The 57,671-nt window shown below is 46.6% G+C and carries 52 protein-coding genes, 1 tRNA gene and 2 pseudogenes (2 of these 55 only partly in view); 25 read left to right on the plus strand and 30 right to left on the minus strand.

All coding sequences use genetic code 11. The features are described 5' to 3' along the window. From FND36_07625 to FND36_07650, 6 genes are all read left to right on the plus strand, one after another. Positions 1-262, plus strand: partial view of a hypothetical protein gene (locus FND36_07625; GenBank protein QDW73915.1) — the end only. It extends 407 nt beyond the left edge of the window; the window shows 262 of its 669 coding nt (coding positions 408-669); the start codon falls outside the window, past its left edge; it ends in the stop codon at positions 260-262. Positions 263-523: 261 nt separating this feature from the next. Beyond that, positions 524-1,018 carry a translation initiation factor IF-3 gene (locus FND36_07630; protein QDW73916.1) on the plus strand — a complete coding sequence of 165 codons (495 nt, stop codon included), beginning with the start codon at positions 524-526 and terminating at the stop codon, positions 1,016-1,018. A gap of 34 nt (positions 1,019-1,052) precedes the next feature. Continuing rightward, positions 1,053-1,250: a 50S ribosomal protein L35 gene (gene rpmI / locus FND36_07635; GenBank protein ID QDW73917.1), complete on the plus strand. Its 198-nt coding sequence runs from the start codon at positions 1,053-1,055 to the stop codon at positions 1,248-1,250. Between the two features lie 33 nt (positions 1,251-1,283). Beyond that, positions 1,284-1,640 (plus strand): 50S ribosomal protein L20, encoded by a 357-nt coding sequence (gene rplT, locus FND36_07640; protein QDW73918.1) that lies wholly within the window; start codon positions 1,284-1,286, stop codon positions 1,638-1,640. Between the two features lie 382 nt (positions 1,641-2,022). Then, on the plus strand, positions 2,023-3,408 hold the full coding sequence (locus FND36_07645) for a TrpB-like pyridoxal phosphate-dependent enzyme (protein QDW73919.1): 1,386 nt from the start codon (positions 2,023-2,025) through the stop codon (positions 3,406-3,408). A gap of 27 nt (positions 3,409-3,435) precedes the next feature. Next, positions 3,436-3,981: a cysteine hydrolase gene (locus FND36_07650; protein ID QDW73920.1), complete on the plus strand. Its 546-nt coding sequence runs from the start codon at positions 3,436-3,438 to the stop codon at positions 3,979-3,981. Between the two features lie 91 nt (positions 3,982-4,072). Here FND36_07650 and FND36_07655 read toward each other — a convergent pair whose 3' ends face one another. Then, positions 4,073-8,434: a 2-hydroxyacyl-CoA dehydratase gene (locus FND36_07655; GenBank protein QDW73921.1), complete on the minus strand. Its 4,362-nt coding sequence runs from the start codon at positions 8,432-8,434 to the stop codon at positions 4,073-4,075. Positions 8,435-8,674: 240 nt separating this feature from the next. On the opposite strand from FND36_07655, the gene FND36_07660 reads away from it, so the two are divergent. The 6 genes from FND36_07660 (at position 8,675) to FND36_07685 (ending at position 14,103) form a co-directional block, all read left to right on the plus strand. After that, positions 8,675-9,544 carry a hypothetical protein gene (locus FND36_07660; protein QDW73922.1) on the plus strand — a complete coding sequence of 290 codons (870 nt, stop codon included), beginning with the start codon at positions 8,675-8,677 and terminating at the stop codon, positions 9,542-9,544. Between the two features lie 11 nt (positions 9,545-9,555). After that, positions 9,556-10,992 carry a pyruvate kinase gene (gene pyk / locus FND36_07665; GenBank protein ID QDW73923.1) on the plus strand — a complete coding sequence of 479 codons (1,437 nt, stop codon included), beginning with the start codon at positions 9,556-9,558 and terminating at the stop codon, positions 10,990-10,992. 91 nt (positions 10,993-11,083) lie between these two features. Next, positions 11,084-11,800, plus strand: coding sequence for a TrmB family transcriptional regulator (locus tag FND36_07670; GenBank protein ID QDW73924.1), 717 nt, complete (start codon positions 11,084-11,086; stop codon positions 11,798-11,800). After that, positions 11,797-13,068 carry a diaminopimelate decarboxylase gene (locus tag FND36_07675; protein ID QDW73925.1) on the plus strand — a complete coding sequence of 424 codons (1,272 nt, stop codon included), beginning with the start codon at positions 11,797-11,799 and terminating at the stop codon, positions 13,066-13,068. Before FND36_07670 ends, FND36_07675 begins: the two co-directional genes overlap by 4 nt. Before the next feature lie 44 nt (positions 13,069-13,112). Further along, a complete protein-coding gene (locus FND36_07680; GenBank protein QDW75574.1) occupies positions 13,113-13,745 on the plus strand; it encodes a hypothetical protein in 633 nt (210 codons plus the stop codon). 272 nt (positions 13,746-14,017) lie between these two features. After that, positions 14,018-14,103 (plus strand) — tRNA-Leu (locus FND36_07685). Positions 14,104-14,157: 54 nt separating this feature from the next. On the opposite strand, the gene FND36_07690 is transcribed toward FND36_07685, so the two are convergent. The 5 genes and pseudogenes from FND36_07690 to FND36_07710 form a co-directional block, all read right to left on the minus strand. Continuing rightward, positions 14,158-15,681 carry a tyrosine-type recombinase/integrase gene (locus FND36_07690; GenBank protein ID QDW73926.1) on the minus strand — a complete coding sequence of 508 codons (1,524 nt, stop codon included), beginning with the start codon at positions 15,679-15,681 and terminating at the stop codon, positions 14,158-14,160. 97 nt (positions 15,682-15,778) lie between these two features. Further along, positions 15,779-15,991, minus strand: coding sequence for a helix-turn-helix domain-containing protein (locus tag FND36_07695; protein QDW73927.1), 213 nt, complete (start codon positions 15,989-15,991; stop codon positions 15,779-15,781). A gap of 346 nt (positions 15,992-16,337) precedes the next feature. Beyond that, on the minus strand, positions 16,338-16,574 hold the full coding sequence (locus FND36_07700; protein ID QDW73928.1) for a helix-turn-helix domain-containing protein: 237 nt from the start codon (positions 16,572-16,574) through the stop codon (positions 16,338-16,340). Positions 16,575-16,579: 5 nt separating this feature from the next. Further along, positions 16,580-16,996, minus strand: coding sequence for a sigma-70 family RNA polymerase sigma factor (locus tag FND36_07705; GenBank protein QDW73929.1), 417 nt, complete (start codon positions 16,994-16,996; stop codon positions 16,580-16,582). After that, a pseudogene (locus FND36_07710) lies at positions 16,993-17,205 on the minus strand (conjugal transfer protein). Before FND36_07710 ends, FND36_07705 begins: the two are co-directional and overlap by 4 nt. Before the next feature lie 335 nt (positions 17,206-17,540). On the opposite strand from FND36_07710, the gene FND36_07715 reads away from it, so the two are divergent. After that, positions 17,541-17,900: a helix-turn-helix transcriptional regulator gene (locus FND36_07715; GenBank protein ID QDW73930.1), complete on the plus strand. Its 360-nt coding sequence runs from the start codon at positions 17,541-17,543 to the stop codon at positions 17,898-17,900. A 531-nt stretch (positions 17,901-18,431) separates the two neighbouring features. Here FND36_07715 and FND36_07720 read toward each other — a convergent pair. The 9 genes and pseudogenes from FND36_07720 to FND36_07760 all read right to left on the minus strand — a co-directional run bounded on the left by FND36_07720 (position 18,432) and on the right by FND36_07760 (position 27,080). Beyond that, positions 18,432-18,650: pseudogene (locus FND36_07720) on the minus strand (helix-turn-helix transcriptional regulator). 196 nt (positions 18,651-18,846) lie between these two features. Beyond that, positions 18,847-19,755 carry a conjugal transfer protein gene (locus tag FND36_07725; GenBank protein ID QDW73931.1) on the minus strand — a complete coding sequence of 303 codons (909 nt, stop codon included), beginning with the start codon at positions 19,753-19,755 and terminating at the stop codon, positions 18,847-18,849. 21 nt (positions 19,756-19,776) lie between these two features. Beyond that, positions 19,777-20,778 carry a peptidase P60 gene (locus tag FND36_07730; GenBank protein ID QDW73932.1) on the minus strand — a complete coding sequence of 334 codons (1,002 nt, stop codon included), beginning with the start codon at positions 20,776-20,778 and terminating at the stop codon, positions 19,777-19,779. Then, entirely contained in the window at positions 20,775-22,931 is a 2,157-nt protein-coding gene (locus tag FND36_07735; protein QDW73933.1) for a YtxH domain-containing protein, read from the minus strand. The genes FND36_07730 and FND36_07735 overlap by 4 nt, the downstream gene beginning before the upstream one ends. Next, a complete protein-coding gene (locus FND36_07740; GenBank protein ID QDW73934.1) occupies positions 22,928-25,387 on the minus strand; it encodes an ATP-binding protein in 2,460 nt (819 codons plus the stop codon). Before FND36_07740 ends, FND36_07735 begins: the two co-directional genes overlap by 4 nt. After that, positions 25,374-25,763, minus strand: a complete 390-nt coding sequence (locus FND36_07745; GenBank protein QDW73935.1) for a conjugal transfer protein — start codon at positions 25,761-25,763, stop codon at positions 25,374-25,376. Before FND36_07745 ends, FND36_07740 begins: the two co-directional genes overlap by 14 nt. A 104-nt stretch (positions 25,764-25,867) precedes the next feature. Further along, complete coding sequence (locus FND36_07750; protein QDW75575.1) at positions 25,868-26,356, minus strand: antirestriction protein ArdA; 489 nt, start codon at positions 26,354-26,356, stop codon at positions 25,868-25,870. Positions 26,357-26,377: 21 nt separating this feature from the next. After that, positions 26,378-26,881, minus strand: a complete 504-nt coding sequence (locus FND36_07755; protein QDW73936.1) for an antirestriction protein ArdA — start codon at positions 26,879-26,881, stop codon at positions 26,378-26,380. A gap of 10 nt (positions 26,882-26,891) precedes the next feature. Continuing rightward, on the minus strand, positions 26,892-27,080 hold the full coding sequence (locus tag FND36_07760) for a hypothetical protein (protein QDW75576.1): 189 nt from the start codon (positions 27,078-27,080) through the stop codon (positions 26,892-26,894). A 115-nt stretch (positions 27,081-27,195) separates the two neighbouring features. Between FND36_07760 and FND36_07765 the strand changes: the two genes are divergently transcribed. Continuing rightward, entirely contained in the window at positions 27,196-28,392 is a 1,197-nt protein-coding gene (locus FND36_07765; protein QDW73937.1) for an IS256 family transposase, read from the plus strand. A 131-nt stretch (positions 28,393-28,523) separates the two neighbouring features. On the opposite strand, the gene FND36_07770 is transcribed toward FND36_07765, so the two are convergent. The 14 genes from FND36_07770 to FND36_07835 all read right to left on the minus strand — a co-directional run bounded on the left by FND36_07770 (position 28,524) and on the right by FND36_07835 (position 39,609). Beyond that, complete coding sequence (locus FND36_07770) at positions 28,524-29,006, minus strand: hypothetical protein (protein ID QDW73938.1); 483 nt, start codon at positions 29,004-29,006, stop codon at positions 28,524-28,526. Between the two features lie 40 nt (positions 29,007-29,046). Further along, positions 29,047-29,523, minus strand: coding sequence for a hypothetical protein (locus FND36_07775; GenBank protein QDW73939.1), 477 nt, complete (start codon positions 29,521-29,523; stop codon positions 29,047-29,049). Between the two features lie 109 nt (positions 29,524-29,632). Next, complete coding sequence (locus FND36_07780) at positions 29,633-30,199, minus strand: SLATT domain-containing protein (protein ID QDW73940.1); 567 nt, start codon at positions 30,197-30,199, stop codon at positions 29,633-29,635. Beyond that, entirely contained in the window at positions 30,177-31,052 is an 876-nt protein-coding gene (locus tag FND36_07785; GenBank protein ID QDW75577.1) for a nucleotidyltransferase, read from the minus strand. Before FND36_07785 ends, FND36_07780 begins: the two co-directional genes overlap by 23 nt. 75 nt (positions 31,053-31,127) lie before the next feature. Beyond that, a complete protein-coding gene (locus tag FND36_07790; protein ID QDW73941.1) occupies positions 31,128-31,349 on the minus strand; it encodes a hypothetical protein in 222 nt (73 codons plus the stop codon). Beyond that, a complete protein-coding gene (locus FND36_07795; protein QDW73942.1) occupies positions 31,346-31,486 on the minus strand; it encodes a DUF3789 domain-containing protein in 141 nt (46 codons plus the stop codon). Before FND36_07795 ends, FND36_07790 begins: the two co-directional genes overlap by 4 nt. 2 nt (positions 31,487-31,488) lie before the next feature. Beyond that, positions 31,489-32,682, minus strand: a complete 1,194-nt coding sequence (locus tag FND36_07800) for a helix-turn-helix domain-containing protein (GenBank protein QDW73943.1) — start codon at positions 32,680-32,682, stop codon at positions 31,489-31,491. Between the two features lie 183 nt (positions 32,683-32,865). Next, the gene (locus FND36_07805; GenBank protein ID QDW73944.1) at positions 32,866-34,269 is read right to left on the minus strand and encodes a DUF87 domain-containing protein; all 1,404 of its coding nucleotides are present in this window, start codon (positions 34,267-34,269) and stop codon (positions 32,866-32,868) included. Between the two features lie 77 nt (positions 34,270-34,346). Next, complete coding sequence (locus FND36_07810; GenBank protein ID QDW73945.1) at positions 34,347-34,871, minus strand: hypothetical protein; 525 nt, start codon at positions 34,869-34,871, stop codon at positions 34,347-34,349. Between the two features lie 4 nt (positions 34,872-34,875). Next, positions 34,876-35,142 (minus strand): hypothetical protein, encoded by a 267-nt coding sequence (locus FND36_07815; GenBank protein QDW73946.1) that lies wholly within the window; start codon positions 35,140-35,142, stop codon positions 34,876-34,878. Between the two features lie 165 nt (positions 35,143-35,307). After that, a complete protein-coding gene (locus FND36_07820) occupies positions 35,308-35,667 on the minus strand; it encodes a DUF961 domain-containing protein (protein ID QDW73947.1) in 360 nt (119 codons plus the stop codon). A 15-nt stretch (positions 35,668-35,682) separates the two neighbouring features. Beyond that, a complete protein-coding gene (locus tag FND36_07825; protein QDW73948.1) occupies positions 35,683-35,997 on the minus strand; it encodes a DUF961 domain-containing protein in 315 nt (104 codons plus the stop codon). 240 nt (positions 35,998-36,237) lie between these two features. Next, positions 36,238-39,300: an LPXTG cell wall anchor domain-containing protein gene (locus tag FND36_07830; protein QDW73949.1), complete on the minus strand. Its 3,063-nt coding sequence runs from the start codon at positions 39,298-39,300 to the stop codon at positions 36,238-36,240. Between the two features lie 66 nt (positions 39,301-39,366). Continuing rightward, positions 39,367-39,609 (minus strand): DNA-binding protein, encoded by a 243-nt coding sequence (locus tag FND36_07835; protein ID QDW73950.1) that lies wholly within the window; start codon positions 39,607-39,609, stop codon positions 39,367-39,369. Between the two features lie 506 nt (positions 39,610-40,115). Between FND36_07835 and polA the strand changes: the two genes are divergently transcribed. The 5 genes from polA to FND36_07860 are packed head-to-tail and all read left to right on the plus strand — an operon-like array spanning position 40,116 to position 48,008. Further along, positions 40,116-42,731, plus strand: a complete 2,616-nt coding sequence (polA, locus tag FND36_07840) for a DNA polymerase I (GenBank protein QDW73951.1) — start codon at positions 40,116-40,118, stop codon at positions 42,729-42,731. 13 nt (positions 42,732-42,744) lie between these two features. Beyond that, positions 42,745-43,335, plus strand: a complete 591-nt coding sequence (locus FND36_07845) for a dephospho-CoA kinase (protein ID QDW73952.1) — start codon at positions 42,745-42,747, stop codon at positions 43,333-43,335. Between the two features lie 18 nt (positions 43,336-43,353). Beyond that, a complete protein-coding gene (locus tag FND36_07850) occupies positions 43,354-44,151 on the plus strand; it encodes an MBL fold metallo-hydrolase (protein ID QDW73953.1) in 798 nt (265 codons plus the stop codon). Positions 44,152-44,169: 18 nt separating this feature from the next. Beyond that, the gene (locus FND36_07855; GenBank protein QDW73954.1) at positions 44,170-45,021 is read left to right on the plus strand and encodes a DegV family protein; all 852 of its coding nucleotides are present in this window, start codon (positions 44,170-44,172) and stop codon (positions 45,019-45,021) included. 23 nt (positions 45,022-45,044) lie between these two features. Then, entirely contained in the window at positions 45,045-48,008 is a 2,964-nt protein-coding gene (locus tag FND36_07860) for a leucine-rich repeat protein (protein QDW73955.1), read from the plus strand. Between the two features lie 66 nt (positions 48,009-48,074). On the opposite strand, the gene FND36_07865 is transcribed toward FND36_07860, so the two are convergent. After that, a complete protein-coding gene (locus FND36_07865; GenBank protein ID QDW73956.1) occupies positions 48,075-49,358 on the minus strand; it encodes a nucleotidyltransferase in 1,284 nt (427 codons plus the stop codon). 194 nt (positions 49,359-49,552) lie between these two features. Here FND36_07865 and mgtE point away from each other — a divergent pair, with 194 nt between their 5' ends. From mgtE to FND36_07895, 6 genes are all read left to right on the plus strand, one after another. Then, positions 49,553-50,866, plus strand: coding sequence for a magnesium transporter (gene mgtE, locus FND36_07870; protein ID QDW75578.1), 1,314 nt, complete (start codon positions 49,553-49,555; stop codon positions 50,864-50,866). Positions 50,867-50,923: 57 nt separating this feature from the next. After that, positions 50,924-52,510, plus strand: a complete 1,587-nt coding sequence (locus FND36_07875) for a hypothetical protein (GenBank protein QDW73957.1) — start codon at positions 50,924-50,926, stop codon at positions 52,508-52,510. A 258-nt stretch (positions 52,511-52,768) separates the two neighbouring features. Further along, a complete protein-coding gene (locus FND36_07880) occupies positions 52,769-53,998 on the plus strand; it encodes an aminotransferase class I/II-fold pyridoxal phosphate-dependent enzyme (protein ID QDW73958.1) in 1,230 nt (409 codons plus the stop codon). Positions 53,999-54,014: 16 nt separating this feature from the next. Beyond that, a complete protein-coding gene (locus FND36_07885) occupies positions 54,015-55,205 on the plus strand; it encodes a M24 family metallopeptidase (GenBank protein ID QDW73959.1) in 1,191 nt (396 codons plus the stop codon). A gap of 30 nt (positions 55,206-55,235) precedes the next feature. After that, on the plus strand, positions 55,236-56,699 hold the full coding sequence (locus FND36_07890) for a sodium/proline symporter (GenBank protein QDW73960.1): 1,464 nt from the start codon (positions 55,236-55,238) through the stop codon (positions 56,697-56,699). Positions 56,700-56,712: 13 nt separating this feature from the next. Then, positions 56,713-57,671 carry the 5' portion of an amidohydrolase gene (locus FND36_07895; GenBank protein ID QDW73961.1) on the plus strand. Its footprint extends 217 nt past the window's final position, so the window shows 959 of its 1,176 coding nt (coding positions 1-959); its start codon is at positions 56,713-56,715; its stop codon lies beyond the right edge, outside the window.

A 57,671-nucleotide genomic window follows, 5' to 3' on the forward strand; every position in this document is an offset into this window, starting at 1 on the left:
AGAAGGAGAGACATACAAGGGGATTGGGAAAGAGGAGATCAAAATCGATGCTCTTCCGGTGCTGGCGGATGATAAGGGAGCCATCGGAAGCTCTACCAGCGATTCTGAAAGAGCCATGATCACAGAAGAGGCAGAAGAAGTCCTGACACTTATTTATTCCTTTTCCGACAACCAGGATCTGGAGAAGGCTTTGGAAAATGGAAAGAAATACCTGGAAACTTACGCGGACGCAAAAGAGATAGAAGCATGGATCGCGGAATAGAAGGAAAAGAAGTAAAGAAAAATCTTGACAGCAGGAAGAGACTGTGATAGATTAATAGTTGCGTGAAGCAAAAAAGAAAGCAGAGTATCCACTCTCACCATAGCACAAGCGGGTGACTATCGGTTTGATATTGTACAGGAAGAGCAGAAGAGATAGAAAAGTTCTCTATGTTTTCTATGTAGATGTATGAAAGTGGATAGTCGCGAAACTGTTCACTTTTTTTAATTTGATCAATGGGGGTGCAGGGAAATTAGCGATTTAATGATTAACGAACAGATCCGGGATAAAGAAGTCCGGGTCATTGGCAGTGACGGACAGCAGTTGGGCATTATGTCGGCCCGTGAAGCTCAAAAACTGGCGTTGGAAGCGGAACTGGATCTGGTGAAGATCGCGCCGAAGGCTCAGCCTCCGGTATGTAAGATCATTGACTACGGGAAATACCGCTATGAACAGGCCAGAAAGGAAAAAGAGGCCAAGAAAAAACAAAAGACGGTGGAAATAAAAGAAGTGCGTCTTTCACCAAACATTGATACCAACGACCTGAATACGAAGGTAAATAACGCCAGAAAGTTTATCAGCAAAGGAAATAAGGTAAAAGTGACCCTGCGTTTCAGAGGACGCGAGATGGCTCATGTTCAGCAGAGCAAACATATCCTGGATGATTTCGCAAAGCTGCTTGAGGATCTGGCGGTCGTGGAAAAGCCTGCGAAATTGGAAGGCAGAAATATGAGTATGGTTTTAACTGAAAAACGTTAAAAATATATTTACCAAAATCAAGGAGGAATTGATCATGCCAAAAATGAAAACGAATCGGGCTGCTGCAAAGCGCTTTAAGAAGACAGGTACAGGAAAGTTAAAAAGAAATAAAGCTTACAAAAGCCATATCTTAACAAAGAAATCCGCAAAGAGAAAGAGAAACTTGAGAAAAGCAACTATTACAGATGCGACAAATGTAAAGAACATGAAGAAAGCGATGCCATATTTATAAAATCTGGCAGAATATTTGAAGGAGGAATAAGAGATGGCAAGAATCAAAGGCGGAATGAACGCTAAAAAGAAACATAATAGAGTATTAAAACTGGCGAAAGGATACAGAGGCGCACGCTCTAAACAGTATCGTGTGGCAAAACAGTCCGTAATGCGCGCCCTGACTTCCGCATATGCCGGAAGAAAACAGCGGAAGCGTCAGATGCGTCAGCTGTGGATCGCGCGTATCAACGCGGCTGCCAGACTGAATGGTTTGTCCTACAGCAAATTTATGCACGGCCTGAAGCTGGCGAACGTTGATATGAACCGTAAGATGCTGGCTGAGATGGCTGTAAATGACGCGGAGGGATTTGCGACACTGGCACAGACAGCCAAAGAAAAATTAGCTTAAATATCTTGACAATGCCACGTTAGAGTGATAAAGTAGCTGTAAACCGGTGAGGAAGAGTGAGTATCTATCGTTGGAACCAGACAGAGAGCCGCAGATGGTGGGATTGCGGTGGATGAGACGATGGAGAATGGACTTCCGAGGGCGAACTGAAAGGGGACTCCCCAAGTAGGCGGGCCGGAGCGGAGCTCCGTTATCAAAACCAGCGTATGATGGTACGTATGAGTGGATATATGATAAGTATATCAAGCTGGGTGGCACCGCAGGAGTAGATTTTGATACTCTTGTCCCTGCAATTGTTATTGTGTGGGATAAGGGTATTTTTTATTGAGTTCATGGAAGTACCCTTTCCCTGAAGACCAGATCAAAGAAAGGAGAAACAAAAATGAACGAACAGAAAATTCCTTACAAAATCTACCTGGATGAGAGCGAGATGCCAAAGACATGGTACAATGTGCGGGCAGATATGAAGAATAAGCCGGCGCCGTTGTTAAATCCTGGGACCCATAAGCCCATGACAGAAGAAGAGCTTTCCGCTGTGTTCTGCAAAGATCTGGTGGAGCAGGAACTGGATAATGAAAATCGTTATATTGAGATTCCAAAAGAAATACAGGACTTCTATAAGATGTATCGCCCGGCGCCTTTGGTGAGAGCTTACTGTCTGGAAGAGCGGCTGCAGACCCCTGCTAAGATCTACTACAAATTTGAAGGCAACAATACCAGCGGCAGCCACAAATTAAACTCGGCTATTGCCCAGGCCTACTACGCTAAGAAGCAGGGGCTGAAAGGCGTGACGACAGAGACTGGGGCAGGCCAGTGGGGAACCGCTCTGGCTATGGCCTGCGCCTACCTGGAATTGGACTGCAAGGTATTTATGGTAAAATGTTCCTACGAACAGAAACCGTTCCGCCGGGAAGTGATGCGCACCTATGGAGCCAGTGTCACCCCATCTCCTTCTATGGAAACAGAAGTGGGGAGAAAAATTCTGGAACAGCATCCCGGAACGTCAGGGAGTCTGGGCTGCGCTATCTCAGAAGCGGTAGAGACGGCACTTGGAAACGAGGGATATCGGTACGTATTGGGAAGTGTGCTGAATCAAGTGGTCCTTCATCAATCCGTTATTGGAATGGAGACAAAATTGGCTCTTGATAAATACGGAGTAACGCCGGATATTATTATCGGCTGCGCGGGAGGAGGATCCAATCTTGGAGGACTGATTTCTCCATTTATGGGAGAAAAGTTAAGAGGCGAGAAGGATTATCGTTTTATCGCAGTAGAGCCGGCTTCCTGCCCCAGTATGACCAGGGGAGTTTATGCCTATGATTTCTGCGATACGGGAATGGTATGTCCGCTGGCTAAAATGTATACTTTGGGAAGCGGATTCATTCCATCGCCAAATCATGCGGGAGGCCTTCGCTATCACGGAATGAGCCCGATCCTGTCCCAGCTTTACGCGGATGGATATATGGAAGCCCGTTCTGTAGAACAGACAGCAGTTTTCAAAGCCGCGGAGCAGTTTGCCAGGATCGAAGGGATCCTTCCGGCGCCGGAGAGCAGCCATGCCATCAAAGTGGCCATGGACGAGGCCATGAAGTGCAAAGAGACAGGAGAAGAAAAGACCATTGTATTTGGGTTGACGGGAACCGGGTATTTTGATATGGTAGCTTATGAGAAGTTCCATGATGGAAAAATGGAAGACTATATTCCTTCCGATGAAGATCTGCGGAAAGGATTTGACGGGCTTCCGAAGTTTCCGGGAAACATGGAGTAAGATCTAGAATATAGCGGAGGTGGCCCTATGAATGTGCTGGTAGTAGTAGACATGCAGAATGATTTTATTGACGGAGCGCTTGGTACGGAAGAAGCGAAAGCGATTGTCCCTAAGGTAGCCAAGAAGATTGAAGATTTCGATGGAGTGATCCTTTATACCAGGGATACCCATGAAGGAAATTATCTGGATACCCAAGAGGGAAAACAGCTGCCAGTGACGCATTGCATCCGGGGAAGTGAGGGGTGGCAGCTTGCGCCTCAGATCCAGAAAACGGCAGAAGAGGATCGGATTATTGATAAACCTTCTTTTGGAAGTGTGGATCTATGTTATACGATCAATGAAGAACTGTTGGATGAGGAAGCGATGGCGAGAGGAGAAGTGGTGGATTCCGTCACTTTAGTAGGGCTGTGTACAGACATCTGTGTAATCTCCAACGCAATCCTTCTTAAGGCGTTTCTGCCGGAGGTTCCGGTCATCGTGGATGCCGCCTGCTGCGCGGGGGTAACGCCCCAAAGCCATAGGAATGCTTTGGAGGCTATGAAGATGTGCCAGATTCAGATAGAGAATGAGTAAGCGAAAGAAAAGAAGGCGTACCCATGAGCGGTGCGCCTCCTTTTTTTCTTTCTGCGATATCTTTTCTATGTATGCGTTTATTCGTAAGATTTTATGCGGTTTTCTCCGTTTTTCCTTCCTTCTTGGACTCGCCGCCCGCCAAATATCTGTCGGTCTTGCCGCTGTCGGCTTTGGTTCTGTCAGTCTCATGCGCGGAATCGGCTTTTTGCTGTGCCTTCAGATTCTTATTGGCGGTAGAAAGCATTAATTTCAAGCGGTTCAGCTGGTTGACTTCGCTGGCGCCCGGATCAAAGTCTATGGCTACGATATTAGACTCAGGGTAGAGCCTGCGCAGCTCCTTGATCACGCCTTTTCCTACCACATGGTTGGGCAGACATGCAAAAGGCTGGGTACAAACAATATTGGGAGCGCCGCTGTGGATCAGTTCCAGCATTTCCCCGGTCAAAAACCATCCTTCACCCGTCTGGTTGCCCAGAGAAACGATGTCGGAAGCTATTCGGCCCAATTCCCGGATATCCGCCGGCGGGTCGAAATGACGGCTGGCTTTGAACGCCTTTGTGGCGGGAGCCCGGAACCATTCAACGGCCTTGATGCCCAAATTGCCGATAAAAGCTTTGGATTTCTTCATTCCCAGGTGGGAGACTTTAAAGTTCTGATTGTAGAAGCAATAGAGCAGGAAATCCAGAAGATCCGGCACTACAGCTTCCGCCCCTTCGCTTTCCAGCAGTTCTACCAGATAGTTATTGGCGGCGGGCAGGAATTTGACCAAAATCTCTCCTACTACGCCTACCCTTGGTTTCTTCACATCCAACAGTTCAATGTTATTGTCAAAATCAGCGATAATGTCCTGGCAGATCTTCTTGAATCTGCGCCTGGAGGGATGGGGAGAAGCGACAAATTCCTTGCATACCTTCTTCCATTTCTCGTGCATGGCGTTGACGGAACCAGGAACTGCTTCATAAGGACGCAGACGGTAAACGCACTTCATGAAAATATCTCCGAATACCGCCGCGTACAGTCCGCGCAAGACGAGAGACGGAGTGATCTTAAAGCCCGGATTGCCTTCCAGTCCGCTCAAGTTGATGGAGATGACTGGAATATGTCCATAGCCGGCTTTCTTCAAAGCCCGGCGGATGAATCCTATGTAGTTGGAAGCCCGGCAGCCGCCGCCAGTCTGGCTGATGATAACGGCAATCTTGTCGGTGTCGTATTTCCCGGACAGGATAGCCTCCATGATCTGGCCGACTACCATAAGGGAAGGATAGCAGGCGTCATTATTTACATATTTCAATCCTACATCTACGGCCTGCTTATTGTCATTCGGCAGTACCTCCACATGATAGCCGGAAGCGTTGAAAGCAGGCTCTAAAAGCTCGAAATGGATCGGCGACATCTGGGGACATAGGATCGTATATTCCCTGCGCATCTCTTTGGTAAAAGGCACCTTTGTGATGGCGGAAGAGTGGATCTCTCTCTTTTCCTTGCGCTGGTCCCTGACACGGATGGCGGCCAGAAGAGAGCGTACCCGAATCCTGGCGGCGCCCAGGTTGTTTACCTCATCGATCTTCAGGGAGGTGTAGATCTTGTCTGAGTTATTCAAAATCTCAGCCACCTGATCTGTAGTAACGGCGTCCAGTCCACAGCCAAAGGAATTGAGCTGGATCAGATCTAGATTTTCCCTGGTTTTCACAAAGTTAGCGGCGGCATAAAGCCGGGAATGGTACATCCACTGGTCCATGACGTTTAGCGGCCGCTCTACCGGATGGAGGTGAGAGATGGAATCCTCTGTCAAGACCGCTACGTTGTAGGAGTTGACCAGTTCCGGGAGCCCATGGTTGACCTCCGGGTCGATGTGATAGGGACGTCCGGCCAGGACGATTCCCCGGTTGCCGGTCTCATCCAGATATTTCAGTGTTTCTTCCCCTTTCGTCCGCATATCCTGGCGGCAGGATTCCAATTCTGCCCAGGCATCGTGGACCGCGGCCTTGATCTCGCCGGCGGAAAGAGAGAACTTCTGGGAAAGTTCTTCCACTAACCGGTAGGCGATGGTCTCCTCGCTGGCGAAAGAAAGGAACGGATGGATGAAATCCACCTCTCCATTGACGATGGCGTCAATGTTGTTCTTAATGTTCTCCGGGTAGGAGGTGACGATCGGGCAGTTGTAGTGGTTGTTCGCATCCGCGAATTCATTCCTCTCGTAAGGAATACTTGGATAGAAAATATGCTTGACGCCCTGGTCGATCAGCCACTGGACATGTCCGTGAGCCAGCTTCGCCGGATAACACTCAGATTCACTGGGGATGGACTCTATGCCAAGCTCGTAGATCTTCCTTGTGGAAGCCGGAGAAAGGACCACAGAGAATCCAAGCTTTGTGAAGAAGGTAAACCAGAAAGGATAGTTCTCATACATGTTCAGAACACGGGGAAGCCCGATGGCTCCTCTGGCGGCTTCTTCTTCAGTCAAAGGCGTGTAGTCAAAATACCGTTTTAGTTTATACGCAAACAGGTTCGGCAGTTTATTTTCGGTCTTTTCTTTGCCAAGGCCCCGTTCGCAGCGGTTGCCGGTGATAAAACGACGCCCGCCGCTGAAATGATTGATGGTCAGACGGCAGTTGTTGGTACACCCTTTACATTTGGTCATGGTGGTAGAGTACTCTAAGGCTTCGATATCTTCAATGGAAAGCATGGTGGTGCCTTCGCATTCTGTATACCGCTCCCTTGCGATCAAAGCGGCGCCAAAAGCCCCCATGATACCGGCGATATCCGGTCGGATAGCCTGGCAGTCAGCGATTTTTTCAAAGCTTCGGAGAACCGCGTTGTTGTAGAAGGTCCCTCCCTGGACAACAATATGCCGGCCAAGTTCAGAGGCGTCTGATACTTTGATGACCTTAAACAAGGCGTTTTTAATGACAGAGTAGGCAAGCCCGGCGGAAATGTCCGCCACAGACGCTCCCTCTTTCTGCGCCTGTTTCACCTTGGAATTCATAAATACGGTACAGCGGGTCCCCAGGTCAATAGGATTCCCGGCAAACAGCGCTTCATGGGCAAAGTCCTCTACTGAATAATTCAGGGACTTAGCGAAAGTCTCGATAAAAGAACCGCAGCCGGAAGAGCAGGCCTCGTTGAGCTGGACACTGTCTACCGTATGATTTTTGATCTTGATGCATTTCATATCCTGGCCGCCGATATCCAGGATGCAGTCCACGTCCGGGTCAAAGAAGGACGCGGCGTAATAGTGGGCGATCGTCTCTACTTCTCCTTCATCCAGAAGCAGGGCGGCCTTGATAAGAGCCTCACCGTATCCGGTGGAGCAGGAATGAACGATCTCCACATCCTCAGGCAGTCTGCTGTATATGTCTTTGATGGCGGAAATAGTGGTGCCCAGCGGATCTCCTTCGTTATTTTGATAGAAGGAGTACAGCAGGGTGCCGTCTTCGCCTACCAGAGCGGCTTTGGTGGTGGTAGAACCGGCATCGATCCCCAGAAATGCTTTTCCCTTATAGGTGGCAAGATCCTTGATCGGAACCTGATGCTGGTCATGTCTTTCTTTGAATTCCTGATATTCCGCCTCGCTGGCGAAAAGAGGTTCCATACGGTCCACTTCAAATTCCATTTTGATCCGCCCTTCCAGACGCTGCTGCATCTCCTGAAGAGCCACATCCAGAGTTTTCTCGGAATTTAAAGCAGAACCAATGGCCGCAAACAAATGGGAATGATTGGGAGCAATGGTATGCTCGTCGTCTAATTTCAGAGTGCGGACAAAGGCCTCGCGAAGCTCGGAAAGGAAATGAAGAGGTCCTCCCAAAAACGCCACATGGCCCCGAATCGGCTTCCCGCAGGCCAGACCGCTGATGGTCTGGTTGACAACTGCCTGGAAGATGGAGGCGGCCAAGTCTTCTTTGGCGGCTCCATCGTTGATCAGGGGCTGGATGTCAGATTTGGCGAACACGCCGCAGCGGGCGGCGATAGAATAAAGGGCCTTATAATTCTTGGCATATTCGTTCAGACCAGAAGCATCGGTCTGGAGCAGAGAGGCCATCTGATCGATGAAAGAACCGGTTCCTCCGGCGCACACGCCGTTCATCCGCTGTTCTACATTGCCGCCTTCAAAGTAGATGATCTTGGCATCTTCGCCTCCAAGCTCAATGGCAACATCAGTCTGAGGCGCGTAATCCTGGAGGGCGGTGGATACGGCAATGACCTCCTGCACGAAAGGAACGCCTAAGTGTTTGGCCAAGGTAAGGCCTCCCGAACCGGTAATGACCGGAGATACATGGATCGCGCCTAATTTATAGATTGCCCGGCCAAGAAGGTCGGACAAAGTTTCCTGGATATTGGCAAAATGTCTTTCATAATCGGAAAACACCACCTCGTTTTCATTATCTAAAATGGCGATTTTAACCGTGGTGGAGCCAATATCAATTCCCAGGGTATATAGTTCTTTTTGAATCATAACTGAAACTCCTTATACAATAAATCTATGAATCTCTTCTTATTAAATGTATGCCGCGTTTTTGCAACACGTAACATTATACGACAAAAAAAAAGAAATGACAATTCACAAAATATAAAAAAGCATAAAGAAATTGTTAAGATGGCTGAGAAGAAAAAAGGAGCGGCTGAATTGACAAACATAGCCTGAAACGGTAGAATGACTACAGTGCTACATTACAAAAAATCAGGGAGTGAATCTATGAACTGGCTAAGTAAACTGGAACGTAAATTTGGCAGATACGCCATACCCAATCTGATGACCTATATTGTGATCTTATACGGAGTCGGATTTGTCTTGGATATGATCAATCCGACGTTTTATTCGGCTTATCTCAGCCTGGATGCCCAGGCGATCCTGCATGGACAGATCTGGCGGATCGTTACCTTTATCATCCAGCCGCCTTCCGGCAATCTGATCTGGCTTCTGCTGGCTTTATACCTCTATTATTTCATTGGAAAACAGCTGGAAATGGCCTGGGGTGCCTTTCGGTTCAACCTGTATTTATTCGCGGGGATTATATTCCATGCTCTTGCGGCGATCCTGGCTTATCTTGTGACGGGAGTGAGCCTCCATCTGGGGACCACGTACCTGAATATGTCGCTGTTCCTGGTGTTCGCGGCCCTGTATCCAGACGTGCAGTTTTTGCTGTATTTCTTTATCCCTGTGAAGGCGAAATGGCTGGCCTGGCTGGATGTGATCTTTTTCCTCTATGGGATCCTGCAGGCGTTTCTGCCGGCCTACGGAGGAGGCGTATACGGCGCCTACTATCAGGCGAATGCTCTTGCGGCCGCGGTTTCTCTGCTGAACTTTGTGATCTTTTTCTTCGGGTCCAGGACAGGGAAGGCTTATTCGCCCAAACAGATGCGGCGTAAAAGAGAATTTCAGAAGAATGTCCAAAGGGCGTCCCGCCCCGTTAATTCATATCCTAATGGGGCGAAACATCGCTGCGCCGTATGCGGGAGGACGGAATTGGATGATCCAAATCTGGAATTCAGGTATTGCTCGAAATGCAATGGAAATTATGAATATTGTCAAGATCATTTGTTTACACATACACATGTAAAGTGAGAGGAGAAAAAATGAAGAAAACAAAAATTGTATGTACTATGGGACCAAGAAGTGACGACGAAGATATCATGAGGGCGCTGGTCAGGGAAGGAATGGACGTGGCCCGGTTCAACTTCTCCCATGGAGACCATGAGGAACAAAAAAACCGTATGGATATGCTGAAACGGATCCGGGAGGAAGAAAAGAAACCCATCGCGATCCTTTTGGACACGAAAGGGCCGGAGATCCGTACGGGAGTGCTGAAAGATGGGAAAAAAGTCAATCTGCAGACAGGAGATGAATTTGTCCTGACCACTCAGAAGATCGAAGGAGACGAGAAGAAAGTTTCAATCACCTATGAGGGGCTGGTAGAGGATGTCCAAGTGGGAACCATTATCCTGGTGGACGATGGACTGATCGGCCTTAAAGTAAAAGCGAAATGGGAGGATGAGATCGTCTGCCAGGTAGTCAACGGAGGGGAACTTGGGGAGCGCAAAGGCGTCAACGTGCCCAATGTTCCGGTGCGGCTTCCGGCGATCACGGAAAAAGACCGGGAAGACCTGCGGTTTGGCGTAGAACAGGGAATTGATTTTATTGCGGCTTCCTTTGTAAGAAACGCAGAATGTATCCTGGAGATCAAAGCGTTCTTAAAAGAGTGCGGGGCCCCCTATATACCGATCATTGCCAAGATTGAGAACGCGGAGGGGATCAAGAACATCGATGAGATCATCCGCTGCGCGGACGGAATCATGGTTGCCAGAGGCGATCTGGGGGTAGAGATTCCGGCGGAGGAAGTTCCCTATCTTCAGAAAATGATCATCCAGCGCTGCAATGATAATTATAAACCGGTGATCACGGCCACCCAGATGCTGGATTCTATGATCCGCAATCCTCGTCCTACCCGCGCGGAGGTGACAGATGTGGCCAACGCGGTATATGACGGAACGGATGCAGTCATGCTTTCCGGCGAGACCGCTCAGGGGAAATATCCGGTGGAGGCGCTGCAGATGATGGTCCACATTGTGGAAAATACAGAAAAGCATTTGGATTATGATCTCATCCTGAAACAGGCAGAGGAACATCGGATGAAGAGCGTATCCAGCGCGCTGGCCCATGCCACAGTGTCCACTGCCGGCAATCTGCGGGCGAAATGTATCATTGCGCCTTCTATGTCAGGGGCTACGGCAAGAGTTGTATCGAAATTCAAACCAAAGACGGAGATCATCGGCGTCAGCCCCAATGAAAGGACGCTGCGCAGGATGCAGATCTATTGGGGCGTGCGGCCGCTGAAATCTGTACAGGTATATACAACGGAAGATATCTGCAACAGCGCAATCGAATTGGTCTGCGCGAAACAACTGGCAGAAGCCGGAGACGTTGTAGTGCTGACAGCGGGAATCCCTTCGCCGCATGTAAGCGGACAGGGATCAGGCTTCAGCAATATGATGCGGATTGCCGTGGTGGATTGATCTTTTCCCGCCTGATGTATTGACAGAAAGAATTGGTTGATTTATAGTGTTTCTGTAAAGAACTACTAACAGAGCGAAAGAGGACTGTAAAATGGAAAGCAACGCATTCGCGGAACGATTAACAGAATTCGGGCTGACCCGCCAGGAGGCATGCATCTACCAATGTCTTCTCACGGAAGGGAAGACCACAGGTTATGAAGTGGCAAAGCAGATCGGCATCTCCAGATCTAACGCCTATGGCTCTTTGGCCAGCATGACGGAGAAGGGAGCGGCTTATCTGGTGGAAGAAGGCAGCACGAGGAAATATGTTCCCGTGCCGCTGGAAGAATTCTGCCGCAACTGTATCCGCGGCCTGGAGAATTCCAGGGGGTGGCTTCTGAAGCATAAACCTACAGAGAAAGCCCATGTAGAAGGATATATTACGATCGAGGGAGACGCGAATATCCTGAACAAAGCCAAAAACCTTCTGGGAAAGGTAGAAGAGAGGGCCTACATTTCCTGTACCAGGAATTACCTTCTCCTTCTGGTGGAAGAGTTGGAAAAACTGACAGACGCCAGAAAAAAAGTGGTGATCGTAACGGACCAGCCGGTTAGTTTTAAGAATACCCGCGTATACGTGGGAGGACCCAGGGGAAGAGAAATTGGGATCATTACAGATTCCAAATATGTGCTGACGGGAGAATATGGGGAGGGAAGCATCAACACCTGCCTGTATTCCGGACAGAAGAATTTTGTAGAACTCTATAAGCGAGCTCTGGCCAATGAGATAAAACTTTTAGCAATACAGGAGGAAGACAAACGACCATGAAAAAAGAGCCATTTGTTACCAAGACACGGTTAGAAGAAATTGTTAAAGAATACCCGACGCCGTTCCATCTCTATGATGAGAAAGGGATCCGCAGGAATATGGAAGCTCTGAGGGATGCTTTCGCGTGGAATCCGGGATATAAGGAATATTTTGCGGTAAAGGCAACGCCCAATCCGTTTTTGATCAATATTTTGCGGGAATATGGCTGCGGCTGTGACTGTTCTTCCTATACAGAGCTTATGCTTTCTGAAGCGATCGGGGCGGTAGGGGAAGACATCATGTTTTCCTCCAATGATACGCCGGCGGAAGAATTTGTCTATGCGGATAAACTGGGCGCGATCATTAACCTGGATGATATCACCCATATTGACTTCCTGGAGAAAGCTATAGGAAAGATCCCGGAGACTATCAGCTGTCGATTCAATCCGGGCGGTCTTTTTAAGATCAGCAATGACATTATGGACAATCCGGGAGACGCCAAATACGGAATGACGAAAGAGCAGCTTTTTGAAGCCTTCAAGATCTTGAAGCAGAAAGGGGCCAAAGAGTTTGGCATACACGCGTTCCTGGCCAGCAACACAGTGACCAATGAATACTATCCTATGCTGGCGAAGATTTTATTTGAGGTAGCGGTAGAACTCCAAAAGGAGACGGGAGCTCATATCAAATTCATCAACTTATCTGGCGGTATCGGGATTCCTTACCGGCCGGATCAGGAACCAAATGATATCCGCATTATTGGAAATGGTGTGCGCAGAGTTTATGAGGAAGTTCTGGAGCCGGCGGGAATGGGAGATGTAGCTCTCTATACGGAGCTGGGACGGTTTATGCTGGGACCATACGGCTGTCTGGTGACCAGAGCGATCCATGAAAAGCATACATACAAGGAGTATGTGGGTGTGGACGCGTGCGCGGTAAACTTGATGCGTCCGGCTATGTATGGAGCTTATCATCATATCACTGTTATGGGAAAAGAAAATCTCCCCTGCGACCACAAGTATGATATCACAGGTTCTCTTTGTGAGAATAACGATAAGTTTGCCATCGACCGAATGCTGCCAAAGATTGAAAAAGGCGATCTTTTGGTGATTCATGACACAGGGGCCCATGGATTCTCTATGGGATATAATTATAATGGGAAATTAAGATCTGCCGAAGTGCTTCTGAGGGAGGACGGGAACACGGAGCTGATCCGCAGAGCAGAGACGCCGGCAGATTATTTTGCCACCTTTGATTGCTTTGAGATTGGGAAAAAACTGATCGACTAAGAAATAAAAAATATAAAAATGAGGAGGGAAAAGAAATGAAACGGATGAAATGTGGAATCCTTGCGCTGTTAGCGGCGGTTTCTATGGCGGTATTGACCGGATGCGGAGGAGGCATGACGGCTGACGACGCGAAGGAATATGCTCAGGCAGTGCTGGATGCAAGCTACAAAGGTGAGTTTGATTCGTACATGGAACTGACGGATTCTACGGAGGAAGAAGCCAGAGAAATGTATGAGGGAAATGTTGACACCACCATGGAAGTGGTGGGCTTTGAAGAGCTGGGAGTCTCAGAAGAGATGCAGGCGAACTACCGTCAGCTGTTTTTAGACATGGCAAAACAGGCGAAATATAGTCTGGGAGATGTAAGTGAGATCGAGAACGGCTATGAGATCGAAGTGACGGTAGAACCCTTTACTGGCATGAGCAACCTGGAAACAGAGCTGACCGATGCTTTGATGGCGGATTTGGCTTCTGTCACGGAGATCCCATCGGAGGAAGAACTTAATGAGATGACGATGCAGAAAATGTACGACCTGCTGAGCGAAAAAGTAGCGAACCCGGAATACGGAGAGGCCCAGACGATGACGCTGCGTGTAACGGCTGATTCTGACAATGTGTATTCAATACCGGAGGAAGATACCACTGCTTTGGACAGCGCTATGTTCCCGTCTGCATAGGAAATAGAAGTTCTCTCAAAAAAATGTTGTAATTGCAGAAAGTTTGTGATACAATAAATCTCGGCTTGAAAAAGCTGGGATTTGCGGATGTGGCGGAATGGCAGACGCACAAGACTCAAAATCCAATGCGCTCGGCTGATAGGTAACTTTTAAATTCCTTGATTTTTCAAGGTTTGTGACAACTTAATGACTTGCTTCGTTTTCAATATCCCTCCTGCATATCCCTCCAAAATCGGAAAGGATATACAAGAAATAAGGGATTTGAAATATAAGCCGCTGTGGTGGAATTGGCAGACACACCTGACTCAAAATCAGACGGAGAATATCCGTGCCGGTTCGAGTCCGGCCAGCGGCACCAGCAAATTCAGCTCTTTAGCCTTTGGCTAGAGAGCTTTTTTTCTTGTCAAAAGTTCTAACCTACTGCCTTTTCAATTTCCGCTGCCGTCTGTGACGGGAACACGGATAATATGGCATTGGCAGATGAAACCTTGCTGCTGTAGTCTAAATGCGTATAGATATTAGATGTTGTAGAAATGTCACTGTGTCCGAGCCATTCCTGTATCTGCTTCAAGCTCACGCCATTTGCATATAGAAGACTGGCACAGCTATGCCTCAAATCGTGAAAGCGGATTTTCCGCAGATTATGTTTTTTCAGCAACAAGGGAAAATGTTGTGTCAGATAACCGGGTTTTATTCTTTCCCCGATTTCATTAACATAGATAAAATCCAGATAATCCGTGCAATAACAGTCACCACACAATCGCCGGTTCTGTTTCTGTTCCCGATACATCTTGATAAGTAAATCTTCAAACGGCTTAACAAGCGGCAGCGTGCGGCGGCTGGTCTTTGACTTTGTCCGCTCTTTCTCAATAAGCACATTGCCACGCCCGTCATTCAGATTGACTTCTGTTACAGTGTATTTGATTGTGATAGTTTTACGCTCAAAATCAATCGCACTCCATTTCAGACCTATTACTTCACTCCGGCGCAGACCATAGAAAGCAGCGAGGATAATCGCCAGTTCCATAGGGTCGCCTTTAGAAACTTTGAACAAAGTGTCAAGTTCTTCTTTATTATAGTAGGAAGCTACAAATTTGTTCTTCTTTGGTCTTTCCACACGGTCTGCCGGGTTTGATTTGATGAGTCCAATCTGAAAAGCATATTGCAGAGCCTTTCTGATATTGGCATGGCGGTGAATAACAGTATTAGCAGACAGCCCCTTATCCAATTCTGACTGATAGTAGTCTTGAATGTATTTAGGGTTTTCCTCAATCTCTGTCAAAGTATATCGTTTCTCTAAAAAGTAGGGAACAATACGCTTTTTCACAGAGCATGTGTAAGAAGCCATTGTTGTTTCTTCTACACACTGTTTCATCATTTCCAGCCATTCCAGCATAAAATCCGTAAACAAGATAGATACCTCGTTTGTCGCCGGATTGATACTGTCTGCCGGATTGTCCTCGATCCAGCCAAGCGTGACCGCATAATCAAGAGAAATTTTGATAATCTCATGTAGCTGTAAGATTACCACCTTTGAAGCGTGATGTTCTGTCCTCTCATAATTGTAATAGTTCTCAATGTCCGTAGTCCTCAAATCACAGATACGAATTGTCTTTTTTTGAAAATACGGTGTGAGATACATTCTCACATTGTAAGAGTACAGGGCATATGTTTCTGCTTCTAAGGTCTTAAGGTTGAGATGGTCTTTCAGCCATTTGTCGAGGGACTTGTCAAACGGGAGTTCTTTATCCGTCATAGCGTCCTCTGGTGTGAAATTCTTTCTCGTTTCCAAAAGCATAGCTTCCGCACGCTTCTGATTTCCCTTTACGGGAAGTCCTGTACTGATTGATTTTGTACGCCTTTTTCCAGTGCTGTCCTTATAGCTTAAAATCATCTGGAAATATCCGTTTTGTTTTCGTAAATGTCCTGCTACCATGTTTGTCCTCCTAATAGCAGCAGCCATTCACCTATCACTGACCATGTCAAGTATAACAGGTTCTATGGCTGCTGACAACAAGCGACGCAGTAAACCTCTACAGCATTTCCATGTACCGCAGGATATTGAGCTTTGGTATCTTATAGGTTCTTCCGACCCTAAAATGTAGGATTTTATTTTCCCTCAATAATATGTAGGCTGTTTTCATACTGATACCGAGCATTTTGCTCATTTGCTCTACGGTCACTACGTCTGGATAATCCTTGAACATTACACGGTAGGTATCATTTGTCATATATTCTTTATCCATTACAACACCTCCGGGGCAAGATACAGACAGATAATCAGACAGCCTAGCGGCTCACGGGAGTCTCACCCCTGCATACACGGTGCAGCCATACCCTTTGCGTGCGACGCTTCTAACGCTCAAACTAAGGCTATACGGGAGTATCATTGTAGGATATATGAGTCATGGCACACGACCATTCCACAAGTCGCTTGCAGATCACAGATATGAACCGCTCGCTCATGTGTATGAGGTCATGGCGTATCTGTCTACAGGCTCGTCATATATCTAAAGTATCTGATTACCTTATTCACTTTTCAAAGAGCAAGATTAGGAGCTGGAATGAGGTGGTACACGCTCCTGTAGGCGGTTATTTCACTTTGACTTCAAAACCAAGAATTGCTTCAATCAGCGCAGCCCTTATTCTGCCTTTCAGTTCCATATCGACCACAATATACATGTTGCCGTGTTCGTCATAGAACGGGCGCAGGCTTGCTTTTGATATGTAAGCGTCATAGTGGTTCAAAATCTTTTCAATCGCCGTTTCGTCGCCGTCTGCCGCAGAGCAGATGGTTGAGAACAACGGACACTTTTTTACAGACTTCATATGTTTTAATCCTCCTCGTACATATCCTTAATGAGCTTCAATGTGCGTAGTCTGTTGCGGCAAACGGAGTAACGCTCCATTTCCATGACCGCTGCTATTTCAGCGTCGGTCATCTCCAGAAAGTACGACATAAGCAGAATGTTACGCCGTCTTTCTGCTAATTTTTTGATTGCTTCACATAAGCGTTCATCATAGATACGGACTTCATTGCCGAATACGTCAAATGCTGTAAATTCAACCGAGTATTCGTCTACAGCGCCGATATGGTTTATTTCCATCTCGGACAGCTCGCAGAACGGAGTTTCACGTTTTGCACGTCTGCCAAGCTCTCTGTTGTAGTCTTTTACTGTAGTGCCTACAACTTTACGAGCCAGACAGTCAAATTGAAGTCTGATAGCACTCTCGAAAGAAGATGGTTTCATAATCTCACCTCCTTTCTGTCGGAAGTTGCTAAAGCAAAAAGGCTTTTACCCCTTTCCGCACTAACACTCGCCAGAGAAGGTGGAATTTGATACCCGACTTCAAAAACTTTTTCAAAAAGTTTTTGGCAACAAAAAAGCACAAGGACAATACAAGCGTACTGATCTTGTGCTTTGCAGATTATTCCTGCTATATGATGTGAAAAACCACATTCTAGGGTGCTTTGAGCCGCAGGAAGAAGTGAGATTTTTTTGACGGTCTACCAAAGACCAGTGGCGGTCTGATACGAATTTCCATGCGGCTACCTCCTAAAGCCGCTAAAACAAAAACCTTGACCGTCTGGAAAAAAGAAAACGGCGGCTGTAAAACCGTCGTTTAAAAAGGCGCAAAAAAGCCTTGCTGCCAACGGCGGTTTTTTTATTTGCCGCCATGCAGCATATACAGTTGAAAAATGCACCTAATAGGAATTGTAAAGTCCTACAACACGTTTTTCTATACCTGTTGCTAATTCAACAGGAACAGTAAAATGTGGTGAGGTGATTACATATGCGTAAAAAAGAGGATAGATACGATTTCAAAGCAGTAGGACAGTCAATTAAAGAAGCACGCAAAAGACAGGGATTGACCCGTGAACAGGTAGGCGCAGCGATAGAGATTGACCCACGGTATTTAACAAACATTGAAAACAAAGGGGCGCATCCTAGCCTACAGGTGCTATATGACCTTGTCTCCTTGCTTGACGTATCTCTCGACGAACATTTTCTGTCAGCCGGTGAACGCCGGATTAAAAGTACCCGGCGCAGAGCTGTGGAAGCCGGACTTGACGAGCTTACCGATCAAGAGCTTATCATTGTAGAGAGCGTCATTGATGGTATCGTCAAGTCAAAGAAAGTGGAGGAAAATTAAATCCTCCACTTTGAAAAAATAATTTTATTTATTGATAGAATCCCACAATTCTAACGCTCTATCAATAATCGGAAGAATTTCCTCTTTCCGATCTGTCAATAAATTGTTCAAGTGTTCCTTTTGCACATCTGTTAAGTTTTCAGATGTATTGATTACATTACCCTGTTCGTCTATTTCAATATCTCCCGGATATAATGCTAAATATAGTTTTCTGTTCTTATCAATATTTATAGTAATATCCGTATAGCCTTTACGGGCAGTAAGTACAAAATTATCTGTGTCTAATTCATATTTTCCAATGCTTTTAGGTTCTACCAGATAATCAACACCATTTTCTGTTAAGGCATAATATCCTTGATATCTTTCAATAAAATCCTCTGTTATTTCTTTGGTAAATCCGGCATTCTCAACTTCGTCATACATATGGTTATGTTGAACTTTACATACGCCTATATATATACCGGCTATTACCCCAACAGCTAAAAAACACGTTATCAAACCTATAAAGACTTTTTTGTAAATCTTATAGCTGTCAATTTTTTTCACCATGAGCATATCCTCCTTTAGCATTGTGTCAAGTGAAACATTAAATTCGTTGCTGATTTGAACAAGTGTTTGTAAATCGGGATAGCTTTTCTCATTTTCCCAATTAGAAACAGTTTGTCTGGTTACATGGAAGATTTTTGCAAAATCTTCCTGTGTCATATTCCTTTGTTTTCTTATTTCGATAATCTTTGTACCGATATTCATTTGGCGACCTCCTTCTGGTTACATTATTGATTTCACAGCTAAAAAAAGCTAGCAACTTATCTTTACATACCTTGAAAAAGTGACGCAAATAATCTTTGACAAGCGAAAATTAAGGCTTTTTCAGGGATTGTAGTAGAAGCGATAATAAATCAGCTTTTATTATATGGTACAATCATCGAAACATCTATACTAATCATTAGCAAATTATTTTCCAGTTGCCATCAGCCTTAGCCAGTGTCAAATCAAACTGTGATACCTGTGTCGCCTTTGTAGTCTGGTCTAGGTATGCCACGGATACAGATACTTTGACGTTATCCCCGTCCATACCAAATACCGGGTTGATAAGCTCCGAGAACAGATAATTGCCGCCCACGGGTTCAAGGGCATTGCCGGACACATAGTAGGCAAGCTCTTTATCTGTGGCGGTGGGATACAGCTTGAAGAAAGTTTCCAAAAACTCTGTCACTTCCGTTGTGGTGGCAGCGTCTACCGAGCCGTCCGCTTCCTGTGCTTTTGGCGTATAGCCGGATTTCCCCGGCAGGCTGCTGATAGTCGGGTTTTTGATGATAACCATATCTCCGTTGCTGTCCGCATGGACAGTTACCGTATAAGCGGCGGTGCTTTCTGTCACCTGTTCGCCCTCCGTCACCGTCTGATTTACCGAGTAGAGGACGGTGTACTCGTCCTCGCCGGTCTGCCCGATATTCCATATCTTGACTTCTCCCACCGCAGAGCTGGTAGGAATATCGCTTCTGACAGTGTCCACGTTCAAATCCTGCAAGCTCTCTGTGAGGTAGCCGCTGATGGCGGCTGTCCGTGCGTCAATCGCTTCTTTGGTATTGCTCCATGTATAATAGGCTTTTGCAAAGTCCTTGACGAAATTTTCTATTTTATTGGTGTCCACGATACGCTGTTCTATGATTTCCTTTTCATGGACGGTGTGCATATCTATCGCCGTGAAATTCTTATATACCCCGAAGCTGACACTTGCAATCAGCACCAGCCACAGGGCAATCACGGATTTCTTGTGCGTGCCGACTTTCATAGTACGCACTTTTTTCACCTTATTAGGTTTAGTCTCTTTTTCTTTTTTCTTCCATTTCATAAAAATGTTGTCCTTTCTGTCTTAGTTGGATTTTACACGTCCGGCGCAGATGAAGTGTTGCTGCCAGTACGAGGAATTGAGGTCTGCATATCCAATTGGGTCACCGGCATGGTACATACGGTTATTTCCGGCATATATCCCGACGTGGGTTACATACGTTCCGGCACTGTAGGTACTGTGGAAAAATACCAAGTCGCCGACTTTTGACTGTGACAGAGGGATATGCTGCACAGCGTCATACTGTGCCTGTGCCGTCCTCGGAAGTGAGATACCGGCTTTTCCATAGCACCACTGAATCAGACCGCTGCAATCAAAGGAAGTATTAGGATTGCTGCCGCCATAGACATAGTTCCAGCCTTGATATTTTAAGGCTTCATTGAATATTGCCTGTGCGGTTGCGTCGCTGAAATGAGGTACAGCCAGATATTGTGAGACGAGCTGCACATAGAACATATTCCCGTATTTATACCGCCAGCCGCCGTTCTGCTTGATGGAAATTTCATTCTTGTAGTCCACCTTGACGCCGCCGGATTTCTCCCTTGCGAAACTCTCTGCCAGTGTAAAGCTGTATTTCTTTCCACGGGCAGCCACATAGTCGATAAAACCGCCGCCATAATTGTAACTCTGGACGACGGTATTTATATCGCAGCCTTTCGCTTCTGCTGAAGAAAGCAGGGAAGCAAAATACTTGCACCCCTGCTCAATAGACTGCTCCGTATTAAGGGAATTGGGCGGCAGACCAAGACTTTCACTGGACTGCATAACGTCCTCGCCTGTGCCGCCGGACTCCACCTGCATGATGGCGAGCAGATAGTTCAGATAGTCCTCAATGCCGTACTTTCGTGCGTATTTTTCAACAGTAGGCTGATGTTTCAAAACCTCCGCTGACAGGTTCAACCCCGAATAGTCAAACTGTGCGTCGCTGCTTTCCTCATCGTCAGAAGTGACGATAAAAAGGAACAAAAGCAAGCTGATAATTCCCGTGAAAATCCAGCCAAATATCAGCAGATGGCGCAGCCTCATTGTTTCCGCCCTTTCTTTGTGGTAGTTTTCTTCACGGTGTTACGCTCGATATTTTTCTGGACAGACCGTTTCGTGGCAGTCTGCCGGATTTCCTTATTCCCGGACAAAGATGAGTTCTTTCGTTCCGGGGAAGTAGGATTTTTTACCCCCGGTGCATGAGACACCGGCTCATTCTTCACCTGTGTACGGATTTCCTGTGTCTTTGTCACCGGCTCTTTGGGTGTAGGATATTTTGATATATTCTCACGGGATACCGCCGGACGCTCTTTCTTCATAGGTTCACTGTGCTGCACCTTAGAAGCTGCCGCCGGGGAAGTAGGTTTTTCCAATACTGGCTGTGTTGCTGGACGCTCATGGACAGGGGCAGCCTTTGCCGCTGATCCTGCCTGTTTCGCTTTCTCCATTTCCATGCGCCTATGAGCGATAGACGGACGGCGGTTCTCCTGCCGGTCACTCCGGTCATGCCGCCTTGCATGGCGGTTCTCTATAACGTCACGCTGAACGCCGGATACTTTTGTTGTCTGTTCTGTGGAAGCCACATAGCCAGACTGAGACGGATTTTTCCTGTTCTGTTCCTTTGCGGTTTGTGACTTCCGACTGCTGTCACCGGTACGCTGTTTTTCTCCCGTAGCACCTACAGCAGAAGCGGCACGTTTCCCGGAGGAAGTGCCCGAACTTTGCCCGTTGTCATGGTTAGGACGGGAAGCGGCTCTTTTAGTATCTGACTTAGAGCCGGAAGCCGCTGCAGCTCCTACCACGCCACCGGCAGTACCAGCCGTCAGTGTCCTGCCGATACGACGCTCCAAACGCCTTGCTCCACGGTTGAGGAACAGATACGGGCGGCGCAGGATACGTCTGCCGACCTGTTGGGTGTCATTGGACTGTAGGCTGAACATGGACATTAAATCGCCCATCTTGAAATAGATACCGGCAAAGGTGACAATCTGCAAAAAGGCTATCATAAAGAACGGATACCCGGCTGAAATAGAGTAAAACATTGTGCTGACGCTAAAGGCAGCGGTGATGATAAGGGTAATACCGGCACGCAGCATAATAGTGTTGAACAGCTTTGTGACCGCCCGTTTCCCCATGCCCTCATACGTCGGTATCATTGACAGGATAAAGCTCACCGGCAGGAACATGGCATAAATGATAAACAGCACTTGCGAGAAAATCATCATGCCGGTAAGCAGAAACACAAAGACAGAGATACCGATATTGAATATAAACAGAAAGACCACTGTACCTAACCGGCTCATGGTTTTAGTAATGCTCATGTTGTCGTTATCCCTGTCCTCGATTTCCTCAATCACGATATTCTCTCTTTCGTCGGTGTCTGGACTGGTAGACAGCAGGCTCTCCACCCGATCAGCACCGAGACTGTCTACATCTGTCGTATCATACTGCAATAAGAGCCACGGCTGCTTTACCTGTATGGAAAACAGGCTGTCACGGATAAGGTCAACGCTGTCCTTTCCTTGACTGCTGGAGTCCGGCAGCGTGATTTTTGTACCCAGCGTCAGAGCCGCACTACTGATGTCCGAGGAAAAATCATTGATTTTTGCAATGTAGTTAGGGGCATAGGCGATAAAGGACGCTGACAAGAGAAAGACCACAAGGAAGTTAAGGACGGCGTGAACCGCCTTTGTCGTTTCCCGTTTTAGCAATCCCACATAGGCTACATAGATACCCACGACCAGAATGAGGATAAGCAGGAAGCCTACATAAAATCCCTGTGTGGAAAAGCCGTTCTCCGTCACTCCGGCAAGAGTCTGGATATTCTTCCCGATTGCGTCTGCCGTATCTGAAATAAAGTCCAGCTTGTAGGCTTCCTGCACCACATAGCCAGTGGCGTTGGAAATATACATACTCACTGTCCAGACAAAGTTGGTAATCGCATAGAGTCCATACTGGATACTCTTGCCAATGCCGTCCAGCCAGTTCCACGGAAGCCAATCCCACGAACTGTCTACATAGAAGTCAAGCTGATAGTTTTCCAGCGGATATTTTGAGTATTCATTGGCAGCGTCCACCGTATCGTCCACCAGACCGGCAGCATGAGCCACCGTTCCTGTGATGGAGAGGAACGCCAGAATACCAAACACCACCAACAGGGTGATACCGAGATAGCGCAGGATGTTTCGTTTCCTCATAGGCTCTCCCTCGTTTTTTCACGCTGTTTTGGCGGTCTGGTATCAAATGCGGCAAATAAATCCGCAAAGACCGGGTGTATCTGGACAACGCCCACACGCCCGTAGAGGTCTTGAAACAGGCATTGTCCGTTCTCCAAATCCCGGAGCCGCTTCTGGTTGTTCTCGTCATCGCCATCCACACCGAAAAATTCCAGCGTATCCTTGATTTCCTTGCTGTCTGTGGAGCGGAACGCAAATTTCAGACCGATATTGTTCTTCATTTTCTCGTCGTCCACGTCGCTGGAATTTTGCGTCACGAAATAGACAGCGGCGTTCATGGAGCGTCCGGCACGGATAAGTTTGTTAGAGAGGGATTTCCCCTGTGCCACCTGTAAGAACGTCCACGCTTCGTCTAAGTCGACGATTTTAAAAATACTCCTGTCAGAATGGATAAAATCTAAGGCAAAGGTACTGATGTCCATAAGGATAGCAACCGAGAGCAGCTCCGTGGAGGTGTAGTCCTCCAGTTTCGTGTCACAATCCGGCAGCACAAGGTCAGCCACCTGTATGATGTTGAGCTGTTTGTCCAGACTGATCGAATGTTCCACCGTTCCGTCGGAAAAGAGCAGATGTGCAAAGTCATAGTCCGCAATACTCTGGATATGGCTGGCGATACTGTTTGCCGTGGGCGTGCCGATTTTCCGTAGCTCGTCCACCACGCAGAGAAGTCCGTGTTTTTCTCCCTTTGTCACTTCCTGTAGTGCCGCCATGAGGACAGGAAACTTTTCGCCGTCACGGTATCGGATACCTGTCAGAAAGGTCAGAATATCCACGGCAAGGCTTTCCCCGTCATGCACGTCTTTCATAATTACATACGGGTCAAGCATACCCCGGTTTTCTTCGCTGTTGGTAAGGTTTACAATATTGATTTCCTCCGCAATCTCCGGGAGTGTCTCTTTCCATCTGCCACGCTCTGATTTTGGGTCAATAATCACCGCATGACCGCCGAACAGCACAGAATAATAGATAATGAGGTTATTGCAGAATGACTTCCCACCGCCCAGAGAACCGAGAAAGGCAGCCGCCAGCGCATTTGTGACGGAGCCTTCGACTCCTTGTGCCGCAAGGCTGGGTTTTAGGTACACGTTCCTGCCGGTATCGAGGTTATAGCCGATATAGATACCGTCCTTTTCCCCTAGCTGTTGTGTCGCACCGAAACCCAGACCAGCCAGAAAATCACTTGTCACATACTGGATATAGTCGTTTATGTACCGCTTGCTGGCAGGAATGAACTCGCTGTGGAGTCCGAGCATATCACCAAAGGGGCGCACCAGCTTTACGTTCAAGTCGTCGTAAAAATCCTTGACCTCGTCGCAGCGGCGTTTCAGCTCGTCCAGACTGTCCGCAGACACACGCACCACATAGGAGAGCTTATACATGGACTCCTTGCTCTGGTCTAGGGTGGTTTCCAGCTCATTGACCGAGTCCAGAGCTTCCACCACACTGTTGCCGGTTTCGTTTCCAGCTTCCCATGCGTGGTTATCCAAATCTTTCAGTTCTTTCTTTTTATTGCGTACCGTCGTCAGCGCTTTTTTGTTGGTGACGATTTCCACGTTCATAGAGGTGGACACCGGGAATGTAAACTGCTGTTGTTGGTAGTAGAAGATTTCCGAAGATGGAAAATCCAGCTCCCCTACGATATTGTTAATCGTGAAGTAGGCGGCATACGTCGTCTGGTCTTCACTTTCCAGACGGAGGTATCGCTGATTTTCTTCCACTAAGCAGCGTGTCGGACGGATAAGGTCATACCGTTTTACCAGCGTTTCCCGTTTCAGCTTTTTTACAGGAAAGTCATAGAAATAGTCCTCATAGGCAACGCCGGTCTTGCCGTAGATATGCTCCAAAAGGTAGCCGAAGTCCTTTTTCTCCAGACGGCGCACCTTGAACCGGCGAGCGATTTTATTCTCCAAAAGTTTCTCCATCTTCATAAAGCGGTTGATTTCATCATTGCTCATGGAGACAAAGTCACCCATCAGCTTGTGGTTGACTTCGTAGAGGAAGTCAGCAAAGGTCATGGACAGGGATTTCCTTGCGCCTTTCAGACTGATTTCTTCCTCGTTCACCAGCAGCTTAAAGCCAAGAAAAAAACGGTAATCAATCTGATTTTCACCAATCATATCCACTAAAGCGTCCGTCTGCTCGTCTATCTTCTCACAGGCGATTTCACGCAGCCGCCCGGTCACTTCCTCTTTGGGGCGTTCCTGTATCTGCCGGATACTGGACTCTGTGCTTATCTGCAAGGCGTGTATCTTCCCGTCACGGTTCTGTGCGATAAGCTGACGGAAGCTATCGTGCAGCCGGTATTTTTCTTCCGGCGATAGGAACGAGTAATTATAGGGGAGCAGCTCGTAATAGGCGAAGCACTCCCCGTCGTGGTTGAACACCAGATTGTTTTCGATATATTTAATCGGGAACATACAAATCACTCCTAACTGCTGTAATGGCGGTATCGAATTTTTCTTTCCCCAGCTTCACCGGCTTCCCGGCATAGGTCACTTTAGGGCGCACCAGATAACTGACACTGGATTTCAAAAATCCGAAAGGCTTCTTGCCGTCAAAAGTTTTCTGACTCATAAACCATGTAAGGGCGACAGGGATACCAAAATATTTAAGAAACGCCCCGTCAATGAGGGAAAAGGGCGGCAGCTCCCCGAACAGGATAACCACAAACAGGGAGACAACAAACCATGCCATCTGTGTAAAGGTAATCGGGAACGGGAGCTGAAAATCATTGATAGCGTAAATGACCTTTTCCACGTTCCAGATACTTGTGTAGCTTCTAATTTTTTTCAAAGTCTCGTACCATTCCTTTCTTCTGAAATGAATACAGCAGCCTGTATTTACAGACTGCTGCAATAAAAAAACTGCCAGAAGAACACTTGCGTTAGATCTGACAGCTAGTAGGGGATTTCAAATACCCCGTATCTTGTTTCCACGAAGCACCCCTCTATATCAAGGTCACGGGCAAATGCTTCATAGTCAATGTAATTTCTCAAACGGTCTGGTATCTCGCCCAGAGAGCCGCACTCGTCAATGAGGTAATAAGCAACGTCTACCATGTTCTCGCAGCCGGGATACTGGATAATGTCATCCTTATGTTCGTAGAGTTCCTCCACACCCGTAAAATGACAGAGTAAATCGTCCACCACTTCACTGATAGGATAATCCAGTTCCTCAATCATGGCGCACAGTCGGTTGACTTCCTCAATCGGCGTATATTCATCCACAGGGAACGGCAGCTCATAGTCATGGATGGCGTATTCTTCATAATTGCCATTCAAGCCGATACGCTCTGCCATCTCGTCGTAGTCCACCGGCGGTGTAAACCATGCGCCTACCAGCTCGCCCTCATTGTATTTGCCTAAATTGGCGATATAGACACGCATTTCCTCCATAGGTACACCGCCTTATTGATAGCGGAACACACCGCTAGAAGTGAACAGGTATCTGTCGCTTTGTTCCAGCTCACGCCCATAGGAAGCATAGTCGATATGTGCCGTAAGCTCCGGCGGCAGCTCTCCGAAACAGTGTTCCTCCAAAATGAGATACTCCGATAAAGCGGTAGGGTCTGCCACGTCATAGTGGTGTATCTCGTCCTTGTGGTTGAGAAAATCTTCGATATTCTGAAACCATTTATAGACAATCGCCTGTAATTCCTTTCCGACAGGCGTACCCTCGATTTCCTGTATCAGACGGCAGATACCGTTGATTTCCCACAGGTTCATGCTGGGCGTAAGGGCAAAGGGCAGCTCATAGTCGGCAATCTCGATTTCCTCCACCTCTTTGACACCGAGCTTTTCTTTTACTTCCTCAAAATCCACCGGGCAGTCAAACCATTCCCCGGCGTACCCGTCCTCGTCCTCCGAGTAGGGTTTTGTGATGTTGAGGATATAAAGTCTCATTTCATACATTGCTTTTTCATCACGTCCTTTCTAAACGTGCCATCACTTCTGTTAAGATAGCATACTTCACGCCGAATACATAACGTGAAAAGTCTTCTAGCTGCTGTTTTGGATAATCGGCAAGGGGAAGCCGCTTCATCTCGAACCAGACTGCCCGTTTGTAGTAGGCCAAGTCCGAGATGTAAGAGCAGCCGATCCTTGCCTGTATGTGATAACGTATAATTAATTTCGCAAAATCAATTTCATAAAAATAGACATGGTCTATAGCCGTTTGGTAAAATCAAGTCACCACAACTAAATCTATCAAAGGAGGCTATAGAACCATGTCTGATAAGATTATACAGCTAAATGAGGACTTAATAAAGCATGATTTAAAGGATCTTGTCCGTAACAGTGTCGAAGAAACATTAAACGCCCTGCTCGATAAGGAAGCCGACGAATTAGTCAACGCTGAAAAGTATGAGCGCTCCTCTGACCGCCAGGGATATCGTTCCGGCCATTATAAGCGAAATCTCCACACTACCGCAGGGGAAGTCGAACTGAAGGTTCCTAAACTGAAAGGGGTTCCTTTCGAGACAGCCATTATCGAAAGATATCGTCGCAGAGAATCTTCCGTGGAAGAAGCTCTTATTGAGATGTATCTGGCCGGTGTTTCTGTCCGACGCGTGGAAGATATCACCGAAGCCTTATGGGGAACGAAAGTATCCCCTGGAACCATCAGTAACCTGAATAAAAAGGCTTATGAGCATATTGAAACCTGGCGTACCCGTCCGCTTTCCGGGAACTATCCTTATGTTTACGTAGATGGTGTTTACCTGAAACGTAGCTGGGGCGGCGAGATCCAGAACGTTTCTGTTCTCGTTGCCATTGGCGTCAGTCAGGATGGCTGCCGGGAAATCCTTGGTGCTGCGGAAGGGATGAAAGAGGATCGTGAAAGCTGGCGTTCTTTCTTCGTATGGTTGAAAGAACGCGGGCTTACTGGTGTACGTTTGATCATCGGCGATAAGAATCTCGGTATGCTTGAAACCATTCCGGAAGTCTTTCCGGATGCCAGATATCAGCGCTGTACGGTTCATTTTTACAGAAATATATTTTCTGTTACCCCCCGTAACAAGATGAAAACGGTAGCGCTTATGCTCAAGGCGATCCATGCGCAGGAAAGCAAGGAAGCCGCCCGTGAAAAAGCAATCCAGGTAGCGGAGAAACTCCGTGCCATGAAGCTTGCTAAAGCTGCCAAGAAGGTAGAGGACGGGATTGAAGAAACCTTGACCTATATGGATTTTCCTACGCAGCATTGGACCCGGATCCGAACCAATAACGCTATTGAGCGCCTCAACCGTGAGATTAAACGGCGTACAAAAGCGATCGGTGCTTTTCCTGACGGGCAGAGTGCCTTGATGCTCGTATGTGCCAGACTGCGTCACGTAGCAGCAACCAGTTGGGGAGCCAGACGCTATATGAATATGGATCATCTTTTCAAAACAGAAGAGGATCTGCTGTCTGATATCATAGCCGGCTGACTACCGGCTGCTAAACGGCTAGGTTTTGATTTTGCGAAAAACTATTGACACTATCCTGTATGTCGGTGAAAATATCTTTGTCCACAATCAACCTCCCATCTGCTTTAGGGTAAGAAAAAAGCAGCAAATCTTTAGGATTTACTGCTTACACAAGAACTTTTAAATTTTTTTAAAAGGGATAACGCCTTTTCAGCGGTAGGTATAATTTCTTCATGGCTTATATGGTCTTGATATTTTTTGTGCTGCTTTTTCCACTGGGAATTTTCCCCTTCTTCAATTTCTGTCCATCTAAAAGTAATAATTTCTGAAGCAAAAGGAAAATGCATAGGAAATGAAAAACCACCTTTACGTTCATATAATTGTATTACATTTACATCATGTTTCAATTTATTATTTGCATACCGTAAGCCGCTGAAAAAAGCCTTTTCATTTTGAGATAATGGATTTTCTCCTATGCTTTGTAAATATTCATATGTATCAAGAAGCCAATGAAGAAATGTTCCAACTCTATAATTTACATCTTTTTTCAGTTCGTCACTATTCAAATTATGTGTTGCTGCCTTAATAGCCAAGTCCATTTCCATAAAACTTTTATTTAAAGCATATATCAGCATTTACAAACTCTCCTTTATGCTAATAAGTCCATTACAATTATTAGCTTTTATCTTTGAATAATTCTTTAATTTTATCATCAGATATATTTTCTAAATCAGGTTCAATTCCAATCGCTAATAATTCATCAGATGTTATTTTTTGATTTACTATTTTGCAATGTTTTGTAAAACACTCCACAATTATATACGTTGTTCCCATAAGAATAGCAGTACATATGATAATAAAAAATGCAATTAAAAACTTATTGTTTAAGCCGATATCTCCAAAAATACCACTCAAATAACCTAATCCTATAAATGCAAAAGCACATTTGTTAAGATAAGCATTTCTATATGTTTCTCTAAAAACCGTTTCGTTATAACTTAATTTATCGGTATTGTTATCCCGATAAATTAATCCCTTACCAGCAAATTGTTGAATTATTTTTTCTCGTTTAGTAGAAAGAGCAAAAATCATTAATAATAATGCTCCTGCCAGTTGTAATGAAATGGATAATATATATATTATTGTATACATAGATTATATCCTCCTTAAACTGTATTTATACTGCACTATATCATAATAATAACGGCATATCTGTAATCAACCTCCAATCTAGTCTAGTGTAAGAACAAGCAGTAAATCTTTAAGATTTACTGCTTGTTCTTAAATGTGACGGTAACATTTGATTTAGTTCTTCATTTGAAAAAAATTGCTCTTCATTATTCTTTAATGCTTTTTGTGCTTTTGAATAGCTCCTAGAATTGGTTTTTGGCGATTTCTTATAAATACTGTAAGTTTCGTTAAGTAAACTGTCTCTCATGGATACTATAGCATTATCGTCTAATACATCAAAGTCAGTCATTAGAGAAACATATTTTTCCCGAATAAGCCATAGTTCATCTGCCGCAAAAATATGTTGTTTCATTTCACTTTCGAGATTAAAATTTTTGAAGAACAGATTAAACGCCAGCAAAACCGTCGAAAAGAAACCGGCAATAATTGTATAAACATTTTCGTTTGTTACTACTGCGCCTAAGAAGCCGCCGGTAGATAAAGCAGATAATAGTATTTGTGCATATTTTATTAATTTTAATCTATTCTCTAAGGTGTTGACCTGTTTTAAATGGCTTGTGTATGTATAGACTACTCTACCATACGCTTCTTTTAATTGTATTAACAATCCGGCTCTATGTTGGGAATTTTGTACCATATATTTCTCTCCATTTACTATGCCATGTATAATAATATCCGTTGCTGTACGCAGAAATTGCTTCTAAGGACAAATCATATGCTTGTTTGGCTTCTCTTTTAAAAGAATATTTTTTTGTGACGTGTTTTCCATCACCAAATTTTATCCAGTATTCTTTGTCAGCATTATCATAAAGATATTTAAAAAAGTCTCTGGACAGCCAATCATAGTAAGAATATGATTTATCAGCGTATTTATAAGTTTGAATAAATCGGTAAGCAATGGTATCAATCAAAACTCCAGTCATACATACACCCATATTGTTGTTCCATGCTCTTGCCATACGACATAAACGCTTTAGATTTTTATTTGAAAGACTATTACGTCCATTAAAACAGTTCATTTCCTGTTTGGGATCCATGTATTTCCAACTGCCCCCATTATGAGTGTCTGGATACACATAAGAACCATCCTCTAACTTAAAGGACGGTACTATTTCAAATTTAATGCCATTGTAAAAGTCAATAACTACTACCTGTCCATCACCACCTATTTGAGAAGAAGAATACGTTTTTTGAAGCGACAATTTAACCGCCTGTAATAAAGCAGATTGTCCGTTTCCAGTATAATTGTTATATTTTGTATATTCAGACCATGGCAATTCTATAACGATATCAATATCACTGGTATATATAGCGGTTCCTCTTCCATAAGACCCTACATAAAAACTATGATTTGTCTCTGACTCTGTAGACCAAAAATCTTTATTTATCCTTTTAGTAATTGCATGATAACGAGTTTGTACATCATTTACCACAGAAGAACTCATTCTAAGATTTTTACAAAATGTAGAAAAATCTTGACTTACAGAAATATCCGACAAATAAATCCCTCCTCTAAACATCTTACAGAATATTATACCAATTTTTGGTCAAAGCTACAATACAAATCATGCTCCGATAATACGGTTGAACAGCTCCAGCAGCACATCTTTTACGCCACCGGCATTGAATACCAGACCTACCGCAATGAGCGCAATTACCAGAAAGCCGATAAGTTTGGAAAACTCACGCTTAAAGCCTAAGTAGATACCGATTACAACAATCGCCATCAGCACCAAGCTCTGTGCATTGCTTAAAAACCAGTTGTATAAGTTCTGACCGAAATTCATTTATCCTCATTCCTTTCTACTTTAATATTTTTCATTTCTTCGTCGGCTGCTTTGCCTACCTGTAAAATACACATCAGCACCACGCCGATACCCATACCTGCCGACACCAGCAGCAGGTCACAAAATAAATGCCACATATCTATTTCTCCATAATCATTTCTTCCGTACTCACCGAAAGTTGCTGCAAGACCTTTTTCAGCCGGTCAGTGAGCTTTGCGTTTTTCACCATATCCCGGATAATGGTGGTGTCGTTCTGCTTATCCAGCGTTTCCGCTACCTGTAAAGTAGGTGCGACCTGTCGTGCCAGCCAGTTCAGCGTGCGGTTAAAGTCATAGGGTTCTGGCTGTGTCGTCAGCTTCAAACGCCCCCGGTCTTTTCCAAGAAACCACGCCCACCGCTCATTGGTCTTCCACTCGCTCCGGCGTTTCGTGTCGTCCTTATCGACAAAGCGCACATAGCGGTTGATGATAGAAAAAGCGGTACGTTCAGCGTCATGGTATGTCAGCAAATCCCGTACCGCATAATAGGCTCGCTCATTTTTCAATCGGATTTCAAAGCGGTTTTTGATAGGCGTTTCCTCTAGGGGAATGTCGTACTTTACAAGCTGCTCATAATCTTTCTCGTAGATACAGAAGTAAACCTCTGATTTCAGAGAGCCGATATACAGCGTGTTTCCCATGCTGGATTTATTTTCTTCACGGCTTTGTACCAGCTCGCCGGAGCGGTAAGACTTAAAGCTCCGAAAGACAGAGATACATTCCTCATTCCGGCACTTTTTTGTCAGTTCTGGAATGTCCAGTATCCCCACCATATCGTTGATGGCAAGGTCAAGCCGCTTTATCACGCCGCCCTCCACCAGTGCGTCCATGAGGAAGTCATACCAGCTCCTATGCTGTGCCAGCAGGAAATTTTCAAACTGTCGGCAGCCTTTTCCTTTCAGTTCCAGCAGCACGCCTTTTTCCACGTCGGGAGACACCAGAACGAAAATATCCCCCATGTAGTAATGCTCTGGATAGTTATAAAATCCGTAATCCTCATGTATCATAAAGTCCAGCTTCAATCTAAGGATTTTGCTCACCACAAACTGTACGTCCGTAGTCGGGAAGCGTATCCTCACATAGTCAAACAGCATGGTAAGCGGTGACTCCGGGTTATAGCGTTCCAGTGCTTGCAGCAGATGTTCTTTTACTTCCTCGCCGGGAGCAGCCTTGCCGGACTCGATCTTGTTCAGATATTGCCGGGTGATACCGGCTGCTACAGCGATTTTATTCTGTGAAACGCCGTAAGAGAGCCGCTTTTTTTTAAAGCTGGTTATCCAGTCTGTATCATTCAGTCAAATTCCTCCTAACTGTCAGTGTCAACTAAGAGCTGTTCCAGTTGACACGCCCATCAGCACGAAAAGTCCTTTAAACACAAGGACTTTCCATACTTTTGAGACTGTTTCCTGTTGTAATTGTGCCCCCCTGTTAGATACCGGGGGCGAATGGTTGGCGTGGCGTACGCCACACCAACACGGCTAGTCCGTACCAGCGGCTTTCGCTTCGCACGCCGCCTGTCCGTCCTGCCTTTGCTGCATGAGTCTCCCGATTTCTTTCAGAAAATCATGCCCTTTTGGTACTAGGGGAGTGTAAAACTCCGATATGACACTTGTTCCCACGTCAACGTAGCCACGCCCTTTGATCTGCTTCAGAAAAAAGTCCTTGTCTACTTCCCCGAACATCATAGAGTATCCCAGCTCGCTCATGCGCCCTAATGCCACACGGAAATTAAACTGGTCACGGATACCGTCACCGAGATACTTTGCGTCTGGACGCTGACAGGCAAGGATAAGGAAGTATCCGGCTTGCCGACCCAGCATGACAATCTGTTTCAGCTTGTTCAAGACCGCAGCGTTTTCCTTTGTCGTCAGCATTTCCATAAATGCCACATACTCGTCAAAAATAAGGAAGTGGGGCGGTAAGTTGAGATAGGCGTAGTTCTCCCCGGTCTTGTAGCCCTCCATCCGCTTCATGGTTTCGCTCCGCTCCATCATGCCGTCATAGAAACGCTCAATACAGAAGGTAATATCCTCCTTGCGGTAATAGACTTCCGGCATGACAGCGGACAAATCGGCAAGGTCAGCGTTCTTAGGGTCAAGCACATACACCTGTGCGTTAGTACGCAGCAGAGCTTCAATGATGGTAAGGATAAAATACGTTTTTCCTCCACCTGTGCCACCGGCTATGAGCATATGGGGGAGCTTGTCATACTCCCATGATACGTTAGCCATGAGCTTTAGGCTGCCGTGTGCCGCCTGTACCTCGTCAATGGTGATACGGTTCGCAATGGTGTCATAGAGCAGCACATACTCCACAAAGCTGTCTTTCAGCTCTTTGGATACCAGTTCGCAATATAAGCCGGTTTCTAGCTTCTTCTCCAAATGTAAGAGCTGCTCTTGATACTTTCCCAGTGTGATCTCTGCTTGTATATGGATAAGTCCATGCTCCAGCCGATAGTACACTTTGGGAAAGTGGGTGATTTTCTCTTTGGAACGACTGTCCGGCAAGTCTTTGAAGAAACCGCCGTCCTGTGTCTTTTCAGACTCATACCACCCATTTTCTAATATCATGCGTGCCAACTTTTGCCGGTGGGAAAGCTGCTTTACTTTATCCGGCAGGAAATACCGATACAAAAAGGCAGCCGCCACACTCACCGCACCGGCCACCATGACAGTGCCTATCATGTATGGCGTGACGGTCAGATGGAAGCTGCCCTCATGGAGCAGAGAAGCCGATTTCCAGTCCGTATGAAACAGCGTGCCGATATTTAAGAGCAGCACCACCACAAGGAACACCAGAAGCAGAAAGCCGGTTGCCGTGCGGAATATAAGCGTCCTGTCGCTTGCTCGGATACGGTTGCCCTTTCTCTGAAAATATCTCATAAAATCTCCTTATATTAAAAAAGCAGCTAATCTTTTAAAGACTAACTGCTTTCATAATAGTAAATATAGAAACTCTTTTAATAACTTCTTAATTGTTCGTTTGTGAATACTTCACCTTGTTCATTTTCCCATTGTGAAGTGATTTTGAATTTATGCGAAGAACCCATATGGATTATTACATGTTCTTCAAAACTATTACCCGGTTCAAGATATTCATAAGGCATTTTATCTTTTATTAACATTATTTGATATTCTTGTGGTATTGAAACAGAAATATTATATGCAGTTGCATTGCCAGAGTTCCATATTTTTGCTTTGTATTTATTTTTAGATATATTTATAATTCTTGCTTCAATCCATGCCTTTTGTTCTTGATTTTCTTGCTGCCTAATTTTTTCCAGTTCATGTTCCTTTAATGCAAGCTCATATTCTTTTATCTTTTGTTCAAGCTCTGATAATTGGACTCGGACTTGCACGGTATCATTAGACTTTTTTAATGCCACAAGAGATATAATTACAGCGGCAATAGGCATAATATAGAGAGCGACATCTTTAATAACTTCTTTAAATACATTCCAGTATTCCATGATTTCTGGACTCATTTCATCACCTCAATTTTTTTAATGCCTTTGATAATTCTTTTTCTATTTCTTTCATTGCCTCATTTTTAATATCCTCAATATTGGCATTAATCACATCTTGATTTTCCTCAATTAGTTCAGCTTTCGTGAAAACTCTACCGCAATCTGAACATTTTATTTTTGTGTCATCTGGAGCTTCCATTAAATCATCTATTCCCTCGTCTAAAGTAGAAAATTGATCGTTTCCACATACGCTACAGAAGAGGGTTACGTTTCTGCTTAAATCTTTCATTCATTTTCCTCCCAACATGTAAAGTTAAATTATATTATACAACCTTAAAAAGACGTATTCAATCCAATATTTAACAGACATCTATACATGAGGAAGTAAATAAATTATCCCTTGCCCAGCCTTTCCCTAGAATATGTGTTCAAACTTCATTTTCTACCAGGAACATTATTTTGGTTTATTAGAAGGAAGTTTAGAGGCAGCATTTTTTAAAGCTATATCGTCTGCCTTGATATACCAGTCCACATCTGCCCCTTGAAACGTAGCTGTCGCCACAGTGTCGGCTACCGGATTGATAAGCTCCACCTCGGCGTTATAGTCAAACTCTTTTAAAGGCACGCTTGCCGGAATGGATACCTGTATCATGCGCCCCTGTCCTCTGGACTTCAAATCATAGGTGCGCTCCTTGATTTCCTCGGACACCGTACCGTCATCATTCTGGACGTGTACCTCACGGCGTAAGGCTGAAAATTTCAAAATCCCGAAAGTTTTCTCTTTGTCAATGATAATCCCGTTTGCTAATCTCATCTGTTCTGTACCTCCTTATGCTTTCACCATATCATCAGCGGATAAAATGTAATTGGTAAATCCACGGCTGCCGATTTTGTAGCCGGTAGCGGTGATTTTAGGGTTAATGAGCTTCACCTTTTCCTCGATTTCAAAGTTCTTCTCACCAGCGGAAGCCGGGAGGAATACCACAATATCATCCGCACGCTGCACGTTAGAGTACAGGTTGTAGCTCCGGGAAACGACGGTCATACGTCCGTTAATCCGTCGCTGATCGACCTTGCCCTCACCGGCATATTCCAGATTTCCGAATGTTTTTTCCATATTAGGGATAACGTGTTTTAATTCCATAAATTTCTTTAACCTCTTTTCTTTCTATAATTATGAATGTAATAGTTCCATTCTGCCTTGCAGAGAATATCTGTCTGCCTGTGGATAATCAAGGGCAGGCGTTGTGCTTCGCACCCTTGACAATCCCCATGCAGAAAGATTTAGAACAAACAAGCAGAATTTAGGTAACTTGTCAGCCGCAAGGACTGAATAAGGACAGAGGCGGTGAACGGATATGCAGCTCCATAGGCAGCCACCCGGTTATTTACGCTTTAAGGAGCGGAATTTCCTGTATGCAGCAAAAGCAATACCAGCCGCAGACAGTCCGAGCATGACCGCAAAGGCGGCTACATTCGTAGTATCGCCCGTTTTAGGAGCGTCCGTTGATTTTGTCGGAGTCTCCGGCGTGTCGGGTGTCTCTGGAGTTTCTGGTGTATCCGGCTGCTCTGGTTCATCCGGTACTTCCGTGATTGTCACAGTCTGCCCCTCGTCAGTGATGTCTTTATGCTCTGTGACTTTTACCGGCTCGTCCGGGTTCGTCACGTCGTAAAGCTCCTCAAATGTGACAAGCTGCTTTCCGGCAAGAGAGGAAGCGTCAAAAGTAAAGACAATCTCAACTTCCATATCCTCACTGTCAGCCGTAAAGGTGTAATCATTTTCCACACGTTTGCCGTCAATGAGCAGCTCCGCATTTTCGTCTTTTACCATCTGCCAGCCTTTGAGCTGGTAAGCTGTACCAACTTCCAGACCGCTAAGAGTGATCATATCCACGATAGACACCTCTTTGCCGGCGGTGATTTCCTTTTCACCGTCCGCACCTGTCGCCGTTGTGTGAATTTCAATTATCCGCTCGGTAATAAGTACGGTCTGCCCCTCGTCGTCAATGTCCTTATGTTCCGCTACCTTTACCGGCTCGTCCGGGTTCGTCACGTCGTAGAGTTCCTCAAAAGTCACCAGATTTTTCCCGGCAAGGGCAGAAGCATTAAAGGTAAAGGATACCTCAACCTCCATCTGCTCTTTATTTGCGGTAAAGGTGTAATCACTCTGCACCGGCTCGCCGTCAATGAGCAGCTCGGCGTTTTCATCTTTTACCATCTGCCAGCCTTTGAGCTGGTACTTTGTACCGACTTCCAGACCATCTAAGGTGACGATATCCACGATAGTCACCTCTTTACCGGCAATGATGGACTTCTCACCGTCCGCACCTGTGGCTGTAGTATGGATACTAAGCTCTTTCTCGTATTCGTCCGTCAGTGTTCCTAAGTCAATGACTGTCTTATCTTTGGATACTACGATTTCAAATGCAGGAATAAGCTGAAAGCCTTTGTTGCTGTCGCAGCGGAGTTCCTCAATCTCGTAGGTGTCATACAGGAGCGCACCTTTGGAGTCGTCCGGCTCTGATGTACCGAACCAGATACCGTCCTCGCTGTTCTTGCCCTCGTTTGTGTTCTGCTTGTGGGATACCCATGCAGAAGAAGTGGAAAACTGACCGTTTGCGTCCGTCACAATGATGTGACTCTCGCCGGTAGTCTTGCTCATGATCCGAAACGGAACATTTGCAAGACGCTGATGTGTTCCGGCACCAATCTTCACACCCTCAATGTCGCCACGCTTAATCTGGTTATAGATGGACGTATCCTCGCCGGTCAAATCCACGATTTTCCCGTTCTCTGTGATGGAAAACTCTACCGCTTTAGCGCCCTCGGTCAGATAACCGTCGGGAGCTTCGCTTTCTTCGATACGGTATTTCCCGTATGGCAGTGTGTCCGCAGCAGTAGAAGCGATACCGTCAATGCCGGTACGGATTGTTTTAACGACTTCGCCCTTATTGTAGAGCTTGCCGTCTACCAGCACGGGATTGTCATTGAGCGTGATAATCTCAAAGGCAGCGTCTTTCAGTGTTGCGCCGCCCTGTGCTTTGGTATCCTTTGTCTCTAAATCCCGTTTCTGTATCTGCACGCCGCCACGAATGACCTTGTCGGATACAGAAAATTGATTGCTGCCGGTAAGGCCAGCCAGCTCCCCGTCCTCGGTAATCTGTGTGATATACAAGCCGGTAATCTGTTCTTCACTTCCGGCAGCCTGCATATATGCGCCCTCTAACAGATAGCCGGAGGGAGACTTTGTTTCTTCCACGGTCAATGTACCCAGAGGAAGCACGGCTGTTCCGTCCTGGGTATAAAAGCCGTCGCCGGATACCTTATATTTATCAGCCAGCCGGGATACATAGTGAACCGTGCCGTCGCTGTCTTTTTTAGCGAGTGTCTTTGTTGTCCATGTCCTTGTAGGCTCTGCCGGGAGGTTATCAGCCGTATAATATCCGGCATAGAAATTCCATGTGAACTCTGCACCCTCTAAGGAAGCGTTACCCTGTGCGGTAGCTTTTCCTGTCTCCATATCAATCTTAAACAGTTCGATAAGGGTATCTGTGACCTTTGGCGTATCCGATACGCTCAAAGTGGCGGTCTTTCCGGCTTCCACGGATAACGGATACACAGTCTTGTCCAGCTTGTAGCCAGCCGGAGCGGACAGCTCCTTGATATAGACCGTACCAGCTTTGACCTCCACGGTTTCTGTATTTCCGCTGGTATCCGTTGTAAGGGTGGCAAGCTGCTCTGTGCAGCCTTTATCAGAATAGACACCATAAACCGCACCGGCGATTGAATAATTCCCGTTGCCGTCTGTAATGCTGGTATTACTGGAAGTCTTTTTCAGTGTGGCATTTCCGACAGCCAGCTTTGCCCAGAACTGACCTAATTCCTGCCCCTCGCCGGAGTAGATATAGCCGCCGCACTCATACCGTCCTTTATTCTCATTGACAAAGGTTTTCGCACCGCTGTAGACTTCGTCCTGTACTGCCTTTGAGATTTCATCATAGGAAGCACGGACATTATCGCACTGCCAGCCAAGATGGACGCTCAAACGCTGCCAGACCACACACTGTTCCAGTAAGTAGACCTGTTTATAATTCAGACTACTGTGACTGGCGGCATACTGTTTGACGTATTCCAGAGAGAGGGCAATGTCAGCGATCTGGTCTGCACTCATGCGTGTGCTTGCGTCCGCTCTGGTCTTGTATCCATTGCGGAAGTCTGTGTTGATGTCGATACAGTAGGCTGTCTCGCCCTCCACTTTCATAATGCCCTCATTAAAGGTTGAACCGATAGAGCCGTCGTTCATCACCTTTTCAATATGACCGGCTCGTTCTGCTGACTCTGTCCAGTATTGCGTCTCGGCAGCATGAACCTGTGAAGCCGGTAGAGTGGTAAACACAGCTGCCAGACTAAGGAAACCAGCCAGCAGCCGGTTGAGTATCTTTTTCATATGGATTGTTTTCTCCTTTCATTTTGGGTACAAAAAAGGACGCTCATTTCTGAACGTCCTAAAAAATCATATCTGAACTTTTAAGGAATACTTGTACTCCGCATAATGTTCACCCAGCACATAATCAATCACATTTGCTTTTGGTATAAGATAGGTAGAGCGGATATAAAAATGTTTGACTTTGTTCTGCCGCATGAGCTTTCTTGCGGTGGTGTCGCCTATGCCGCCCAGCATTTCTCTGAACTGTTCCAAATTCACAAGGTCTGGATAATCCTTAAATCGTTCTTCGTAATATTCTTTATTCCTCATTCTTCGTCAGCTCCTTATATCAGATTGTCAGTGATAGGTGCTGACTGCTTTTCTTCTATAAATATATTTATAAGTATCTTGCCGGGAGGGGAGTAATGAATATCCCTCCACATCCCTCCTAATATCCCTCCAACGGGAAAATTTACTTGCCAAACCGCATTTTTTCAATTATCCTTTATCTGTAAGGTTTATTTGTTGCCAATGGCTGAAAGGACTTGAATTTATGCGGTTTTCGCCGGTTTTTCAGTACCATTCAACACCAGTATGTTCCAGATACTTCTGAATGGTTTGTAAAACTCAAAATCTTGCGGGGGCGACCTCGTGTGGGTTCAAGTCCCACCATCCGCACGGAAAACCTTGAAAGTACTGGCAGTGCAGTATTTTCAAGGTTTTTTCTCTATATACTTTCTTTTGGCTTTTAAAATATGCCAATTTAGTGTATACTGAATGGTAGCGCGAAAGACGCGCGGATCTATCAGCCGATAAATGGAGGCAGAGCTTTTTATATGAGAGAAAAAATCGTATTGATCGACGGACACAGCATTTTAAACCGGGCCTTCTACGGCGTGCCGGACCTGACGAATTCAGAGGGGCTTCACACCAATGCTGTGTACGGCTTTTTAAATATTATGTTCAAGATCCTGGACGAAGAACAGCCGGAATATCTGACGGTGACCTTTGATGTCCATGCCCCGACTTTCCGGCATGAACTGTATGAAGCTTACAAAGGGACCAGGAAACCTATGGCGGTGGAGCTGCGGGAACAGGTTCCAGTGATCAAGGATGTCTTAAAAGCAATGGGAATCCAGATCATTGAACAGGCGGGCCTGGAAGCGGACGATCTGCTGGGAACGATCTCCAGACAGTGCGAGGAGCAAGGGCTGGATGTGTCTATCATATCCGGGGACCGGGATACGCTCCAGCTTGCCACGGATCATGTGAAGATCCGGATCCCCAAGACAAAACAGGGACGGACCGAGGTGGAGGATTACAATAGGGAGCAGGTGAAAGAGAGGTATGGCGTCACCCCTGCTGAGTTTATCGATGTGAAAGCTTTGATGGGGGATTCTTCCGATAATATTCCCGGAGTACCGGGAGTGGGGGAGAAGACGGCTACCAAGATCATCCAGGAATATCATTCGCTGGAGAATGCCTATGCCCACGCGGAGGAGATTAAGCCTCCAAGAGCCAGTAAGAATCTGAAAGAGTATTGGGAGCAGGCCAAGATGAGCAAGGTCCTTGCCACCATTGAAACCCACGCGGATATTCCGTTTGAATTAGAACAGGCCCAAAAGGGTGAGCTTTATACGAAAGAGGCTTATGAACTGTTTCAGAGACTCCAATTTAAGAACCTGCTGGGGCGCTTTGAGGTCCAGGCAGATGCCAACGCGGTGGAAGAACATTTCCGGGAAGTGACGGATCCGGAAGAAATAGAAAGAGTGCTGGCGGAGGCGGCCGAAGCGGATGTGGTAGGCGCCGCGGTGTCGGAGGACCCGGAAGCGGTGCTGCCTCTTTTTGCCCACCCTTCCGGTTATGGGAGGATTTCCATTGCCTATGGGCCAAAGCAGGTAGTTACCATTCCCTGCTCCATAGAACTTGGTATGGATGAGCTGCTGAAAAAGCTTTCCGTCCTTTCCGGGAAGGTAAAAGTATTTGCCGTGTGCGGACTCAAAGGGTATCTGGAGAGCCTTCCGGACATTCGGGAAGAAAGCTGCTTTGACCCGATCATTGCGGCGTATCTTCTGAATCCTTTGAAAAGTGATTATGATTATATAGATGTGGCGAGAGAACAGTTGGATCTTCTGATCGACGAGAAGCTGAAAGTGAAAGAAAAGTCTTGTTATGAAGCTTACACTGCCTGGGCTGCTTATCCCCGTCTTCTCGAAAAGCTGAAGGAGACAGGAATGGACCAGCTGTTTGCCAAGATAGAGATGCCGCTGGTATTTACTTTGAGAGATATGGAAGCGGCGGGCGTAAAGGTAGAGGCAGAAGCTCTGAAAGCATACGGGGAACAGCTTGGAGAACGGATTGTGGATCTGGAACAAGAGATCTACGGCCTGGCGGGAGAGATCTTTAATATCAATTCGCCCAAACAATTAGGGGTGATCTTATTTGAAAAACTGAATATGCCCCACGCCAAGAAGACGAAGACCGGGTATTCCACCGCGGCGGATGTGCTGGACAAACTGGCGCCGGACTATCCTTTGGTGGCTAAGATCCTGGAGTACCGGCAGCTTGCCAAATTAAAATCCACTTATGCGGACGGCCTTGCCAACTATATCGGGCCGGATGGCAGGATCCACGGGAAATTCCATCAAACAGTGACAGCTACTGGAAGGATCAGCAGTACAGAACCAAATCTGCAGAATATCCCAGTCCGGGTGGAGCTGGGCAGACTGATCCGAAAGGTATTCATTCCAGAGGACGGCTATGTCTTTGTGGATGCGGATTATTCGCAGATCGAGCTTAGAGTGCTGGCTCACTGTTCCGGGGACCAGCAGTTGATCCAGGCATACCGGGAAGCCAAAGATATCCATAGAATCACGGCGTCTCAGGTGTTCCATGTGCCTTTCGAGGAAGTAACGCCTCTCCAGCGAAGGAACGCGAAAGCCGTTAACTTTGGGATCGTCTATGGGATCAGTTCCTTTGGACTGAGCCAGGATCTGAGCATTACCCGGAAGGAAGCGGCTCAGTATATTGAGGATTATTTCCGCACCTATCCGGGAATCAAACGCTTTTTGGATGATGCGGTGGCTCACGCAAAAGAAAAGGGATATGTGGTCACGCTGTTTGGAAGGCGCCGGCCTGTGCCGGAACTTTCTTCCAGCAATTATATGCAGCGTTCTTTTGGCGAACGGGTGGCAATGAACGCCCCGATCCAAGGAACAGCGGCGGATATCATCAAGATCGCTATGATCGGTGTGGGACGAAGGCTTAAAGAACAGAACATGCGGTCCAGACTGGTATTGCAGGTCCATGACGAACTTCTGATCGAGGCGCACAGACCGGAATTGGAAGAAGTAGAGAAGATCTTGAAAGAAGAAATGGAACAGGCGGCATCCCTGGATGTGCCATTGGAGATAGATATGCATACAGGAGAAAACTGGTACGAAGCAAAGTAAGAGGTGGAAGCGTATGAAGATTATTGGAATTACAGGAGGCATAGGAGCCGGGAAAACACAGGTTCTTGAATATCTGCATAATCGGTACGGGGCTACCGTATGCCAGGCGGATGATGTGGCAAAGAAACTTCAGAAAAAGGGCGGGGCGTGTTATGACGCCATTGTAGAACATTTTGGAGAAGAGATCCTGGATGAAAAGGGAGAATTAAACAGAGACAGGCTGGGGGAGATCGTATTTTCAGACTGTTCCCAGCTGTCGCTGCTCAACAGCATCGTACATCCGGCGGTGAAAGAGGAAATCTTAAAGAAGATTCGCCAGGAAGAGCGCAGGAATACGAATTTGTTTATTATAGAGGCGGCTCTTTTGATCGAAGATCACTATGATCAGATCTGCGACGAGTTGTGGTACATTTATGTGGAAGAAGCGATCCGTAAGAACCGTCTGTTTTATTCCAGAGGCTATGACGCGGCAAAGATTGAGGATATCATGCGGGCGCAGCTGCCAAAGGATATGTTCCTGAAACATTGTGACAGGGTGGTCGACAACAGCGGTGTATTTGCGGAGACGATGCTGCAGCTTGACAATATTATCAAAGAATTATAAAGGATGGATGACATACATATGAGATTATGCAGTATTGCCAGCGGAAGCAGCGGAAACTGTATCTATGTGGGGGACGATCATACGCACCTTCTGGTGGATACGGGAATCAGTAAAAAAAGGATTGAAGAGGGGCTTTCTTCCCTGGATATTAAAGGGGATGAGCTGAATGGTATCCTGATCACCCATGAACATATCGATCATATTCAGGGACTGGGGGTGTTTAGCAGAAGGTATGAGATCCCTATTTACGCTACAAAAGGAACCATTGAAGGAATCAAAAACTGCAGGAGTCTGGGGAGGCTGCCGGAAGGACTGCTGCACGAGGTAAAGTTAGATGAGGGATTTGATCTGGGAGAAATGAAGGTCCGTCCATTTGCGATTTCTCACGATGCCAATGAGCCTTCCGGTTTCCGGATCGAGAATCAAAGGAAGTCCGTGGCGGTGGCGACGGATCTTGGGATGTACGATACCTATACAGTGGAGAATTTGAAGGATTTGAACGCTGTGGTATTGGAAGCCAATCATGACATCCATATGCTGGAAGTAGGGCCTTATCCATATCCGCTGAAAAAAAGGGTCATGGGGGACAAAGGCCATCTTTCCAATGAGTGGTCAGGGAGACTGCTCTGCGACATCCTGCATGACGGCCTGCAGTATGTGCTGCTGGGCCATCTGAGCAAGGAGAATAATTATGAGGAGCTTGCCTATGAGACGGTGAAGCTGGAAGTCAGCATGGGAGACAATCCCTACAAGGGAGAGGATATCCCTATGATGGTAGCAAAAAGAGACTGTGTTTCAAAAATCATTACATTATAAGAAAAATGAGGTGTGGGAATGGAACGAATCGCAATCGCAACAGACAGCAATAGCGGGATTACGCAGGAAGGGGCAAAGGAACTGGGGATACGGGTTTTGCCAATGCCTTTCTATATCAATGGGGAACTGTATTATGAAGATATTACGCTGACGCAGGAGGAGTTTTATCAAAGGCTGGCGGAAGACGCGGATATCTCTACCTCTCAGCCGGCGCCTGCCGATGTGATCGGCCTTTGGGAAGAGCTGCTGGAAGAGTATGATAAAGTGATCTATATCCCTATGTCCAGCGGGCTTTCCAGCTCCTGTGAGACAGCTATGGGACTGGCGCGGGATTTTGAGGGAAAGGTTTATGTGGTGAACAATCAGAGGATTTCGATCACGCAGCGCCAATCCGTACTGGATGCTATGGAGCTGCGCGACGCCGGCCTTGGCGCGGAAGAGATCGTAGATGTTCTGATGAAAGAGAAGCTGGAGGCCAGTATCTATATCACAGTGGATACTCTGAAATATCTGAAAAAAGGCGGAAGGGTGACACCTGCCGCCGCGGCGATCGGCACGGTTCTGAATTTAAAGCCGGTGCTCACCATCCAGGGAGAAAAGCTGGATGCGTTCGCTAAAGTACGGGGGATCAAGTCGGCGAAGAAGACGATGCTGGATGCCATGGATAAAGATATCCATGAACGGTTTGCCGGGAAGGAAGTCCATCTGGAAGGAGCCTATACCTGTTCCGAGGAGGAAGCAATGGAATGGAAGCGGGAGATCGAAGAAAGGTTCCCGGGATATGATGTAGTAATGGACAAGCTTTCTCTGAGCGTAAGCTGCCATATCGGGCCGGGCTCCATTGCCATTGCCTGCAGCAAAAAGATTTAGGAAATGTTATAGGGAGAGAGATTATGATGAGAGGGAGAAAATGGCGTGGCTGCCTGGGAATTTTTGTGCTGACCGCAGCGCTTTGGTGTTTGGCGGTTCCTGTAATGGCCGGGCCTGATACGGAAGAGGCAGTTGATGTTGAGCCGGGATCCACAACGGAGATGGAACCGGATCAGACGTATCAGATTTCTAGTCCGGCAGAAACTATGACTTCTTACATTTTTAAGTTTACCCCTCAGGAAGACGGCGGATATTATCTGGAATATGACGGCGAGATCAATGGTTATGAACTGGGACTGGAGTACTATGTGACGGACGGGGAAGAAAATCTTCTTGCCGGCGGTAATGGCTCCGGATACTATATGCTGAAGGCGGGAGAGACTTATGTGTTCGATATGGATGCAATCCCTAACTACCGGGGGGCGGCCGCCGCAGGCCAACTGACCATGACGAAAGAGTATGATTGGAACGAGTGTGTCTATGTAGACGGAAATCAAATCGCCACAGAACTCGCTCAGAATTTCAAGATTCTATACCTCCCGGACGGAGTGAGGGGGATGAAAGACAATTCATACGTTTATGGGATCTATACGCTGATTCTGCCGGATTCCATTCAAGATCCGGTTGACCATATGGATTTCTGGACCGCTTCCTACCGCTACGAGACAGCAGGGACTTCCGGGCGATATCTGGCGGAGGACGGCGTGCTCTATGATCAAAAGGACAGAATCCTGCGGTATGTTCCTCCTGTGAGAGAGGGGAGCTACACGGTCAAAGATGGTACAAAAGAAATTGGAAGCAGCGCGTTTGAGGGGACAAACCTAGAAGAAGTAATCTTTCCGGATTCTGTGGAAACTCTCTCAAGCTTTGGGAAGAGCGAGACGCTGAAAAGAATTAAGCTTCCGGCTGATGCTTATGGAATGAGCGCAGAAGCTTTCCAAAGCCTATATGCCCTTGAGTCCCTTGAGGTCTCGGAGGCAAGCGAGAGATACGAGAGCAGGGACGGCGTGCTTTTCAGCGACAATTCTGACGGCACATGGACGCTGGAATTTTATCCCATCGGGAAGGAAGACCTCTCTTACACGATCCCAGAGGATGTGAGCTGGCTGGCCTCGGGATCTTTCGCGCAAAGCGGTACGGAAGATGAGGCGGTACGGAACCTGAAATATCTTACGATTCCGGAGACGGTCATAAACTTGAATGGGTTTCTTCAGGCCGGAAACGGCTACAGCGTCTATACAGAGCTGACACTTAGAGGCTATGAAGGCTCGGCAGCCCATCAATATTACCTGGAGAATTTTATTTTCAGCGACCAGATCAAGTGGGAGACGATCGGAGAAGACGGAGAAGATGAGAAACGGGACTTTACGCTTAAAGTCGATAATAACAGTTTCCAGCATTTGGGAGTGGGAACGAAGGAAAGCGGATTCTGGGGCACAGACGGGATTGAACTGACGGATGAGGATTACCAGAAATTATTCCGCCATGAGATGGAGGATGGCGTACGCGACTATTTGAGAAACTACATCAATGGCGATGTGAAATGGAAAGGATCCTGCCATGGGATCGCCACGGTCATCGGGCGAGTGTTTAACCAGGATATGACGGTCGCGGAGGTTTCGGACAGCGGAAGATCCTGCGTTTATGATCTGGATCAGCCCTATGAGGATCAGGAGTATCTGTCTGCTATCAGTTATTATCAGTTGATGCAGTATGTGGATGATCCGGGGATTCATGAACTGGCTTCGGTTTATCACAAAAGGCCCGGTATGATAGGAAGTCTTTTAGATTTTCTGAAAGGGACAGATTCGGGAGAGATGTCTTCTCCGGCGGAATTTGAGAATTTTTTTGATACGATGAGATCTTCTCTGGACGAAGGGAAGATTTTACTCCTCCGCAGTCCCAGCCACACTGTTTTGGTGACGGGTTATGAGACAACAAACCAGGGTTATACTTTTCAGATTTATGATGAAAACAGCGTGAACAGCGAACATCCAGAAGGTGAACTTTATGAATGGAAGGTAAGCAAGGATTTTATGAAGTTTAGCTGCGCCGGCTTTTTCACACATGATGGGGAACCCTTTAATGAAAAAACCTTCGGATGGCTTTCCATTTTACTGCCTTCTGAGACGGACCAGGGCCATATGGCGGAGCCCAAAGAGGATGTGACCGATATCCTGATCGATGCGATGGACCGCTTTACAATCCGGGATTCAAAGGGAAATACCTTGAAAAGTGACGGAAAACAGGAAGTGGAAGCGACCATGGAGGTGGAAGAGCTTCAGACGATCAATTCCACCCTGGGAGATGACGCGCAGGGGTCTTTGGAGTGTAAATTTACGGTGCCGGATGAGGAGACCTACCAGATTTCTGACCTGGGAGAAGAGGCCGGGATTTCCCTCTACAATGACAAGGGATACCTGTCGCTTCGCGGAACTGGGATCAGATCCGCGAAGATGACGCCGGGAGAAGGCATTGAGATTCAAGGGGAAAAGGGCGGTTCTTTTACGGCTGTTATCGACACTGACGAGAAGGTCGCAGAAAATGAGACCGGACTTATTTCTGTTTCCGGTACGGTAAAAGGAGATGGAGCGATCAAAATCCAGACTTCCGGTGAGACAGTGACGATTAATTCGGAAAATGATATAGAGGATCTGAAATTGGAATCCTTTGTGGAGAATGAAGCGCTTCCGCTGAAGATAGAAAACAGCCAGGGAGGCGATAATCTGAAAGCAGGTGAAGCGGTTGCTGTAAAGGCGACTGATTTTGGAAAACAGGATGATTCAAACGACCCCAATGGGGATGAAACGAACTCTGGAGATGCGGGATCAAACAATCCGGGAAAAGGAAATCCAAGCGAAGAGAATCACACGCCGGATACAGGAGATGTCAGAGCAGGCAGATATCTATTTGGCTTTTTGATATCAGGAATGGTAATCTGTGGGACAATATACTTGAAGAAAAGGGTTCAATGGAAACAAAGATAGTAAATAAGCTCGCCAAAGGCGGGCTTATTTTGCGGAAAATAGAGGGTTCCCATTGAACAGGCAAGGTCAGCAGCGGACGATCTGCTGCTGGTATTCGCTGATGAAGGGGAGCTTATACTTGTCTGTGATCACGCTTTCGTAGAGGTCGGCGGCGAAGATATCCTGTTCGATCATGCGGGCGGCGGCTCCGGTAAAAGTTTCCGTCTGAGAGAGCTTGGTGACCAGCGGGATCTGGGAGCTTCTCTTGAGTTGGGAGAAAAATGGGGCCGAGTCTTTCCGGAAACCAAGGATCCTGGCGTAAGGGCATCCGCCTTCCTCCTGATACGAGAGCATGTCCGCTCTGGTAATATGGAGAAGGATGTGGAACAGACTGCGGCTTATGCGGGAATAGGTCAGTTCTTTTGTCTTCAGCAGACCGCAGAACTGATCAAAATGCAGGAAATCATTCCGGCAGTTCATGATCCGATTTGCCAGCTCTTCTGACACATCCTGATATTTGACCAGGCTGTCTCTGGATTCCTTCATAAGCTGATATTTTAAAAGTAAAGAAAAGTCGTCGCTGTAGACAGGATAGCGTTTCCGGTAACTTTCTTCTAAAAGCCGGATGCAGGAAGGAGGAACCTGGCCTTCCAGCCTTGTCATTGTCTCTGATAGTGTAGGCTCGTCAAAAAGACCGTCAGATTCCAGATGAATAGAATTGCCGGCAAATTCCAAAAGTCTTCGTATGGCGGAGGCTGAGCTGCAGCTTTCAGAAAGTTGTGTGTCGTGGTAGCCGGAGACCTTGCGCTGGATGGTATAGGCTTTCATTGGACTGTTGTTCCGATGAAGGGCTTTCAGGTACTCGATGCCAAGGATATTATTCGGCTGTTCCAGGATCAGATCCAGTCTATCATCTTTGAAATAAGCTTTAAGTGCCATTTGTCTGGCCAATGGAAAAGACATACCGTTCCGAAGGCCTTCCTGGAGTGAAAATTGGTATTCCTGCGGCTCGTCCGCCGTAACTTTGGCAATCTCATCCAGGAGGGAAAAATCCCCGCACTCACTCCCAAAACAAATAGCGTCCACACAGCCCAGGCGTTCCAGCAAGGAGACGGCGCCGACGGCAAAATACTCGGCGCTTCCAGTGGCCCAGCAGACGGGAAGTTCCAGGACAATGGAGACTCCAGCCTCTAAAGCGACCTTTGTCCGAAGGCGTTTAGGCATGATGGCTGGGGCTCCTCTCTGCACATAGTTTCCGCTCATAACAGCGATGGCAGCATCTGCGCCGGCAATGTCAAGCGCCTGTTCTAAATGATAGAGATGACCGTTGTGAAAAGGGTTGTACTCTGTGATCAATCCGACAATTTTCATGAAGAATCTCCTTGTATATCTTTTTCAAATTGATTATACTATAGAAAGACTGACCAGGCAAATATCAGAAAGGAGGGAGATTCATGGGAGACGAAAAAAGAACCAACGGACCAGAAGCTCAAGAAGTGGTTCCCGAACAGACGTGGGAGAATCCGGAGGAGCGCGCGGAACTGACAGAAGAACGAATCCTGGACATGTTGGAAAACCGGCAGTACAAGGAATTGAAAGAAGAGCTGGAGAATAACATGTATCCTGTGGATCTGGCCGATATTCTGGAAGAATTTGACCAAAAACACCTGGTCATGGTATTCCGTCTTCTGGCGAAAGAAGAGGCGGCAGAAACCTTTACCTACATGAACAGCGACATGAGAGAGCTTCTGATCAATGCCCTGACGGACTCCGAGCTGGAAGAAGTCATGGAAGAAATGTATCTGGACGATACGGTAGACGTTTTGGAAGAGATGCCGGCAAACGTAGTGGACAGACTGCTTCTTGCCACAGATGAGGAGACCAGGACCCAGATCAATCAGCTGCTTCAGTATCCGGAGGACAGCGCCGGAAGCGTGATGAATGTGGATTACATCGCGCTTAGGAAAGAGATGACAGTGGCGGAATCCATCCTGAAGATACGGCAGGTGGGAATTAATAAGGAGACCATCTATACCTGTTATGTGACGGAGAAGCGGAAGCTGATCGGACAGGTTGATGTGAAAGAACTGCTGACTACCAGCGAGTCTAAGACTATCGAAGAGATTATGGAGACCAATCTTCTGTACGCCCATACTACGGATGATCAGGAAGATGTGGCAAAGACTATTAATAAGTACGGACTGATCGCTCTTCCGATTGTAGATCATGAGTTCTGTATGGTGGGAATCGTAACGGTAGACGACGCCATGGCAGTATTACAGGAAGAAACAACGGAAGATATCAGTATCATGGCCGGTGTCAGCCCTAGCGAAGAGTCCTACTTTGGAACAACGATCCTGGAACATGTGAAAAGCCGTCTTCCCTGGCTGTTATTCCTTATGCTGTCCGCAACGGTGACGCAGATGATCATGAACAGTTACGAAGCGGCGCTTGCGGTCATGCCGCAGCTTGCGGGATTTATCCCCATGCTGACGGGAACTGGAGGAAACTGCGGTTCCCAGAGTTCCACCCTGGTGATCCGGGGACTGGCGGTTGGAGAGATTGAATTTGCGGATCTTTTGAAAGTAATCTGGAAAGAAGTACGGATCGCTGTCTGTATCAGCGTGGTCCTGGCCGTGGTGAACGGTGTGAGGATCGTTGTGATGGGACAAGGAGACGCGCTGATGGCCCTGACGATCGGCATCACCATGGCCTGTACGGTAGTGATCGCCAAAGTGGTGGGATGTACCCTGCCTTTGATCGCCAAGAGAGTGGGATTGGATCCGGCGATCATGGCGACTCCCCTGATCTCTACCCTGGTGGATATCAGCACCATCAGCGTATATTTCGCGATCGTAAGCTATGTATTCCATCTGTGAGAAAAGATATATTTGAGAAGAAGGCAGAGAGTATGTTCTGGCAGGAGGCTAGGAGACATGGCAGTAACATATAGGGAATTGCTGGGGACAAGGTACTTTAGGAAATTTAGGGTAGAGGCGGGAACCAAGGGACTGGAGAAAAAGATCGGCCTAGTTCTTACCTGTGAGGAAGCATTGAGTGATAAAAACAGCTATGTGTTTTTATGCAAGATGTCTTATCATCAAAAAGAAATTTCCCTGGATTTTGTTCGGGAGATCATTGAACGGGGATATTCCGGACTGGGAGTACAAAAAGAGGACGGGGAACCGTTTGATCCGGAAATCCGGAAGTTCTGCGAGGAGAACAATTTTCCATTGATCCGTATTCCGAAACAGGCACATTATATGGATATCGTAAGAAATGTGGATAGTTTATGCGTTGACAGAAAGGTTCAGAATATTTACGACATCATTAATATCCAAACAAGCAATGATCATGATGCGAAACTGGCGAAAACGATACATTCTCTTTCTGTCGATCTTGAGCGGGATGTGAAGATTTACGATCTCTTTTCCAGGAAGATTTTTCTGCCTGATGGACGGATTCTGCGAAATGTGGAGACATCTCAGTATGAATCTGTCTGGAATCCTGCCGGAGATTTTCAAAAGAAGGATCTGGCGGAGAGAATTCCCATGTATCTTTTGTCCTGCGACAACGAAGAAGAGACGAGGCGGATCATCCTGCCTATTCATCTGCGCGGGGAGACGCTCGGATATCTGACAATTGAAGCGGGAGGCCTGGAAAAAGATTATAACTCCTTATACAGCATTAAGATTACGTATCTTTTTGTGGTGTCGGAATATAAGCTGGTGTATCAGGAGGTCGAGAAAGAAAACGAAACCCGGGATGAGATTCTGCGGGACATTGCCAAAGGGATATTGAATATTGACGATGTATATTTTATGAAATATTTTGGCAAAGACAAGATGCGTCCTTTTACGATTGTGGCGATTCGGCAATTTACCGAAGACCTGAATATGTTTATGCGCAGGGAACGGATTGAGGAATGTATTTATCATCATTTAAACAGAAAGGATGTGTTTCTTGGGATTTTGGACTTCAATGAGCTGGTGCTCCTTGTAGCTCAGGATCGTCAGAACAGGGAACTCCAGCTTAAGACCCTTCTTGGGAGAATCGCAGAAGATTTGAAAGATGATATGCCAAGGGCACGGTTTGCGTTTGGAATCTCAGAAACATATACAGGAATCGAAAAACTTGGAGCCGTTTACGAGGAAAGTTTAGGGTGCTTAGAGCGGGGAACGATGCTGGCCCCGGAGCAAGAGATCTTTTCAGAAGAAGACCTGGGTCCATTTCAATTATTTGATTTGAGAAGAATGAAGGAGCGTGGGCCGAAGATGTATGCAGAGTTCGCGGAACCATTCTTGCGGGAGAAGGATGGAAAAGAGTTGCTTTTGACCTTAAGAGAATACTTGCGGTGTGGTTCCTCTGTTTCAGCAACCGCGAAAAAGATGTATCTTCATAACAACACAATCCGCTACCGGATCGAAAAGATAGAGGAAATCCTGGGAGTAAGCCTCAAGGATCCGTTTACCAGATTGAAGGCGGAAATTCTGCTGGAAATTTTTTGCGACAAAAACGCTTAATCAAAAATCAAAAGCGAAAATCGATGCAGCCGGATGATTTTCAGATGTCTGAAAATCATCCGGCTGTTTTTATATTCTGTCGGATCAAAGAAAAAGGATTTTGTAAGAAGCTACAAAAAGAACCAGGGTTTTCAAATAATCCTACAGTGCTACAAAAGAAAAGAAATTCTTTGGAATTCTCTCTATGTTAATCTCAATGGGGGCGTTATAGAATCGAGACAAGTACAAAGCAGACAGGGAGAAAGGAGGAAAACTGCTATGATACAAAAGCTTGGAGACATTGACGCTTTATTGGAAAAGCATGACACCTACAGACATCATTGCCTGAATCTGATTGCTTCGGAGAATTACGCAAGTAAAAGAGTAAGAGGGTATCTTTGTTCGGATTTTAATAACAGATATGGCTGTTATACGACATTGAAACCAGAAGAACGGGAGTATACAGGCAATAAGTACATCAATGAATTTGAACTGGAAACTCATGAGCTGGTGAGAGAGATTTTTGGAGGAACGTATGTGGATCTCCGGCCGATCAGCGGCCACATGGCAGGGATGGCAGTTGTTCTTGGAATCTTAAAACCGCATGATTTGGTGATTGAAGTGTCTTTGGAGGATTGGGGGCATGGGCTGGTGGGGCCGATGTGCCAGATCAGTCAGCTTGGGGAAACGATACGTGTGGAATATATGCCATTTCAAAATGGAGAAGTGGATATAGACGGATTGATTCAAATGGCAAGGGAGAAACGGCCAAAGCTGGTGATCTTTGGAGGCTCAGGGACACTCTTTCCAGAGCCGGTAGAGCAGTTTGTGGAGACGGCGGAGGAACTGGGAATCGTAGTGGCCTATGATGCCTCTCATGTGACGGGGCTGATCGCGGGCAGGCAGTTTCCGAATCCTATTGAGCATGGAGCGGATATAGTATTTGGGAGCACCCATAAATCTTTCCCGGGACCACAGGGGGGATTTGTGATCAGTAATAAACCGGAATTGATGAAACAGATTGGAGACGCGCTTTCTCCGTCCCTTGTAACCAGCCATCATATTGTGCGGCTTCCTGCTTTTGCGGCTTCTCTTTTGGAAATGAAGGAATTTGGAGAAGACTACGCAAAGCAAATAGTAAAGAACGCGCGCAGCCTTGCGGAAGCGCTGCATAAATACGGATTTCATGTGCTTGGAGATGAAGCCAAGGGATTTACGCAAAGCCATCTTCTTCTGGTAGATTTGGAAGATCTGGTGGAAACTGCGCCGGGAAAACTGCTGGAGAAGGCCGGGATTTTGTGCTCTGATGATTTTTCCGGAGCGAGTGCGCAGATCCGGATCGGAACGCCAGAAGTCACCAGATTTGGAATGAAAGAGGCGGAAATGCAAGAAATTGCCAAATTCTTTAAAAGGGCCATTATAGACAAAGAAAGTACCGAAATTTTGGCAAAGGAAGTTGGAGAATTTGTCAAAGACTTCGATAAGCCAAGGTATTGCTTTGAAAATTGAGAAGGAGGAAGAACAGATGGTAGAGATAAAAGACAGATGGTTAAACTTTGAAGTGTCGGAATTTAAAGAGCGGTTACGAAAAGTAAAAGAGAGTATGCAAAAGAAAGGGATGGAAGTCCTGATTGTGACAGACCCTGCGAATATGTGCTATTTGACAGGGTTTGACGGCTGGTCCTTTTATGTACATCAGTGTATCATAGTCATTGATACGGAAGAACAGCCGGTGTGGATAGGAAGGGGACAGGATGCCAACTCTGCGAGACTGACGACCTGGCTGGATGATGAAAATATTTACGCTTATACGGATGATTATGTACACTCTTTGATCAAACATCCTATGGAATTTGTGGCTGATGTGATTCGGGGGAAAAAGGCAGATAAAAAAGTGATTGGAACAGAGATGGATGCCTATTATTATACGGCGAAATGCCAGGAGCGATTGGAGGCCTCCCTCCCGGATGCTAAATTTGCAGATGGAAACAACCTGGTGAACTGGGTGAAGTTGGTAAAATCTGATAAAGAAATAGAACTGATCCGCAAAGCGGGGAAAATCGTAGAGCGAGGAATGGCAAAAGCATACGAGACGGTAGATATTGGTGTCAGACAGTGCGATGCGGCGGCAGAAGTTTATGGAGCTCTCATTAGAGGAACCGAAGAGTATGGCGGAGACTATGCTTCGATTATTCCTTTGATGCCTGCGGGTGTGCGGACCTCTACACCTCACCTGAGTTGGACTGACGAGGTTTATAAAGACGGCGACACCGTGATCCTGGAGCTTGCTGGCAATTATAAAAGATATCATTGCCCATTGGCGAGAACGATGATCCTGGGCAATGCTCCGGAGCGGGTGAAGGAGCTGGGCGCGGTGGTTACAGAAGGAATTGCCAAAGCACTGGAGGCGGTAAAGCCGGGTGTAACCTGTGAAGAAGTAGAGCGGGTGTGGGCGGCGAGCATTGCTAAGAGCGGATTTATTAAGGATTCTCGAATCGGCTATCCAACAGGATTGAACTTCCCGCCGGATTGGGGAGAGCATACCGCAAGTCTGCGGCCTGGGGACAAGACTATTTTGAAGCCCAATATGGTCTTCCACATGATTCCGGGAATATGGCTGGATCAGTTTGGTGTCGATATCAGCCAGACGTTCCGTGTGACGGAGAACGGCTGCGAGGAGATGACCTCCTACGAGCGAAAATTATTGGTGAAGTAAAGTGGCCGGAAAAGGGAAGGAGTGGTGAGGATGAGTTGGATCATCGTTGCGGAAATCGTATTATACTGCATTTGTATGATTGGGATTGGAGTTTATTTCAGCCGTAAAAAATTGTCTCAGGAAGAATTTATGCTGGGCGGAAATAAACTCCCCGGGTGGGCGCTTGCTTTTTCCGAGAGAGCGGCTTGTGAATCCGTATATCTTCTGATGGGACTGACAGGGTTTGTCTATGCAAATGGCGTGTCGGGAGCTTGGGTGCTGATCGGATCCGCTATGGGCACAATGGGGTTCTGGCTGTTTTTTGGCAAGAAGATCCGGCAGGACAATGAGAAATATGGAGCATTGACATTGACGGAATATATTGCCATGAAGTTTGGGGCGAAGGCCAACTTAATTCGATGGTTTATCAGCATCAACGTAGGAATCTTTTTCATGTTCTATCTGGGAGCACAGTTTTCGGGAGCCGGAAAAACTCTGCTCACTGTTACAGGCTTAAAACCAGCCTATGGTATGCTTATTACGGTAATCGTAGTAGTCCTGTACACTACGATGGGGGGATTTATGTCGATTGTATGGGCAGATGTAGTTCAGAGTATTCTTATGGTGGGAACACTGGTGGTGGTTCCAATTACAGCCTTTTTTGTAATACAGGCTCAGGGGATTGACATATCGGCCGCCTTGCTGGAAGCGGGCCCGAATATTTCCTCCTGGACAGGCGGAGTGAACGGAATGGCGGCCTTCCTTTTGATCTTTGCTAATCTGAACTGGTGCTTTACTTTTTATGGCGGCCAGCCGCAGCTGACTTCCCGTGTGATGGCCATGAGGAGTGTGAAAGAATATAATACGAGCAGGAATGTGGCGGTGGGATGGATTGCCGCCGGCTACACAGGAGTCTTTTTCATCGGGATCTTGGGTGTGGCGCTTTATGGCTACGATGCTTTGGCTGATCCGGAAACCTTACTGCCTTATATGATCCAGGATCTCTTCCCGGCTCCGCTTGCAGGGATTCTGATCGCGGGGATCTTCGCGGCCATGATGTCAACCTGCGCCTCTGTGATTATGGTAGTATCAGGAACTTTAAGTGAAGATATTATTCATAAGGCCCTAGGGAAAAATTTGACCAGCGATCAGCTTGTCCGCTTGTCTCGGATCGTAATCTTATGCGCAGGTGCTCTGGGACTTTTTGTGGCCATGACGTCAGGAAAACTGATCTATTACATTACCAGTTGGATGAACGCAGGCGTTGGAAGTGTTCTCTCGGCGATTGTACTGCTGGGATTGTTTTACAAGAAGTCTTCAGCCAGGGGGATTGCATGGTCAATTCTGATTGGGACGATCTTTACAATTGGCTGGATGATCACACCTTTAGAAAATATTGTGAGCGCACGGTTTATGTCTTTTGCGGTAACAATTCTCAGTGGAATTTTGTTGAGCCATCTATGTCCGGACAGTAAATATGAGACAGAGATGTCAGAAAGTCAGGCGGCCGGATAAGGAGGAAAGAGACATGGAAATCAGGACAAGAGTTTTGGAGCTGGAGCCGGAATTGATCGCGTTGAGAAGAGACCTGCATCGCCATCCGGAGCTTGGGTATGAGGAATACCGGACCTCCGATATTGTGTATAAATACCTGGAAGCCTGCGGTCTGGAGGTGGAAAGAATCTGCAAGACGGGCGTGGCCGCTTTGATCCGAGGGGGCAGGCCTGGAAAAACGCTTCTTCTTCGGGCCGATATGGACGCGCTTCCAGTGGAGGAAGAGACAACGGTAGATTACCGATCGGAGGAAGCGGGGAAGATGCACGCCTGTGGACACGATGCCCATACGGCTATGCTTCTTGTGGCGGCCAAGATTCTGGCGGAACGGCAGGAGGAGATCTCTGGAAATATAAAGTTCCTTTTTCAGCCAAACGAGGAAGGAACGGCGGCGAGAGATACGATCCGGGAGGGGATTTTAGAGAATCCCAAGGTGGATGCGGCGTTTGCTATGCATATATGGTCCCAGTTAGAGAGCGGAAAAATCGGAATTTCAGACGGGGCAGTCATGGCGGCCTTGGAGGAATTTAAAGTCACCGTTTATGGAAAAGGCGGACATACGGGAGCGCCTTATGCGGCCATTGATCCGGTGATTGCAGGGTGCAGTATTGTGCAGGCTGTTCAGCAAATTCAGACAAGGGAGATGGACCCCAGGGAACCTACGGTAATCATGGTGGGAAGGTTTGCGGCTGGAACAGCTAGCAATGTGATTCCGGATAAGGCTGTACTGGAGGGAACGATGCGTTTCTTGTATGCAGATGAAGAAAGTGGCAAGAAACGGCTGAAGGAGAAATTCGAGAAGATTGTACAAGGAGTCTGCCAGGCCTCTTCTACAGAGTACCAGATTGAATACAGCGGGGATGACAGCCCGGCGGTCATAAATGATGCGTTGTTGGCAGAAAATCTGCGGAAGACTGCGGCGAGGGTTGTGGA

This window comes from Lachnospiraceae bacterium KGMB03038 (assembly GCA_007361935.1).
In the GTDB taxonomy this organism is placed as follows: domain Bacteria; phylum Bacillota; class Clostridia; order Lachnospirales; family Lachnospiraceae; genus Massilistercora.

What these genes read in the sequence shown, in the direction of transcription:
- FND36_07630 (QDW73916.1), top strand. Translation starts at nt 524, where the DNA reads ATGATTAACGAACAGATCCGGGATAAAGAAGTCCGGGTCATTGGCAGT.
- rpmI (QDW73917.1), top strand. Translation starts at nt 1,053, where the DNA reads ATGCCAAAAATGAAAACGAATCGGGCTGCTGCAAAGCGCTTTAAGAAG.
- rplT (QDW73918.1), top strand. Translation starts at nt 1,284, where the DNA reads ATGGCAAGAATCAAAGGCGGAATGAACGCTAAAAAGAAACATAATAGA.
- FND36_07645 (QDW73919.1), top strand. Translation starts at nt 2,023, where the DNA reads ATGAACGAACAGAAAATTCCTTACAAAATCTACCTGGATGAGAGCGAG.
- FND36_07650 (QDW73920.1), top strand. Translation starts at nt 3,436, where the DNA reads ATGAATGTGCTGGTAGTAGTAGACATGCAGAATGATTTTATTGACGGA.
- FND36_07655 (QDW73921.1), bottom strand. Translation starts at nt 8,434, where the DNA reads ATGATTCAAAAAGAACTATATACCCTGGGAATTGATATTGGCTCCACC.
- FND36_07660 (QDW73922.1), top strand. Translation starts at nt 8,675, where the DNA reads ATGAACTGGCTAAGTAAACTGGAACGTAAATTTGGCAGATACGCCATA.
- pyk (QDW73923.1), top strand. Translation starts at nt 9,556, where the DNA reads ATGAAGAAAACAAAAATTGTATGTACTATGGGACCAAGAAGTGACGAC.
- FND36_07670 (QDW73924.1), top strand. Translation starts at nt 11,084, where the DNA reads ATGGAAAGCAACGCATTCGCGGAACGATTAACAGAATTCGGGCTGACC.
- FND36_07675 (QDW73925.1), top strand. Translation starts at nt 11,797, where the DNA reads ATGAAAAAAGAGCCATTTGTTACCAAGACACGGTTAGAAGAAATTGTT.
- FND36_07680 (QDW75574.1), top strand. Translation starts at nt 13,113, where the DNA reads ATGAAATGTGGAATCCTTGCGCTGTTAGCGGCGGTTTCTATGGCGGTA.
- FND36_07690 (QDW73926.1), bottom strand. Translation starts at nt 15,681, where the DNA reads ATGGTAGCAGGACATTTACGAAAACAAAACGGATATTTCCAGATGATT.
- FND36_07695 (QDW73927.1), bottom strand. Translation starts at nt 15,991, where the DNA reads ATGGATAAAGAATATATGACAAATGATACCTACCGTGTAATGTTCAAG.
- FND36_07700 (QDW73928.1), bottom strand. Translation starts at nt 16,574, where the DNA reads ATGAAGTCTGTAAAAAAGTGTCCGTTGTTCTCAACCATCTGCTCTGCG.
- FND36_07705 (QDW73929.1), bottom strand. Translation starts at nt 16,996, where the DNA reads ATGAAACCATCTTCTTTCGAGAGTGCTATCAGACTTCAATTTGACTGT.
- FND36_07715 (QDW73930.1), top strand. Translation starts at nt 17,541, where the DNA reads ATGCGTAAAAAAGAGGATAGATACGATTTCAAAGCAGTAGGACAGTCA.
- FND36_07725 (QDW73931.1), bottom strand. Translation starts at nt 19,755, where the DNA reads ATGAAATGGAAGAAAAAAGAAAAAGAGACTAAACCTAATAAGGTGAAA.
- FND36_07730 (QDW73932.1), bottom strand. Translation starts at nt 20,778, where the DNA reads ATGAGGCTGCGCCATCTGCTGATATTTGGCTGGATTTTCACGGGAATT.
- FND36_07735 (QDW73933.1), bottom strand. Translation starts at nt 22,931, where the DNA reads ATGAGGAAACGAAACATCCTGCGCTATCTCGGTATCACCCTGTTGGTG.
- FND36_07740 (QDW73934.1), bottom strand. Translation starts at nt 25,387, where the DNA reads ATGTTCCCGATTAAATATATCGAAAACAATCTGGTGTTCAACCACGAC.
- FND36_07750 (QDW75575.1), bottom strand. Translation starts at nt 26,356, where the DNA reads ATGCGTGTCTATATCGCCAATTTAGGCAAATACAATGAGGGCGAGCTG.
- FND36_07755 (QDW73936.1), bottom strand. Translation starts at nt 26,881, where the DNA reads ATGTATGAAATGAGACTTTATATCCTCAACATCACAAAACCCTACTCG.
- FND36_07765 (QDW73937.1), top strand. Translation starts at nt 27,196, where the DNA reads ATGTCTGATAAGATTATACAGCTAAATGAGGACTTAATAAAGCATGAT.
- FND36_07770 (QDW73938.1), bottom strand. Translation starts at nt 29,006, where the DNA reads ATGCTGATATATGCTTTAAATAAAAGTTTTATGGAAATGGACTTGGCT.
- FND36_07775 (QDW73939.1), bottom strand. Translation starts at nt 29,523, where the DNA reads ATGTATACAATAATATATATATTATCCATTTCATTACAACTGGCAGGA.
- FND36_07780 (QDW73940.1), bottom strand. Translation starts at nt 30,199, where the DNA reads ATGGTACAAAATTCCCAACATAGAGCCGGATTGTTAATACAATTAAAA.
- FND36_07790 (QDW73941.1), bottom strand. Translation starts at nt 31,349, where the DNA reads ATGAATTTCGGTCAGAACTTATACAACTGGTTTTTAAGCAATGCACAG.
- FND36_07795 (QDW73942.1), bottom strand. Translation starts at nt 31,486, where the DNA reads ATGTGGCATTTATTTTGTGACCTGCTGCTGGTGTCGGCAGGTATGGGT.
- FND36_07805 (QDW73944.1), bottom strand. Translation starts at nt 34,269, where the DNA reads ATGAGATATTTTCAGAGAAAGGGCAACCGTATCCGAGCAAGCGACAGG.
- FND36_07810 (QDW73945.1), bottom strand. Translation starts at nt 34,871, where the DNA reads ATGAGTCCAGAAATCATGGAATACTGGAATGTATTTAAAGAAGTTATT.
- FND36_07815 (QDW73946.1), bottom strand. Translation starts at nt 35,142, where the DNA reads ATGAAAGATTTAAGCAGAAACGTAACCCTCTTCTGTAGCGTATGTGGA.
- FND36_07820 (QDW73947.1), bottom strand. Translation starts at nt 35,667, where the DNA reads ATGAGATTAGCAAACGGGATTATCATTGACAAAGAGAAAACTTTCGGG.
- FND36_07825 (QDW73948.1), bottom strand. Translation starts at nt 35,997, where the DNA reads ATGGAATTAAAACACGTTATCCCTAATATGGAAAAAACATTCGGAAAT.
- FND36_07830 (QDW73949.1), bottom strand. Translation starts at nt 39,300, where the DNA reads ATGAAAAAGATACTCAACCGGCTGCTGGCTGGTTTCCTTAGTCTGGCA.
- FND36_07835 (QDW73950.1), bottom strand. Translation starts at nt 39,609, where the DNA reads ATGAGGAATAAAGAATATTACGAAGAACGATTTAAGGATTATCCAGAC.
- polA (QDW73951.1), top strand. Translation starts at nt 40,116, where the DNA reads ATGAGAGAAAAAATCGTATTGATCGACGGACACAGCATTTTAAACCGG.
- FND36_07845 (QDW73952.1), top strand. Translation starts at nt 42,745, where the DNA reads ATGAAGATTATTGGAATTACAGGAGGCATAGGAGCCGGGAAAACACAG.
- FND36_07850 (QDW73953.1), top strand. Translation starts at nt 43,354, where the DNA reads ATGAGATTATGCAGTATTGCCAGCGGAAGCAGCGGAAACTGTATCTAT.
- FND36_07855 (QDW73954.1), top strand. Translation starts at nt 44,170, where the DNA reads ATGGAACGAATCGCAATCGCAACAGACAGCAATAGCGGGATTACGCAG.
- FND36_07860 (QDW73955.1), top strand. Translation starts at nt 45,045, where the DNA reads ATGATGAGAGGGAGAAAATGGCGTGGCTGCCTGGGAATTTTTGTGCTG.
- FND36_07865 (QDW73956.1), bottom strand. Translation starts at nt 49,358, where the DNA reads ATGAAAATTGTCGGATTGATCACAGAGTACAACCCTTTTCACAACGGT.
- mgtE (QDW75578.1), top strand. Translation starts at nt 49,553, where the DNA reads ATGTTGGAAAACCGGCAGTACAAGGAATTGAAAGAAGAGCTGGAGAAT.
- FND36_07875 (QDW73957.1), top strand. Translation starts at nt 50,924, where the DNA reads ATGGCAGTAACATATAGGGAATTGCTGGGGACAAGGTACTTTAGGAAA.
- FND36_07880 (QDW73958.1), top strand. Translation starts at nt 52,769, where the DNA reads ATGATACAAAAGCTTGGAGACATTGACGCTTTATTGGAAAAGCATGAC.
- FND36_07885 (QDW73959.1), top strand. Translation starts at nt 54,015, where the DNA reads ATGGTAGAGATAAAAGACAGATGGTTAAACTTTGAAGTGTCGGAATTT.
- FND36_07890 (QDW73960.1), top strand. Translation starts at nt 55,236, where the DNA reads ATGAGTTGGATCATCGTTGCGGAAATCGTATTATACTGCATTTGTATG.